Source organism: Pseudomonas putida, from assembly GCF_022627325.1.
GTDB lineage: Bacteria > Pseudomonadota > Gammaproteobacteria > Pseudomonadales > Pseudomonadaceae > Aquipseudomonas > Aquipseudomonas putida_X.
Genome location: NZ_JAETZZ010000006.1, coordinates 110841 through 167945 on the forward strand (window position 1 = coordinate 110841; position 57105 = coordinate 167945).

The 57105-nt window shown below is 62.0% G+C and carries 49 protein-coding genes, 1 tRNA gene and 1 pseudogene (2 of these 51 running past the window's edge); 19 read left to right on the forward strand and 32 right to left on the reverse strand.

The genetic code is table 11. The features are described from left to right. Positions 1-182: the 5' portion of a hypothetical protein gene (locus JNA92_RS11535; RefSeq protein ID WP_012312935.1), read on the reverse strand. The gene continues 19 nt to the left of window position 1, outside the view; 182 of the gene's 201 nt are visible here — the first part of the coding sequence; it begins with the start codon at positions 180-182; its stop codon lies beyond the left edge, outside the window. Positions 183-698: 516 nt separating this feature from the next. On the opposite strand from JNA92_RS11535, the pseudogene pcaR reads away from it, so the two are divergent. The 7 genes and pseudogenes from pcaR to pcaC all read left to right on the forward strand — a co-directional run. Beyond that, a pseudogene (gene pcaR, locus JNA92_RS11540) lies at positions 699-1524 on the forward strand (pca regulon transcriptional regulator PcaR); the annotation flags it as partial. 325 nt (positions 1525-1849) lie between these two features. Next, on the forward strand, positions 1850-3193 hold the full coding sequence (locus JNA92_RS11545) for an MFS transporter (protein WP_241804780.1): 1344 nt from the start codon (positions 1850-1852) through the stop codon (positions 3191-3193). Positions 3194-3413: 220 nt separating this feature from the next. Then, positions 3414-4619, forward strand: coding sequence for a 3-oxoadipyl-CoA thiolase (gene pcaF, locus JNA92_RS11550; RefSeq protein ID WP_241804781.1), 1206 nt, complete (start codon positions 3414-3416; stop codon positions 4617-4619). Positions 4620-4807: 188 nt separating this feature from the next. Further along, positions 4808-6097 (forward strand): MFS family transporter, encoded by a 1290-nt coding sequence (locus JNA92_RS11555; RefSeq protein WP_241804782.1) that lies wholly within the window; start codon positions 4808-4810, stop codon positions 6095-6097. Between the two features lie 9 nt (positions 6098-6106). After that, positions 6107-7459 (forward strand): 3-carboxy-cis,cis-muconate cycloisomerase, encoded by a 1353-nt coding sequence (locus JNA92_RS11560; protein WP_241804783.1) that lies wholly within the window; start codon positions 6107-6109, stop codon positions 7457-7459. Between the two features lie 11 nt (positions 7460-7470). Continuing rightward, entirely contained in the window at positions 7471-8262 is a 792-nt protein-coding gene (gene pcaD / locus JNA92_RS11565; RefSeq protein ID WP_241804784.1) for a 3-oxoadipate enol-lactonase, read from the forward strand. A gap of 10 nt (positions 8263-8272) precedes the next feature. After that, positions 8273-8671, forward strand: coding sequence for a 4-carboxymuconolactone decarboxylase (gene pcaC / locus JNA92_RS11570; protein ID WP_241804785.1), 399 nt, complete (start codon positions 8273-8275; stop codon positions 8669-8671). A gap of 34 nt (positions 8672-8705) precedes the next feature. On the opposite strand, the gene JNA92_RS11575 is transcribed toward pcaC, so the two are convergent. From JNA92_RS11575 to ttgA, 5 genes are all read right to left on the reverse strand, one after another. Next, entirely contained in the window at positions 8706-9218 is a 513-nt protein-coding gene (locus JNA92_RS11575; protein ID WP_241804786.1) for a DUF962 domain-containing protein, read from the reverse strand. A 154-nt stretch (positions 9219-9372) separates the two neighbouring features. Further along, complete coding sequence (locus JNA92_RS11580) at positions 9373-10626, reverse strand: OprD family porin (RefSeq protein ID WP_241804787.1); 1254 nt, start codon at positions 10624-10626, stop codon at positions 9373-9375. Positions 10627-10958: 332 nt separating this feature from the next. Next, positions 10959-12413: an AdeC/AdeK/OprM family multidrug efflux complex outer membrane factor gene (locus tag JNA92_RS11585; protein ID WP_241804788.1), complete on the reverse strand. Its 1455-nt coding sequence runs from the start codon at positions 12411-12413 to the stop codon at positions 10959-10961. Continuing rightward, on the reverse strand, positions 12410-15562 hold the full coding sequence (gene ttgB, locus JNA92_RS11590; RefSeq protein WP_241804789.1) for a multidrug efflux RND transporter permease subunit TtgB: 3153 nt from the start codon (positions 15560-15562) through the stop codon (positions 12410-12412). The genes JNA92_RS11585 and ttgB overlap by 4 nt, the downstream gene beginning before the upstream one ends. A 3-nt stretch (positions 15563-15565) precedes the next feature. Continuing rightward, complete coding sequence (gene ttgA / locus JNA92_RS11595; RefSeq protein ID WP_241804790.1) at positions 15566-16720, reverse strand: toluene efflux RND transporter periplasmic adaptor subunit TtgA; 1155 nt, start codon at positions 16718-16720, stop codon at positions 15566-15568. A gap of 256 nt (positions 16721-16976) precedes the next feature. Here ttgA and ttgR point away from each other — a divergent pair, with 256 nt between their 5' ends. Then, complete coding sequence (gene ttgR / locus JNA92_RS11600) at positions 16977-17609, forward strand: efflux transport transcriptional regulator TtgR (protein ID WP_241804791.1); 633 nt, start codon at positions 16977-16979, stop codon at positions 17607-17609. Positions 17610-17682: 73 nt separating this feature from the next. Here ttgR and JNA92_RS11605 read toward each other — a convergent pair whose 3' ends face one another. Then, positions 17683-19134 (reverse strand): MDR family MFS transporter, encoded by a 1452-nt coding sequence (locus tag JNA92_RS11605; RefSeq protein WP_241804792.1) that lies wholly within the window; start codon positions 19132-19134, stop codon positions 17683-17685. 382 nt (positions 19135-19516) lie between these two features. Here JNA92_RS11605 and JNA92_RS11610 point away from each other — a divergent pair, with 382 nt between their 5' ends. Continuing rightward, the gene (locus JNA92_RS11610) at positions 19517-20386 is read left to right on the forward strand and encodes an isocitrate lyase/PEP mutase family protein (protein WP_241804793.1); all 870 of its coding nucleotides are present in this window, start codon (positions 19517-19519) and stop codon (positions 20384-20386) included. A 106-nt stretch (positions 20387-20492) separates the two neighbouring features. On the opposite strand, the gene JNA92_RS11615 is transcribed toward JNA92_RS11610, so the two are convergent. Continuing rightward, complete coding sequence (locus JNA92_RS11615) at positions 20493-21368, reverse strand: LysR substrate-binding domain-containing protein (RefSeq protein ID WP_241804794.1); 876 nt, start codon at positions 21366-21368, stop codon at positions 20493-20495. Between the two features lie 111 nt (positions 21369-21479). Here JNA92_RS11615 and JNA92_RS11620 point away from each other — a divergent pair, with 111 nt between their 5' ends. Continuing rightward, positions 21480-23117 carry a 5-guanidino-2-oxopentanoate decarboxylase gene (locus JNA92_RS11620; protein ID WP_241804795.1) on the forward strand — a complete coding sequence of 546 codons (1638 nt, stop codon included), beginning with the start codon at positions 21480-21482 and terminating at the stop codon, positions 23115-23117. A gap of 12 nt (positions 23118-23129) precedes the next feature. Here the strand turns inward: JNA92_RS11620 and JNA92_RS11625 are convergent, their stop codons facing one another. Continuing rightward, the gene (locus JNA92_RS11625; RefSeq protein WP_241804796.1) at positions 23130-24050 is read right to left on the reverse strand and encodes an AraC family transcriptional regulator; all 921 of its coding nucleotides are present in this window, start codon (positions 24048-24050) and stop codon (positions 23130-23132) included. A 202-nt stretch (positions 24051-24252) separates the two neighbouring features. Here JNA92_RS11625 and JNA92_RS11630 point away from each other — a divergent pair, with 202 nt between their 5' ends. Both JNA92_RS11630 and JNA92_RS11635 read left to right on the forward strand, forming a co-directional pair. Further along, entirely contained in the window at positions 24253-24546 is a 294-nt protein-coding gene (locus tag JNA92_RS11630) for an antibiotic biosynthesis monooxygenase family protein (RefSeq protein WP_241804797.1), read from the forward strand. 57 nt (positions 24547-24603) lie between these two features. After that, positions 24604-24837 (forward strand): hypothetical protein, encoded by a 234-nt coding sequence (locus JNA92_RS11635; protein ID WP_241804798.1) that lies wholly within the window; start codon positions 24604-24606, stop codon positions 24835-24837. Here the strand turns inward: JNA92_RS11635 and JNA92_RS11640 are convergent, their stop codons facing one another. The 6 genes from JNA92_RS11640 to bglX form a co-directional block, all read right to left on the reverse strand. Then, positions 24838-25443, reverse strand: a complete 606-nt coding sequence (locus JNA92_RS11640; protein WP_241804799.1) for a flavin reductase family protein — start codon at positions 25441-25443, stop codon at positions 24838-24840. A gap of 116 nt (positions 25444-25559) precedes the next feature. Further along, positions 25560-25925, reverse strand: coding sequence for a heme utilization protein (locus tag JNA92_RS11645; RefSeq protein ID WP_241804800.1), 366 nt, complete (start codon positions 25923-25925; stop codon positions 25560-25562). Positions 25926-26313: 388 nt separating this feature from the next. Further along, positions 26314-27633 (reverse strand): MFS transporter, encoded by a 1320-nt coding sequence (locus tag JNA92_RS11650; protein ID WP_241804801.1) that lies wholly within the window; start codon positions 27631-27633, stop codon positions 26314-26316. 276 nt (positions 27634-27909) lie between these two features. Beyond that, positions 27910-29244, reverse strand: coding sequence for a sigma-54-dependent transcriptional regulator (locus JNA92_RS11655; protein ID WP_241804802.1), 1335 nt, complete (start codon positions 29242-29244; stop codon positions 27910-27912). After that, positions 29238-30995: an ATP-binding protein gene (locus JNA92_RS11660; RefSeq protein ID WP_241804803.1), complete on the reverse strand. Its 1758-nt coding sequence runs from the start codon at positions 30993-30995 to the stop codon at positions 29238-29240. Before JNA92_RS11660 ends, JNA92_RS11655 begins: the two co-directional genes overlap by 7 nt. A gap of 82 nt (positions 30996-31077) precedes the next feature. Continuing rightward, the gene (bglX, locus tag JNA92_RS11665; RefSeq protein WP_241804804.1) at positions 31078-33369 is read right to left on the reverse strand and encodes a beta-glucosidase BglX; all 2292 of its coding nucleotides are present in this window, start codon (positions 33367-33369) and stop codon (positions 31078-31080) included. 186 nt (positions 33370-33555) lie between these two features. Between bglX and JNA92_RS11670 the strand changes: the two genes are divergently transcribed. Together JNA92_RS11670 and JNA92_RS11675 are read left to right on the forward strand one after the other, a co-directional pair. Continuing rightward, positions 33556-34173 (forward strand): TPM domain-containing protein, encoded by a 618-nt coding sequence (locus JNA92_RS11670; RefSeq protein ID WP_241804805.1) that lies wholly within the window; start codon positions 33556-33558, stop codon positions 34171-34173. Between the two features lie 99 nt (positions 34174-34272). Next, on the forward strand, positions 34273-35487 hold the full coding sequence (locus JNA92_RS11675; protein WP_241804806.1) for a class I SAM-dependent methyltransferase: 1215 nt from the start codon (positions 34273-34275) through the stop codon (positions 35485-35487). 80 nt (positions 35488-35567) lie between these two features. Here the strand turns inward: JNA92_RS11675 and JNA92_RS11680 are convergent, their stop codons facing one another. The 4 genes from JNA92_RS11680 to JNA92_RS11695 all read right to left on the reverse strand — a co-directional run bounded on the left by JNA92_RS11680 (position 35568) and on the right by JNA92_RS11695 (position 40280). Next, positions 35568-36479 (reverse strand): EamA family transporter, encoded by a 912-nt coding sequence (locus JNA92_RS11680; RefSeq protein WP_241804807.1) that lies wholly within the window; start codon positions 36477-36479, stop codon positions 35568-35570. Continuing rightward, positions 36476-37207, reverse strand: coding sequence for a hypothetical protein (locus tag JNA92_RS11685; RefSeq protein WP_241804808.1), 732 nt, complete (start codon positions 37205-37207; stop codon positions 36476-36478). Before JNA92_RS11685 ends, JNA92_RS11680 begins: the two co-directional genes overlap by 4 nt. Positions 37208-37222: 15 nt before the next feature. After that, positions 37223-38620 (reverse strand): saccharopine dehydrogenase C-terminal domain-containing protein, encoded by a 1398-nt coding sequence (locus JNA92_RS11690; RefSeq protein WP_241804809.1) that lies wholly within the window; start codon positions 38618-38620, stop codon positions 37223-37225. Between the two features lie 649 nt (positions 38621-39269). Continuing rightward, complete coding sequence (locus JNA92_RS11695) at positions 39270-40280, reverse strand: DUF4917 family protein (RefSeq protein ID WP_241804810.1); 1011 nt, start codon at positions 40278-40280, stop codon at positions 39270-39272. 113 nt (positions 40281-40393) lie between these two features. Between JNA92_RS11695 and JNA92_RS11700 the strand changes: the two genes are divergently transcribed. Further along, complete coding sequence (locus JNA92_RS11700; RefSeq protein ID WP_431312459.1) at positions 40394-41461, forward strand: glycerophosphodiester phosphodiesterase; 1068 nt, start codon at positions 40394-40396, stop codon at positions 41459-41461. 93 nt (positions 41462-41554) lie between these two features. On the opposite strand, the gene JNA92_RS11705 is transcribed toward JNA92_RS11700, so the two are convergent. The 5 genes from JNA92_RS11705 to JNA92_RS11725 form a co-directional block, all read right to left on the reverse strand. Continuing rightward, a tRNA-Gly gene (locus tag JNA92_RS11705) sits at positions 41555-41628 on the reverse strand. Between the two features lie 119 nt (positions 41629-41747). Continuing rightward, on the reverse strand, positions 41748-42638 hold the full coding sequence (locus JNA92_RS11710; RefSeq protein WP_241804811.1) for an alpha/beta fold hydrolase: 891 nt from the start codon (positions 42636-42638) through the stop codon (positions 41748-41750). Between the two features lie 344 nt (positions 42639-42982). Next, complete coding sequence (locus tag JNA92_RS11715) at positions 42983-43675, reverse strand: pseudouridine synthase (protein WP_241804812.1); 693 nt, start codon at positions 43673-43675, stop codon at positions 42983-42985. 33 nt (positions 43676-43708) lie between these two features. Next, positions 43709-43939, reverse strand: a complete 231-nt coding sequence (locus tag JNA92_RS11720) for a cysteine-rich CWC family protein (protein ID WP_241804813.1) — start codon at positions 43937-43939, stop codon at positions 43709-43711. Continuing rightward, entirely contained in the window at positions 43932-45422 is a 1491-nt protein-coding gene (locus JNA92_RS11725) for a sensor domain-containing diguanylate cyclase (RefSeq protein WP_241804814.1), read from the reverse strand. The genes JNA92_RS11720 and JNA92_RS11725 overlap by 8 nt, the downstream gene beginning before the upstream one ends. A gap of 211 nt (positions 45423-45633) precedes the next feature. Here JNA92_RS11725 and JNA92_RS11730 point away from each other — a divergent pair, with 211 nt between their 5' ends. After that, positions 45634-46074, forward strand: a complete 441-nt coding sequence (locus JNA92_RS11730; protein ID WP_241804815.1) for a hypothetical protein — start codon at positions 45634-45636, stop codon at positions 46072-46074. A gap of 31 nt (positions 46075-46105) precedes the next feature. Here the strand turns inward: JNA92_RS11730 and JNA92_RS11735 are convergent, their stop codons facing one another. Further along, on the reverse strand, positions 46106-47212 hold the full coding sequence (locus tag JNA92_RS11735; RefSeq protein WP_241804816.1) for an enoyl-CoA hydratase/isomerase family protein: 1107 nt from the start codon (positions 47210-47212) through the stop codon (positions 46106-46108). Positions 47213-47337: 125 nt separating this feature from the next. Here JNA92_RS11735 and ung point away from each other — a divergent pair, with 125 nt between their 5' ends. Continuing rightward, positions 47338-48030: a uracil-DNA glycosylase gene (gene ung / locus JNA92_RS11740; RefSeq protein ID WP_241804817.1), complete on the forward strand. Its 693-nt coding sequence runs from the start codon at positions 47338-47340 to the stop codon at positions 48028-48030. Positions 48031-48195: 165 nt separating this feature from the next. On the opposite strand, the gene JNA92_RS11745 is transcribed toward ung, so the two are convergent. The 5 genes from JNA92_RS11745 to JNA92_RS11765 form a co-directional block, all read right to left on the reverse strand. Then, a complete protein-coding gene (locus tag JNA92_RS11745) occupies positions 48196-49227 on the reverse strand; it encodes an AbrB family transcriptional regulator (RefSeq protein WP_241804818.1) in 1032 nt (343 codons plus the stop codon). Then, positions 49220-50734, reverse strand: a complete 1515-nt coding sequence (locus JNA92_RS11750) for a tripartite tricarboxylate transporter permease (RefSeq protein ID WP_241804819.1) — start codon at positions 50732-50734, stop codon at positions 49220-49222. Before JNA92_RS11750 ends, JNA92_RS11745 begins: the two co-directional genes overlap by 8 nt. 3 nt (positions 50735-50737) lie before the next feature. Beyond that, positions 50738-51196 (reverse strand): tripartite tricarboxylate transporter TctB family protein, encoded by a 459-nt coding sequence (locus JNA92_RS11755; protein ID WP_241804820.1) that lies wholly within the window; start codon positions 51194-51196, stop codon positions 50738-50740. Between the two features lie 119 nt (positions 51197-51315). Next, a complete protein-coding gene (locus JNA92_RS11760) occupies positions 51316-52296 on the reverse strand; it encodes a Bug family tripartite tricarboxylate transporter substrate binding protein (protein ID WP_241804821.1) in 981 nt (326 codons plus the stop codon). A 31-nt stretch (positions 52297-52327) separates the two neighbouring features. Then, positions 52328-53617 (reverse strand): OprD family porin, encoded by a 1290-nt coding sequence (locus JNA92_RS11765; RefSeq protein WP_241804822.1) that lies wholly within the window; start codon positions 53615-53617, stop codon positions 52328-52330. A 200-nt stretch (positions 53618-53817) separates the two neighbouring features. Between JNA92_RS11765 and JNA92_RS11770 the strand changes: the two genes are divergently transcribed. Continuing rightward, on the forward strand, positions 53818-54489 hold the full coding sequence (locus tag JNA92_RS11770) for a response regulator (protein WP_241804823.1): 672 nt from the start codon (positions 53818-53820) through the stop codon (positions 54487-54489). Continuing rightward, positions 54482-55861: a sensor histidine kinase gene (locus tag JNA92_RS11775; RefSeq protein WP_241804824.1), complete on the forward strand. Its 1380-nt coding sequence runs from the start codon at positions 54482-54484 to the stop codon at positions 55859-55861. The genes JNA92_RS11770 and JNA92_RS11775 overlap by 8 nt, the downstream gene beginning before the upstream one ends. Before the next feature lie 39 nt (positions 55862-55900). Here the strand turns inward: JNA92_RS11775 and JNA92_RS11780 are convergent, their stop codons facing one another. Both JNA92_RS11780 and JNA92_RS11785 read right to left on the reverse strand, forming a co-directional pair. Continuing rightward, positions 55901-56707, reverse strand: a complete 807-nt coding sequence (locus tag JNA92_RS11780) for an HDOD domain-containing protein (protein WP_241804825.1) — start codon at positions 56705-56707, stop codon at positions 55901-55903. Positions 56708-56738: 31 nt separating this feature from the next. Beyond that, on the reverse strand, positions 56739-57105 hold the end of the coding sequence (locus JNA92_RS11785; RefSeq protein WP_241804826.1) for a YgfZ/GcvT domain-containing protein. Its footprint extends 575 nt past the window's final position; the window shows 367 of its 942 coding nt (coding positions 576-942); the start codon falls outside the window, past its right edge — the gene reads right to left on this strand; the stop codon is at positions 56739-56741.

The following is a 57105-nucleotide window of genomic DNA, read 5'->3' on the forward strand; positions in this document are numbered from 1 at the left end:
AACTCTTTCTCCATCTTTTCCAGTTCCTGGTTGAAGGCCTGGTCCTGGACCGTGGCCCGCTTGCGCCAAGGTTTGCGCTCCGGTTCCGGTTGAGCGGCGTAAGTGGTGACTTCACCACCGTAAACTTCCTTGTAACGTTCAGCCTGGCGCTCCAGTTCCGCGCGCAGTTCATCTTTCGTCACAGTAGTACCTGAATGTAAAAAGTGGCCGGTAATGCGTGCACATGCACGTTGCCCATGCACTGGGCGTGCTGGTCGTCGGATAAAGGTAGGCGGTAAGTGCCTTGCCCGAATATCGAACCGGGCCAGCCGGTTGGATTATAGCAATCGATAAAACGCCAGCCAGCGTAATTTACCCAGCGCCTACAACCCTTTGTTCAAGTTGCGGGTAATGGCTGCTTGTGCAAAGTTTGAACGGCCGGTGCATGGAAAGTTCGCTGCTGTTCGGGTGCCAGCAGGGAAATAAAAACGGCCTCGCACAAAGGCGAGGCCGCTGCCTGGGGACTTCTACGGTGGGTACCTGACCAGTCTCTCCAAAGAAGCCACAAGTGGCAGTAGAAAGGTATAAGCAAACGTGTCAGCGGTCAATTGCGATTATCGGCCGCTTGTTCGATAATCGCACGAAGCAGCGAATTTTTTGAGGTGAGCGATGAGTGACGAAATCCCGGCCAACGAATCTGCCAGCCCTGAGTCGGCACGCCAGAGCACCCCTGCCTTGGCGCCGCCAATCGTGGCCTCGCCAGCCAAGCGTATTCAGGCATTTACCGGTGATCCGGACTTCATGACCTCGCTGGCGCGGGGGCTTGCCGTGATCCAGGCATTCCAGGAGCGCAAGCGCCACCTGACCATCGCTCAGATCAGCCACCGCACCGAGATCCCGCGAGCGGCGGTGCGTCGTTGTCTGCATACCTTGATCAAGCTCGGCTACGCCACGACCGACGGGCGTACCTATTCGCTGCTGCCCAAGGTGCTGACGCTTGGCCATGCCTACCTTTCGTCAACGCCCCTGGCGGTGTCCGCCCAGCCTTACCTGGACCGCATCAGCGATCAGTTGCACGAAGCGGCCAACATGGCCACCCTCGAAGGCGACGACATCCTTTATATAGCCCGTTCGGCCACTGTCGAGCGGCTGATATCGGTCGATCTGTCGGTCGGTGGACGGCTGCCGGCCTACTGCACGTCGATGGGGCGCATTCTCTTGGCCGCCATGGATGACACCAGCTTGCGCGAGTATCTCGACCGCGCCGACCTCAAGGCCCGAACCAGCCGTACCTTGCATGATCCGGAGTCGCTGTTCGCGTGCATCCAGCAGGTGCGTGAGCAGGGCTGGTGCGTGGTCGATCAGGAACTGGAGCAGGGCCTGCGTTCGATCGCCGTACCGATTTACGATGCTTCCGGGCAGGTGCTTGCGGCGTTGAATGTCAGCACCCATGTGGGGCGTGTGAGCCGAAGCGAACTGGAGCAGCGCTTCTTGCCGATCCTGTTGGCGTCCAGTCGCGATCTTTGCCACCAGTTGTTTGGTTGAAACAACCCCCGCCCAACGCGCCGCTGTGCACCGTTATCGAACATGCCAACCGTTTCCTGTTCGATAAACGCACAGTGTCGCTCTGGACGAATTGCGCGCCCTGCATTGGCTGATTAATGTCTCCCGCAGCGGTCGGCTGTGCCGACCGAACAAGAAAAACACAAGAGGCGCACATCATGACCACTGTCACTTCGCTGCTGCGGCCGCACCCGCACGCAGTTGCGTTGTATCCAGGCTGACTCAGGCCGAACTCCCTCGACTTTGAACCCTGTACCTGTCGCCCTCGTGCAGTGGCTCGACTGTGCTCAATTTCTGGATAACAACAATGAACAAGCCACAACCTGTCGGGAACTGCCTCGACGTTCAGTCTTTCATCAACGAACAACCGCTGTCGCGCTATCAGTGGCGTGTAGTGATCCTTTGCTTCCTGATTGTCTTCCTCGATGGCCTGGACACGGCGGCCATGGGCTTCATCGCTCCGGCATTGTCCCAGGAGTGGGGCATCGACCGCGCCAGCCTTGGCCCGGTGATGAGCGCCGCCTTGATCGGGATGGTGTTCGGCGCCTTGGGTTCAGGGCCGCTGGCCGACCGCTTTGGCCGCAAGGTCGTGCTGGTGGGTGCGGTATTGGTGTTCGGTGGTTTCAGCCTGGCCTCGGCCTACGCCAGCAACGTCGACCAGTTGCTGATGCTGCGCTTTCTGACCGGCCTCGGCCTGGGCGCCGGCATGCCCAATGCCACCACGCTGCTTTCCGAATATACCCCGGAGCGCCTCAAGTCACTGTTGGTGACCAGCATGTTCTGCGGTTTCAACCTGGGCATGGCCGGTGGTGGGTTCATCTCCGCGAAGATGATCCCGGCCTACGGCTGGCATAGCCTGCTGGTAGTGGGTGGTGTGCTGCCACTGCTGCTGGTTGTGGTGCTGATGGTCTGGCTACCTGAGTCGGCACGCTTCCTGGTGGTGCGCAACCGCGGTACCGACAAGGTGCGCAAGACCCTGGCGCCGATCGCACCGGCCGTTGTCGCGCAGGCCGGCAGCTTCAGTGTGCCGGAACAGAAGGTTGTGGCGGCGCGCAACGTGTTCGCAGTGATCTTCTCCGGCACCTATGGCCTGGGCACGATGCTGCTGTGGCTGACCTACTTCATGGGCCTGGTCATCGTCTACCTGCTCACCAGCTGGCTGCCGACGCTGATGCGTGACAGCGGCGCAAGCATGGAGCAGGCTGCGTTCATCGGCGCGCTGTTCCAGTTCGGTGGTGTACTCAGCGCCGTGGCAGTAGGCTGGGCCATGGACCGTTTCAACCCGCACAAGGTCATCGGTATCTTCTACTTGCTGGCGGGCGTGTTCGCTTATGCAGTGGGGCAGAGCCTGGGCAACATTGCCGTGCTTGCCACGCTGGTGCTGGTAGCCGGGATGTGTGTGAACGGCGCGCAATCGGCCATGCCTTCGCTGGCGGCGCGGTTCTATCCGACCCAGGCACGTGCCACCGGTGTTTCCTGGATGCTCGGTATCGGCCGCTTTGGCGCGATTCTCGGCGCCTGGAGTGGCGCGACCCTGCTTGGCCTGGGCTGGAACTTCGAGCAGGTGCTGACGGCACTGCTGGTGCCAGCTGCACTTGCGACGGTAGGCGTGATCGTGAAAGGCCTGGTAAGCCACGCCGACGCGACCTGAGCCTGCGCTTGCGGGCCGCGTTGCGGCCCCACAAGAGAGGGTGGGTTGGATGACAAAATGTTCGATAACCGCACTAATAGTCGATTATCGGATTGTCAGCGACCCACCACTCTCCTTAATCTGGGCTCAACGTAGCACCCTGAACCGAGGTCCAGCGGGGTGCGCTGCGTGACTTTGAACCCCGCACCGCCGAGGCCCGTGGCCCACTGGCAGGAGAAGCTTGATGCGCGACGTATTTATCTGTGACGCTATTCGCACCCCGATCGGCCGCTTCGGCGGCGCCCTCGCTGGCGTGCGTGCCGATGATCTGGCCGCTGTACCGCTCAAGGCGCTGATCGAGCGCAACCCGGGTGTGAAGTGGGATCAGGTCGACGAAGTGTTCTTTGGCTGTGCCAACCAGGCCGGTGAAGATAACCGCAACGTGGCGCGCATGGCCCTGCTGCTGGCGGGCCTTCCCGAGACTATCCCGGGCGTGACCCTGAACCGCCTGTGCGCCTCGGGTATGGACGCCATCGGTACTGCATTCCGTGCCATCGCCAGCGGCGAGATGGAGCTGGCCATTGCCGGCGGTGTCGAGTCCATGTCGCGCGCGCCTTTTGTCATGGGCAAAGCCGAGAGCGCTTACTCGCGCAACATGAAGCTTGAGGACACCACCATCGGTTGGCGCTTCATCAACCCGCTGATGAAGCGCCAGTACGGTGTGGATTCCATGCCTGAAACCGCTGATAACGTCGCAGACGATTACCAGGTTTCGCGTGCCGATCAGGATGCATTCGCCCTGCGCAGCCAGCAGAAGGCCGCTGCAGCCCAGGCGGCGGGCTTCTTCGCCGAAGAAATCGTGCCTGTGCGTATCGCCCACAAGAAGGGCGAAACCATCGTCGAGCGCGACGAGCACCTGCGCCCGGAAACCACCCTCGAAGCACTGACCAAGCTCAAGCCGGTCAACGGCCCGGACAAGACCGTCACCGCTGGTAATGCCTCGGGCGTCAACGACGGTGCTGCTGCACTGATCCTGGCCTCGGCTGAGGCGGTGAAGAAGCACGGCCTGACCCCGCGTGCCCGTGTTCTGGGCATGGCCAGCGGCGGTGTGGCGCCCCGGGTGATGGGCATCGGCCCGGTACCCGCAGTGCGCAAGCTGACCGAGCGCCTGGGTGTGGCCATGAGCGATTTCGACGTCATCGAGCTCAACGAAGCGTTCGCCAGCCAAGGCCTGGCGGTGCTGCGTGAGCTGGGTGTGGCCGATGATGCACCGCAGGTGAACCCTAACGGCGGTGCCATTGCCCTGGGCCACCCGCTGGGCATGAGCGGTGCGCGCCTGGTACTGACTGCGCTGCATCAACTGGAAAAAAGCGGCGGGCGCAAGGGCTTGGCGACCATGTGTGTCGGTGTTGGCCAAGGCCTGGCGCTGGCCATCGAGCGGGTTTGACCTGTTCCGGCCCCTTCGCGGGCCAAGCCCGTTCTCACAGGGGACCACGCCTCCCATGTGAGGGCGGGCTTGGCCCGCGAAGGGGCCGGACTTATGCGACACAAGGCCAATAGCCAGCCCGGAAGCGGAACGAGTGTGTTACTAAGTATGTCTAGACCTACCTAGGACACTCCAGGAGTAAAGCCGTCATGACCTCAACCTACTACACCGGTGAAGAGCGCAGCAAGCGCATCTTCGCCATCGTCGGTGCCTCTTCAGGCAACCTGGTGGAATGGTTCGACTTCTATGTCTACGCCTTCTGTGCAATCTATTTTGCCCCGGCCTTCTTCCCCTCTGACGACCCCACCGTTCAATTGCTCAATACCGCGGGTGTGTTTGCCGCTGGCTTCTTGATGCGGCCTATCGGTGGCTGGATCTTCGGTCGCCTGGCGGACCGCCATGGCCGCAAGAATTCCCTGATGATCTCGGTGCTGATGATGTGTTTCGGCTCCTTGATGATTGCCTGTTTGCCTACCTACTCGAGCATTGGCACCTGGGCTCCGGCATTGCTGTTGCTCGCCCGTTTGATTCAGGGCCTGTCGGTCGGCGGCGAGTACGGCACCACCGCGACCTACATGAGTGAGGTGGCGCTGCGTGGCCAGCGCGGTTTCTTCGCATCGTTCCAGTACGTCACGCTGATCGGTGGCCAACTGCTTGCCGTGCTAGTGGTGGTGATCCTCCAACAAATGCTGACCGAAGAAGAATTGCGTGCCTGGGGCTGGCGCATCCCGTTCGTGGTCGGTTCCATCGCCGCGCTGATCTCGCTGATGCTGCGCCGCTCGCTGCACGAGACCAGCAATGCCGAAACCCGCAAGGACAAGGATGCAGGTTCCATCAAAGGCCTGTTCCGCAACCACACGGCGGCCTTCATCACCGTGCTCGGCTATACCGCCGGTGGCTCGCTGATCTTCTATACCTTCACGACGTACATGCAGAAGTACCTGGTCAACACCGCGGGCATGAGCGCCAAGAACGCCAGTTTCGTGATGACCGGTGCCTTGTTCCTGTACATGGTGATGCAGCCGTTCTTCGGCATGCTTTCCGACCGTATCGGCCGACGTAACTCGATGCTGCTGTTCGGTGCCTTGGGCACGTTGTTCACCGTGCCGTTGCTGATGGCGCTGAAAACCGTCAGCAGCCCGTTCATGGCCTTCGTGCTGGTGACCCTGGCACTGTGCATCGTCAGTTTCTACACCTCGATCAGTGGCCTGGTGAAGGCCGAGATGTTCCCGCCGCAGGTGCGTGCGTTGGGTGTGGGCCTGGCTTACGCGGTAGCCAACGCGATGTTCGGCGGCTCGGCCGAGTACGTGGCCCTGGGCTTGAAAAGCCTGGGGATGGAGAACACCTTTTACTGGTACGTGACGGCGATGATGGCCATCGCGTTCCTGTTCAGCCTGCGTCTGCCGAAACAGGCGGCGTATCTGCACCATGATGATTAAGGACGTTGCATGAGCAACCTACTGTTCGACGCCTATTTCACCGCCCCGGCCATGCGCGAGATCTTCTCTGACCGCGGCCGCCTGCAAGGCATGCTCGATTTCGAAGCTGCCCTGGCCCGTGCCGAGGCCGCTGCCGGCCTGGTGCCGCTCAGCGCGGTTGCGGCCATCGAGACAGCCTGCCAGGCCGAGCGCTATGACGTTCGTGCGCTTGCCGATACCATCGCCACGGCAGGCAACTCGGCAATCCCGCTGGTCAAGGCGCTGGGCAAGGTGGTCGCCAGTGGTGTTCCCGAGGCCGAGCGCTATGTGCACTTGGGCGCCACCAGCCAGGATGCGATGGATACCGGGCTGGTGCTGCAGTTGCGTGATGCACTGGGGCTGATCGAGGCCGACCTCGCAGCGCTGGCCGAAACCTTGTCGCGCCAGGCCCTGCAGCACGCCGACACACCACTGGTGGGGCGTACCTGGCTGCAGCACGCCACCCCGGTGACCCTGGGCATGAAACTGGCCGGCATCCTGGGCGCCGTTACCCGCCACCGTCAACGGCTGCAGGAGCTGCGTCCGCGCTTGCTGGTACTGCAGTTCGGTGGCGCCTCCGGCAGCCTGGCGGCCTTGGGCAGCAAAGCTATGCCGGTCGCCGAGGGCCTGGCTGCACAGTTGAAACTGACCTTGCCCGAGCAACCCTGGCACACCCAGCGCGACCGCCTGGTGGAGTTCGCCTCGGTGCTGGGCCTTGTTGCCGGTAGCCTCGGCAAGCTGGGCCGCGATGTCAGCCTGCTGATGCAGACCGAGGCGGGTGAGGTGTTCGAGCCTTCCGCGCCTGGCAAGGGTGGGTCGTCGACCATGCCGCACAAGCGCAACCCGGTGGGCGCGGCAGTCCTGATCGGTGCTGCCACCCGGGTTCCGGGGCTGCTATCGACGCTTTACGCAGCCATGCCCCAGGAGCACGAGCGCAGCCTCGGCCTGTGGCATGCCGAGTGGGAAACACTGCCGGAGATCTGCTGCCTGGTTTCAGGCGCCTTGCGCCAGGCCCAGGTGATCGTCGAAGGCATGGAGGTGGACGCCGAGCGCATGCGCCGTAACCTCGACCTGACCCAGGGCCTGGTGCTGGCCGAGGCGGTGAGCATCGTTCTGGCCCAGCGCCTCGGCCGCGACCGCGCCCATCACTTGCTCGAGCAATGCTGCCAGCGCGCAGTCGCCGAACAGCGCCATTTGCGCGCTGTGCTGGGCGACGAGCCGCAGGTGACTGCCGAACTGACCGAACAGGAACTCGACCGTCTGCTCGACCCTGCCCATTACCTTGGTCAGGCCCGCGTCTGGGTGGCGCGCGCCGTGGCTGAACATCAACGTTTCACTGCCTGAAGGAGACCGCTGTGGCGCATTTGCAACTGGCCGATGGCGTACTGAACTATCGACTCGATGGCCCGGATGATGCCCCGGTGCTGGTGCTGTCCAACTCCCTGGGGACCGACCTGGGCATGTGGGACAGCCAGATTCCGCTGTGGAGCGAGCATTTCCGTGTACTGCGTTACGACACCCGCGGTCACGGCGCTTCGCTGGTCACCGAGGGCCCCTACAGCATCGAGCAACTGGGCGGTGATGTGCTGGCGCTGCTCGATGCGCTGGATATCGCCCATGCCCACTTCGTCGGCCTGTCCATGGGTGGCCTGATCGGCCAGTGGCTGGGGATCAATGCAGGCGAGCGCCTGCACAGCCTGACCCTGTGCAATACCGCTGCCAAGATCGCCAATGACGAGGTGTGGAATACCCGCATCGACATGGTGCTCAAAGGCGGGCAGCAAGCCATGGCCGACCTGCGCGACGCCTCGATCGCTCGCTGGTTCACCCCCGCTTTTGCCCAGGCTCAACCTGAGCAGGCGCAGCGCATCTGCCAGATGCTCGCGCAGACCTCTCCACAGGGCTATGCCGCCAACTGTGCGGCGGTACGCGATGCCGATTACCGTGAACAACTCGGCCGTATCCAGGTGCCTACGCTGGTTGTCGCCGGTACCGAGGACGTGGTGACCACGCCGGAACATGGCCGCTTCATGCAGGCCGCGATCATCGGTGCCACCTATGCCGAATTCCCGGCAGCGCACCTGTCCAACGTCGAGATCGGCGAGGCGTTCAGCCTTCGCGTACTTGACTTCCTGCTGGCTCGCTGAGGACTCTGCCATGGATGAGAAACAACGCTACGACGCCGGCATGCAAGTACGCCGCGCGGTACTGGGCGATGCCCATGTAGATCGCAGCCTGGAAAAACTCAACGACTTCAATGGCGAGTTCCAGGAAATGATCACCCGCCATGCCTGGGGTGATATCTGGACCCGCCCGGGCCTGCCACGGCATACGCGCAGCCTGATCACCATCGCGATGCTGATCGGCATGAACCGCAACGATGAGCTCAAGTTGCACCTGCGCGCAGCGGCCAACAACGGCGTGACCCGTGATGAGATCAAGGAAGTGCTGATGCAGAGCGCTATCTACTGTGGTATCCCGGCGGCCAATGCCACCTTCCACCTGGCAGAGTCGGTGTGGGATGAGCTGGGTGTAGAGTCTCGTCAACAGCCGTGAAGCTCACGCCTGTAGGGGCGGCCTTGGGTCGCGCCTACACAGAGCGCAGCGCCACCGGCCCGGCATTGGCCTCCACAGCCTGCTTGAGCGCCGGGCACATGCCCAGCATGAATGCCGCTTCTGCCACCACGAACAGCGGCCCTATGATCAGCCCACTGATATCGTCGACGAACGCAGGCTTGCGGCCTTCGTAGTAATGCCCGACGAACTGGATGATCCAGCCCAGCACGAACGCTCCTGCCCCAGCACTGAGCCACAGCGCGGTGCTTTGCAGCGCCAATGCCTGGCCAACCCATAGGCACAGCCCCAGCAGCAAGCCCATCACCAAGCCGAAACGCAGGTCCAGGCGCAGGTAGAACCACACCGACGCCGCAGCGGCCAGCAGGGCAGGGGACAGCCACACCCCGGCCACGTCCCAGCCTGGGCGCGACAGCAGGATGGTCACTGCCAGCACGATCAGCGGAATGCCGACGAAGTGGGTAGCGATATTGCGTGGGTCGCGGTGGTAGCTTGCGTACTGGCTCAGGTGTTCGACGAGGTTTTTCATTGTCGTTCCTCCCTCGGTGGCCTGCCTGCATGGGGGTAGCCTGTGCCGCCGTGGTGGGGGCACAGGCCACTCATGATGCTCAGCATAGCCTGTGGCGCACCACCATCATCAGCTTAGCGAATGGTGGCACTGCGCATGGCAGATGGCCGGGGGATCACAACAGGCTCAACGGATAGCTGACGATCAACCGGTTCTCATCGAACGCGTTGGTGCTGAAGTCCCTGCGCATGGTGGAGTTGCGCCATTTCACAGAAAGATCCTTGAAGGACCCCGACTGCACCACGTAGGCCAGTTCGGTTTCCCGCGCCCATTCCTTGCCGTCGTCGATGCTGCCAGAGGTGACATTGTCACCTTTGATGTAGCGGTTCATCAGGGTCAGCCCGGGGATACCGACGCTGACGAAGTTGAAGTCATGGCGCACCTGCCAGGACCGTTCCTTGGCATTGTCGAAGCTGGAGTTGTAGCTGTCGTTGGCCAGGGTGCCACCGCTGGTGCCGTTGACCCGCAACCAGGCATCGTCGCCACTGACTTTCTGCAGGCCGACGTAGAAGGTGTTGCCCTTGTAGCGTGCAGAGAGCATCGCCGAGGCAGTGCGGTTGTCGAGCTGGCCTGCACGTTCGGCGCCGTCTTCCTTGCCGATGAAGTAGCCGAGGTTGGCGCCCAGGGTCCATTCGCCCAGCGGCTGGCTATGTACCAGGTTGATGTACTGCTGACGGTAGATGTCCTTGAGCTGGGCATCCCACACGCCGATCATCGTGCGCTTGTCGTTGAAGGTGTATTCGCCACCGCCAAAGTTGAAACGATCGGAGGTGAACGCCGCTCGGCCGTTGAGCGACATGTCTTCCATGCTGGCGTCGTTGCGTGGGCTGTTGGCGCGGAACTGACCTGCGTACAGGGTCAGGCCCTCGATCTCTTTCGAGGTGAGTTGGCCGCCACGGAAGGTCTGCGGCAGCGACCGGCCGTCATCCGAGCGCAGGATCGGCAGCACGGGCATCCATTCGCCTACTTTCAGCTCGGTCTGCGACAGCTTGGCTTTCAGCGCAACGCCCAGGCGGCCGAAGTCGTCGGCAGGCCGGCCGTCATCGTGGACCGGTAGCAGGTTGGTGTTGGTGGTGCCTTTGCCGCCGTCGAGCTTGACCGAGTACATGCCCAGCACATCCACGCCGAAGCCTACGACGCCCTGAGTGAAGCCGGAGCGGGCATCGAGGATGAAACTCTGTGTCCATTCCTCGCCCTTGGCTTGGGAGTGCGCCGGGTCGACGAAGTTGCGGTTGATGTAAAAGTTGCGCAGGTTGAGGGTGGCCTTGGCGTCCTCCATGAAACCACCTTCGGCGGCCAATGCGGGGAGGGCGCAGGAGATGGCCAACAGGCCGGGCAGCAGCTGGCGTGCGGGGTGCGAAATGCTCATCTGTCGTGGATCTCTTGTTTTTATTGGCGAACCGGTGCGCTGCAGCGTGCGGCCTGCAGGGCGGGTCTTTTCTGTCAAATTGGCAACGTGTTGCTGGGGAGGATGGTGCGGGGGAGGGCAGCGGTGAGGCAATTCGCCGCAAGCGGAAGCGGGCGATAATCGAACGGAATGTTCCAGGTGGTTAATTATTTGTCAGGCAGCGTGGTGATGTAAAAACATCCCTGGAAGTCATGCCAGCCAGTAAGCGTTTTCAGGGCCGCAAAGCGGCCCCAATACGCCGGACTGACTTGCACCACCGCCAGGGATGGGCTTGGTGCTTTCAACCCGAGCACTCAGCTCTTCGGTGTTGCCGCCGATGCCTGCTGATTGGCCTGGCCAGTCTTCTCATACCAGCCACCGCCGAGCGCTTTGTACAGGTTGACCTCGCTGGTCAGCTGCGACAGGCGATCGGTGATCAGTGACTGCTGTGCACTGAACAGGTTGCGCTGGGCATCGAGGAAGGTCAGGTTGCTGTCGATGCCGATGCGGTAACGGCGTTCGGCCAGGCGGTAGTAATCCTGGTTCGCTTGCACCAGGTCACGTTGCGCCTGCAACTGCTCTTCGAAGGTCTTGCGCGCCGCCAGGCCATCGGAGACTTCCTGGAAGGCGGTCTGGATGGTCTTTTCATACTTGGCGACGTTGATGTCCTTCTGGATCTTCGAATAGTCCAGGCTGGCCTTCAGGCTGCCGGCGTTGAAGATCGGCAGGTTGATCTGCGGCTGGAACAGCCAGGTCCCCGAACCACCCTTGAACAGCCCGTCCATGTCCGGGCTCAGGGTGCCCGCGTTGGCGGTCAGGCTGATGCTCGGGAAGAACGCTGCTCGCGCTGCGCCAATGTTGGCATTGGCGGCCTTGAGCAGGTGTTCGGCTTCCTGAATGTCCGGGCGGCGCTGAAGAAGGTCCGACGGCAGGCCAGCCGGCACTTCCGCCAGCTGGTCGGCATCGAGCTCCAGCGGCTTGGGCAGGTTGGCCGGGATGCCGGTACCCACCAGCACAGCCAGGCTGTTGAGGTCCTGGGCTACCAGGCGCTGGTATTGCGAGTACTTGACCCGTGCCCCTTCCACAGCGGTGCGCGCCTGGCTGAGGTCGAGCGCCGACGCCACACCGACTTCGTTGCTGCGGCGGGTCAGGTTGTAGCTTTCTTCGTAGGTCTTGAGCGTTTCTTCGGTCAGCTTGAACAGCGCCTGGTCGGCCTGCCAGGTGTAGTAGGCGTTGGCCACGCTGGCCACCAGGGCGATCTGCGTGGAGCGACGCGCCTGCTCACTGGACAGGTAGGTTTCCAGAGCCTGCTCGGTCAGGCTGCGTACGCGGCCGAACAGGTCCAGCTCATAGGCGCTGACACCCAGGGTGGCCGAGTACTGGCTGGTGATGTTGGCTTCGCCGGTGGTCGACAGGTCAGCCGGGACGCGCTGGCGGCTGCCGCTACCAGTGGCCGAAACCGCCGGGAACAGGTCAGCGCGCTGGATGCGGTACTGCGCACGGTAGGCATCGAGGTTCAGCGCCGCCACGCGCAGGTCGCGGTTGTTGACCAGCGAAGTCTGGATCAACTGCTGCAGTGCCGGGTCGTGGAAGAACTGGCGCCAGCCCTGTTCGGCGGCGGCCACATCGGCCGACTCGGTCGGCGAGTACGCAGGGCCTTGCGGCCACTGCGCAGCCACCGGTGCTTCCGGGGTCTGGTAGTCAGGGATCAGCGAGCAGCCGCCGAGAATGAAAGCGGTTACCGCAAGGGACAACAAAGACTTGGTCATTGCCCAGCCTCATAACGTGGAGTTTCAGGGGTGGCGTCCTTTTCCGGCTTTTTGCTGCCGAACAGCGACGACACTGCGACGAAGAACAGCGGTACCCAGAAGATGGCCAGCACGGTCGCACTGATCATGCCGCCAATTACCCCAGTACCGATGGCATGCTGGCTGCCCGCGCCCGCGCCGCTGGAAATGGTCAACGGTACCACGCCCAGGATGAATGCCAGCGAAGTCATGATGATCGGGCGAAGACGCATGCGGCATGCCTCGATCGCTGCGTCAAACAGGCTCTTGCCTTGCTCGTGCAGTTCCTTGGCGAATTCCACGATCAGGATCGCGTTCTTCGCCGCCAGGCCGATGGTAGTCAGCAGGCCGACCAGGAAGTACACGTCATTGGACAGGCCGCGCAGGCTGGTGGCGATCAGCGCACCGATGATGCCCAGTGGAACGACAAGCACGACGGCGATCGGGATCGACCAGCTTTCATACAGTGCAGCCAGGCACAGGAACACGAACAGGATCGAGAGGGCGAACAGTGCCGGCATCTGCGAGCCGGAGAGTTTTTCCTCGTAGGACATGCCGGTCCAGGAGTAGCCGATACCGTCCGGCAGTTCGCCAGCGATACGCTCCACCTCGGCCATGGCTTCACCGGTACTGTAGCCTGGGGCCGGGGCACCGAGGATTTCCATCGCCTCGACACCGTTGTAGCGCGAGAGCTTGGGCGAACCGTAGGTCCACTCGCCGGTGGCGAAGGACGAGAACGGCACCATCTCGCCTTCGCCGTTGCGCACGTACCACTTCTGCAGGTCTTCCGGGCTCATCCGGGCGTTCGCTTCGCCCTGGATGTACACCTTCTTGACCCGGCCGCGGTCGATGAAGTCGTTGACGTAGCTGGCACCCAAGGCAATCGACAGGGTGTTGTTGATGTCGGAGATGGTCACGCCCAGGGCGCTGGCACGTTCGTCATCGATGGTCAGCTGGTACTGCGGCTCATCGTTCAGGCCGTTCGGGCGCACGCCGCTGAGCACCTTGCTCTGGCCAGCCTTGGCCAGGAACTGGTTGCGCGCTTCCATCAGTTTTGCATGGCCGACGCCCCCACGGTCCTGAAGGAATACGTCGAAGCCGGTGGCGTTACCCAGTTCCATTACCGCAGGCGGCGCGAAGGCGAACACCATCGCATCACGGAAGCTGAAGAAGTGCTGCTGGGCACGCTCGGCCAGGCCGAACACGCTGTTCTCCTTGGTGCGCTCGTCCCATGGCTTGAGCATGATGAACGCCATGCCCGAGCTTTGCCCGCGACCGGCAAAGTTGAAGCCGTTGACGGTGAACACCGACGACACGGTATCGGCTTCGTCCTTGAGCAGGTAATCACGCATGTTGTCGATCACCACCTGGGTGCGCTCGGCACTGGAACCGGCCGGGGTCTGTACCTGGGCGAACAGTACGCCCTGGTCTTCCTCTGGCAGGAACGCGGTAGGGATGCGGGTGAACAGCCAGATCATGCCGACGACAATCAAGACATAGCCCAGCAGGAACGGCACCTTGTTGCGCAGGATGGTGCCCACGCTGCGCTCGTAGCCGGTCACGCCGCGGTCGAAGTTACGGTTGAACCAGCCGAAGAAGCCACCTTTGGCTACATGGTGCTCGCCCTTTTTGAGTGGCTTGAGCATGGTGGCGCACAGGGCCGGGGTGAAGATCAGCGCCACCAGCACCGACAGGCCCATGGCCGAGACGATGGTGATGGAGAATTGCCGGTAGATCACCCCCGTGGAGCCGCCGAAGAAGGCCATCGGCAGCAGTACTGCCGACAGTACCAGGGCGATGCCCACCAGCGCGCCCTGGATCTGCTCCATCGACCGCTTGGTTGCCTCTTTGGGCGGCAAGCCTTCCTCGGACATGACCCGTTCGACGTTCTCCACCACGACGATGGCGTCGTCCACCAACAAGCCAATGGCCAGAACCATGGCGAACATGGTCAGGGTGTTGATGCTGAAGCCCGCTGCGGCAAGGATGCCGAAGGTGCCCAGCAATACCACCGGTACGGTCATGGTGGTAATGATGGTGGCGCGGAAGTTCTGCAGGAACAGGTACATTACCAGGAATACCAGGACCACGGCTTCGATCAGGGTGTGGATAACCCCGCTGATCGATTCGGTGACCACCGGTGTGGTGTCATACGGGAATACCGCCTTCACCCCTGGCGGGAAGAACGGCTCCAGCTCGCTGATGGTCTTGCGCAAGGCCGTGGCGGTATCCAGGGCGTTGGCACCGGTTGCCAGCTTGACCGCAAGGCCCGAGGCCGGCTTGCCGTTGAACTGGGCGCTGATGGCGTAGTTTTCGCCACCCAGGCCGACCTGGGCAACATCACTCAGGCGCACCTGCGAACCGTCGCTGTTGACCTTGAGCAGGATCTTCTCGAACTGCTCGGCGGTCTGCAGGCGGGTCTTGCCGATGATGGTGGCGTTCAGCTGGGTGCCCGGCATCGCAGGCAGGCCGCCGAGCTGGCCGGAGGAGACCTGCACGTTCTGCGCGGCGACCGCATTCTTGACGTCGACCGGGGTCAGCTGGAACTTGTTCAGCTTGGCCGGATCGAGCCAGATACGCATTGCGTACTGTGCACCGAATACCTGGAAGTCACCCACACCTGCCGTACGCGAAATCGAGTCCTGCATGTTGGAAACGATGTAGTTGGCAAGGTCATCCTTGGTCATGCTGCCGTCTTCGGACACCAGGCCGATCACCATCAGGAAGTTCTTCACTGCCTTGGTGACGCGGATACCTTGCTGCTGCACTTCCTGCGGCAGCAGTGGGGTGGCCAGGTTCAGCTTGTTCTGTACCTGAACCTGCGCGGTATCAGGGTTGGTGCCCTGCTCGAAGGTGGCGGTGATGGTCATGCTGCCGTCGGAGTTGCTCTCCGAGGACACATAACGCAGGTTGTCGATGCCGTTGAGCTGCTGCTCGATCACCTGCACCACGGTGTCCTGCACGGTTTGCGCCGAGGCGCCCGGGTAGGTCACGGAGATGGCGATAGCCGGCGGCGCGATGCTCGGGTACTGGTTGATCGGCAGCTTCAGGATCGACAAAGCGCCGACGAGCATGATCACCAAGGCGATCACCCAGGCGAAGATCGGGCGATCGATAAAGAACTTCGACATGGTTTACTCCGCTTTGGCGTCTGCTTTGGCCGCGCTGGCCTGATCAGGGCTGCCCGGTTTCTTGACGTTGGTGGCATCGCTGACCTTGACCTCGACACCTGGGCGCACGTACTGCAGGCCTTCGGTGATCAGGCGGTCGCCCGGGTTCAGGCCTTCTTCGATCAGCCAATCGCTGCCCAGGGTGCGGCTGGCCTTGAGCTGGCGCAGTTCGACCTTGTTCTGCTGGTTGACTACCAGCGCAGTGGGTGCACCCTTGAGGTCACGGGTCACGCCTTGCTGCGGGGCCAGGATGGCATTGCTGTTGACCCCGGCCTTGAGCCGCGCGTGCACGAACATGCCGGGCAGCAGGGTGTGGTCAGGGTTGGGGAAGATGGCGCGCAGCGTCACCGAACCTGTGGTCTCGTCGACCGCCACTTCGGAGAACTCCAGGCGACCTTCCTGCTTGAACAGGCTGCCGTCTTCAAGCACCAGCTGGACGGAGGCGGCGTTGTCGCCGGACTTCTGCAGCTGGCCACTTTCCAGGTCACGACGCAGTTTGAGCAACTCGGCGGTGGACTGCGTGACATCGACGTAGATCGGGTCGAGTTGCTGGATGGTAGCCATGGCATTGGTCTGGCCATTGCTCACCAGCGCACCTTCGGTGAACGACGAGCGACCGATGCGGCCACTGATCGGCGCCAGTACCTTGGTATAGCGCAGATCGATCTGGGCGCTCTTGAGCGCGGCCTCGGCCTGCAATCGTTTGGCATTGGCGTCGTCGTATTCCTGCTTGGACACCGCCTGTTCGTCGATCAGCTGCTTGTAGCGCTCGGCCAGCGAACGGGTAGCCTGCAGGTTGGCCTGGGCGTTGGCCAGGGTCGCCTCGTAGACGGCAGGGTCGATCTGGTACAGCTGCTGACCGGCCTTGACGTCGCTGCCTTCCTTGAACAGGCGCTTGAGAATGATGCCATTGACCTGGGGGCGCACTTCGGCAACGCGATAGGCGCTGGTACGCCCCGGCAGCTCGGAGGTCAAGGTGAAGGCCTGGGGCTGGATTGTCACGACGCCGACCAGAGGAGCCTGTGCTGCGGGCGCGGCTTCTTCTTTCTTACAGCCACTTAGCAGAGTTGCCAGGGCGACGGCGGAAACCAGAGCGGTAACGGCTGGCTTGAATTGCATGAGGATCCTCGGGTCGCTAGAGCAGGGAGACGCTCAAGAGTAATGGAAGAGTCTTGTCAGAAAAAATGCTATCAGGTTGGATAAATAGCTTACTAACGAATATACTTACATTCATGGTTGTTTGTAAATACCGTAGGGTGGTACTTGGCTACTATCCGGCCCCTTGATTAGCCCATCCGGAGGCGCCCTTCAGAGGTGACCCCGGCGGATTCCCCACCGGCAGCGTGCCTGTGGGCCCAGATGAGGTTGTACTGCCATGGTCCGTCGAACCAAAGAAGAAGCCCAGGAAACCCGAACTCAGATCATCGAGGCGGCGGAAAAGGCTTTCTACAAGCGTGGGGTTGCGCGAACCACCCTTGCTGACATCGCCGAGCTGGCGGGCGTGACCCGCGGTGCCATCTACTGGCATTTCAACAACAAGGCGGAGTTGGTGCAGGCGCTGCTCGACAGCCTGCACGAAACCCATGACCATTTGGCGCGGGCCAGTGAAAGCGAGGACGAGCTGGACCCTCTCGGCTGCATGCGCAAGCTGCTGTTGCAAGTGTTCAACGAGCTGGTGCTCGACGCCCGGACCCGGCGTATCAATGAGATCTTGCATCACAAGTGCGAGTTCACCGATGACATGTGTGAAATTCGCCAGCAGCGCCAAGGCGCGGTGCTGGATTGCCACGAAGGTATTACCTTGGCGTTGGCCAATGCCGTACGCCGTGAACAGTTGCCGGCCGGGCTGGATGTGGAGCGAGCGGCCGTGGCCCTGTTTGCCTATGTCGATGGCCTGATCGGGCGCTGGTTGCTCCTGCCAGACAGCTTCGATCTGTTGCGCGATGCCGATAAATGGGTGGACACCGGGCTGGATATGCTGCGCTGGAGCCCGGCGTTGCGCAAATGACACTTTGTTAAGGATTGTGAGGGAGTGTTTTCCCTGAGTATTAAGGGATGATTAATACCTTCAAGGTGTGCCCCTAGCGTCCACGCAACTGCCGGTCTGGCAATGCCACCGCCGCGACCAGCCCGAGCATCGCCACTGCGGCGCTGCCCAGCAGCAGGTGCCTGAAGGTTTGCAGTAATCGTGCCTGGGTTGCTGGGTCCGCTTCGCCTGCCTGCAGGCTCCCCAGCAACGGATTACCCAGCAACTCGAACCCACCCTGATGCAGCAGTGCCAGCAGTACGCTGGACATGCATGCCACGCCCATCGCGCCGCCCAGTGAGCGGAACAGGTTGGTCGTGCTGGTAGCCACGCCGATGTCCTTGCTGTCCACGGCGCTCTGTGTGCCTACCAGCGATGTCGGGAACTGCAGCCCGCAGGCGATCCCCGTGCACAGCATGAAGAGCGCGCTGAGTACGCCCGACTGTGGTGGGGTGATGGCCATGGCGAAGATTGCCACCGGCATCAGCAACGCACCGGCGAGGATCTGCGGCTTGTAGCGGCCAGTGAAGCTGGTCATGCGCCCGCCGGTGAATGCACCGATAGGCAAGCCGATGGCCAAAGGCAGCAGGTGTAGCGCCGCGCTGTCGGCCCCGGCCCCGGTGATGCCCTGGTAACGCAGGGGCATCAGCATGGTCAGAGAGATCGATTGGAAGCTGGCGAAGAAAATCACCGCCCAGCACAGCACGGCAACCCGGTTGCCGAACAGCCCCAGTGGCAGCAATGGCTCCTGGCAACGACGTTCATGCCCGATGAACAAGGCCGCGCCAAGCCCGGCGCAGGCGAACAGGGCCACCACGGCAGGCGCAGTCCAGGCATGGCCCTGGCCGACCAGGGTAATGCCCAGCAGCAGGCTGCCCAGGCCAAGGATCAACAAAACCGCCCCCACATAGTCCACCTGAGCCCGCCGCCGTTGCACGGGTATGCCCCGTAGAGCGCGATGGAGGGCCCACAGGGCGATCAAGCCCAAGGGCAGGTTGATCCAGAACACCCAGCGCCACGACAGGTATTCGGTCAGCCAGCCACCTAGCACCGGCCCTGCCACACTCGCTGCGGCATACATGCTGCTGAAATAGCCCTGGTAGCGCCCACGCTCGCGCGGCGGCACGAAGTCGCCGATGATCGCCTGGCTCACCGAGACCATTCCGCCCGCACCGATGCCTTGCAGTACGCGCGCCAGCACCAGTTGCTGCATGTCTTGGGCCAGGGCGCAGGCGAAGGAGGCCAGGGTGAACAGACTGATGCCGGTAAGGATCATGCGCCGGCGCCCATACAGGTCCCCCAGCTTGCCGTAGATCGGCACCGCCACGGTCATCGCCACCATGTAGCCCGAAATCACCCAGGCCAGCAGCCCGACGTCATTGAACTGCGCGGAAATGGCGGGCAGTGAGACGGCGACGATGGTCTGGTCCAGGGCGCCAAGGAAAATGGCCAGCATCAACGCGTTGAGCACGTTACGCAGGCCGGCAGGAGGCAGGGCGGCGGTCACGGGGGTACCTTGTTTGAAGGACGGCGGTGGCTTGGCCGGCCCGCGAAACGGGTCGGCATCAAATGTGCAATTGTAACCCGACTTAGATAGCTACCTATCCACTATCTGCATCGCCTATGCAAGATCGGCATTGGCGCATTCATCCAGTGCTGCATGGCCGCGTGATATCGTGCATAGGCCGCAGAGCCTTGAATCCTGGGGTTGCACCAGCGTGGTGCAACATTATGTCGCAGGTTTCCAGTGCCGCTGTTTCCCACACCTTTTATTCCTCTGCCTGCATGTCGAGCATGACCGCCCAGATGGCGACGGTTGGAACAGGTCAGGTAGACCCGATTCAGGGGTCGGTAGCAACCGTTCAATTTTACGTATAAGCGGAGTGATCATGCCCAAGGCTTCCCATCAAGATCTGCGTTTTGCCTTCCGCGAGCTGCTCGCTTCAGGTTCCTGCTATCACACGGCGTCCGTGTTCGACCCGATGTCGGCGCGTATTGCCGCTGACCTGGGCTTTGAAGTCGGCATTCTCGGCGGCTCGGTCGCCTCGCTGCAGGTGCTGGCCGCACCAGACTTCGCCCTTATCACGCTGAGTGAGTTCGTCGAGCAGGCTACCCGCATCGGCCGGGTGGCCCAGCTGCCGGTGCTCGCCGATGCCGACCACGGTTATGGCAATGCGCTGAACGTCATGCGCACGGTCGTCGAATTGGAGCGCGCCGGTGTGGCTGCGCTGACGATCGAAGACACGCTGCTGCCGGCCCAGTTCGGGCGCAAGTCCACCGACCTGATCCCGGTCGAGGAGGGCGTTGGCAAGATCCGTGCGGCGCTGGAGGCACGGGTAGACGCGTCGCTGTCGATCATCGCCCGGACCAACGCCGGTGTGCTCAGCACCGAAGAAATCATCGTGCGCACGCAGAGCTACCAGAAGGCCGGTGCCGACGCCATCTGCATGGTGGGTGTCAAAGACTTCGAGCAACTGGAGCAGATTGCCGAGCACCTGAGCGTGCCGCTGATGCTGGTGACCTATGCCAACCCGAACCTGCACGACGATGAGCGCCTGGCGCGCCTTGGCGTGCGGATCGTGGTCGATGGCCATGCCGCCTATTTTGCCGCGATCAAGGCCACTTATGACTGCCTGCGCCTGCAGCGCGGTCGGCAGAACAAGTCGGAAAACCTCACCGCCACCGAGCTGTCGCACACCTACACCCAGCCTGAGGACTACATCCGCTGGGCCAAGGAATACATGAGCGTCGACGAGTGACCGGCATGGCGCCGTTCCGCCTGGCGGGCGGCGCTCAACGGGCAAGCACCCTAGGGCATTCGTTGGCCGGTGCTTGCCGATACTGCCGCGCTGCGGGCTCAGGCGTTCAGCGGTTGGCGCGCGCTTGCAGCCAAGCCATCAACTCGACCAGCCCAGGCGGCACATTCCTGGCCTGACAGGCCAGGTAATAGCCTTTGCCGGTCATCACCTTGAGCCCGAACGGCATGCACAGCCTGCCGCTTTTCAGGTCGTCACCTATCAGCGCCCAATCACCTATGGCCACCCCGGTGCCCTGGGAGGCCATTGCCATGGCCATGTCCAAGGTTTCGAAATGCTGCCGGGGCCCTTGAGTGTCGAAGGCGACCCCAGCGGCCTGTAGCCATAGGCGCCAGTCATGTTCATCACGCGAGGGGTGCAGCAGCATGTGGCGCTGAAGATCCCCAACCTCTTTCAGTGGCACCGGCCCTGCCAGTAACGAGGGGGCGCATACCGGCGTGAGCTGTTCATCGAACAGCTTGCACACGTGCAGCCCATGGTTCGGCGCATCGCCGTAGACGACCGCTGCATCGAACCCTTCACGACGAAAATCCACGCCATGCTGCACTGTGGTGGTCAGCTCCACAGGCACATCCGGGCGCAGCGCCTGCCATTCCATCAGGCGCGGCAGCAACCAGCGCATCACGCAGGTCGGCGCCTTGAGCTGGAGGGTCGCGCTGCGCCCGCCCACTTCCCGTACGCCCTGATCGATCAAGGCAAATACCTGCTGCACGCGCGGCAGCCAGTCTTGCCCTTCACGGGTCAGGCTCAGGCCACGGGCCTGGCGCTGGAACAAGGCGTACCCCAGGTGCTCTTCGAGCCCCGCGATCTGCCGGCTGACGGCGCCCTGGGTGATATGCAACTGCTGTGCGGCACGGGTGAAGTTGCAGTGCTGGGCGGTGATCAGGAAGGTGTGCAGGGAGGAAAGCGGTGGTAGGCGTTTCATCGCTCAAGCCATGATTTAAAGACATGGCTAGTATGCTTTTTTTTGCCTTGTCGCGATAGCCCCGGTTGGGTCCAATGAGCGCAGATTCCAACGGATACAAGGTGAAACGTGATGGCTACCTGCGGCGAAGTACTGGTCAAACTCCTCGAAAGCTATGGCGTTGACCATGTTTTCGGCATTCCCGGCGTGCATACCGTGGAACTCTACCGAGGCCTGGCGGGCTCGTCGATCCGGCATGTCACACCGCGCCACGAGCAAGGCGCGGGCTTCATGGCTGACGGCTATGCGCGTACGCGTGGCACGCCGGGGGTATGTTTCATCATCACCGGCCCCGGGATGACCAACATCACCACCGCGATGGGCCAGGCTTACGCTGATTCGATCCCGATGCTGGTGATTTCCAGCGTGCAGTCGCGCAGCCAGCTGGGCGGGGGGCGTGGCAAGCTGCACGAGCTGCCCAACCAGAGCGCCCTGGTGGCTGGGGTGGCCGCGTTCTCGCACACCTTGATGAGCGCTGATGACTTGCCGCAGGTACTGGCGCGCGCGTTCGCCGTGTTCGATGGCGCCCGGCCGCGCCCGGTTCATATCGAGATTCCGTTGGATGTGCTGGTCGAGCCTGCCGACCACTTGCTACCGGGGCGCCCTGTGCGCAGTAGCCGTGCGGGCGCCGCGCCGCAGGCGGTGGCACGGATGGCCGAACGTCTGGGCAAGGCGCGCAAGCCATTGATCCTGGCCGGCGGCGGTGCGTTGGCTGCCGGCCCTGCGTTGGCGCGCATGGCCGAGTATCTGCAGGCACCGGTGGCACTCACCATCAATGCCAAGGGCCTGCTGCCCTCTGACCATCCGTTGCAGATCGGTTCGACCCAGTCGCTGGTCGCTACCCGTGCGCTGGTGGCAGAGGCAGATGTCGTGCTGGCGATTGGCACCGAGCTGGCTGAAACCGACTACGACGTGACATTCAAGGGCGGCTTTGAAATCCCTGGCGCACTGCTGCGCATCGACATCGATCCGGACCAGACCGTACGCAACTACCTGCCGGAGCTGGCGCTGGTCGCCGATGCCGAGCTGGCAGCGCAGGCACTGCTCGATGCCCTGCACGACCTGCCACAGCCTGCTCGCGATGGCGCGTGGGGGGCGGCACGCGTAGCGCGCCTGCGCGCGTCACTGAGCGCGACATGGGACCCGCCAACCCTGAGCCAGACCCGTTTGCTGACCAGCATTCTGGAACGTTTGCCCAACGCCATCCTGGTGGGCGATTCGACGCAGCCTGTGTACAGCGGCAACCTGACCCTGGATATGGACCAGCCACGCCGTTGGTTCAATGCCTCGACCGGCTACGGCACCTTGGGTTATGCGCTGCCAGCGGCGATGGGGGCGTGGCTGGGCAGTGCCGAGCGACCCGCCGCGCGTGCCCCGGCAGTGTGCCTGATCGGGGACGGTGGGCTGCAGTTCACTTTGCCGGAGCTGGCCAGTGCGGTGGAGGCCCAGGTGCCGCTTATCGTGCTGTTGTGGAACAACCAGGGCTATGAGGAAATCAAGAAGTACATGGTCAACCGTGCCATCGAACCGGTCGGGGTGGATATCCATACCCCCGATTTCATCGGCGTGGCACGTGCCTTGGGGGCTGAAGCGGAACAGGTCGGCGATGTGCAGCAGCTGCAGGCGGCCCTGGGGAGGGCCGTGGAGCGTAATGGGCCGACGTTGATCCAGGTCGATCAGAACCAGTGGCAGGCAGCGGTCAAAGGCTGAGCCCGCAAACCATCACCCGGCACTGGCCCGCAGCCGTGCCACATCCCGGATCGGCGGGGCGCCATACAGCCGGCTGTATTCGCGGCTGAACTGCGAGGGGCTTTCATAGCCCACCCGATAACCTGCCACCGCCGCCTCGAGGCCGTCGTTGAGCATCAGGCGGCGGGCCTCCTGCAGGCGCAATTGCTTCTGGTATTGCAACGGGCTCATGGAGGTCACGGCCTTGAACCTGTGGTGCAAGGTTGACGTGCTGAGGTTGACCTCACGCGCCAGGTCCTCGATGCGCAGCGGCTGCTGGAAGTTCTGGTTGAGCCAGGTAATGGCTTGGCACACTCGGTGCGTCTGGCTGTTGGCCAGGGCTATTTCATACAGGCGGTAGCCCTGAGGGCCGCGCAGCAGTCGGTAAAGGATCTCCCGGCGGATCAGCGGCGCGAGCATGGCGATGTCACGCGGCGAGTCCAGCAGGCGAATCAGCCGCAGCAGTGCGTCGAGCAGTTGCGGGTCGGTCCTTTCCACGTACAGGCCGCGGCCTGAGGGCAGGTTGGGCACCAGCATCGGCCCGCTTTCGGCGATCAACTGGCTGATCTCGGCCGGGTCGAGGTCCAGGCGCAGGCCCAGGCTGGGGTTTTCCGGGCTGGCATCGAGCTTCGCGCCGCTGAGCGGCAGGGTCACCGACACCACCATGTAATGCAGCGGGTCGTAGGCATACTGCTCGTCGCCCAGAAACAGCGTCTTGCTGCCCTGCGCAAGGACACACAGGGCCGGCTGGGCCAAGGTCGGCACCGAGCGCACATTCTCGGTGTAGCGCACCAGGTACAGGTCGTCGATGGCCGACGCGGGGCCGTGGGCCTCGCCGGCATGTCGTCCGATCAGCTCGGCCAGTTCCTGGCGCTGTACTTCCAGAGTCGGATCAATGGACGGGACGGGGGTCATGATGGCTTTCCTCTGCTGACCGACGCAGCATAGGTTTGGGCAAGGGTGGGCGCTAGTCCAAAGCTGCACGTCGATTGCCTGATCCTGCCGCGCGGCAGGATCAGGCAATCGACGTGCAGTAATGGCCTAACGCGCCGCGCGAGGGCGCCACTAACCTTGGCAGCCTGGTTTTCCCGTCCATCTGCTCCAAGGAGATCGTGCAATGGCCCTTCTACAACCGGTCACCCATTTGGCTTTCATCCGTGCCAGCAGTGGTCGCTCGGCAGAGCTCGGCGTGCGTTTGCGGGACCTGCTCGAACCCTCGCTGAGCGCGCCTGGCTGCCTGAGCTTTACCGTACAGCGCTCGCAGGCCGATGCCGATCTGTGGCTGCTCAGCGGGAGCTGGCGTGACCAGCAGGCGATGACAGGTTATTTCGAGTCGCCGGCCCTGCAGGTGTTCGGCGAGCTGGTGCAAGCCCAGGTGGTCAGCAGCCTGGATCTGCATACCTTTGGTTGAATGCCACGCCGCGCGGGGTAGAATCCCGCCCCTCGATCAACGACGCGGATTGCAACAATGGCACGTAAAGAATTCCCGCATTTCGAAGCGGTTTCGGCGATGGTCCCGGTGGAGGGCGGCGGTTACCACGCTGCTATCGCGGTCAAGGCCTTGGGCATGGGGGGAGCGCCGCGTTTCCACAAGGTGCTCGATGGCCAGGTGTTCAAGAGCGCCATGGCGGCCGACGAGGCCGCCTGCGCTGAGCTTGATCGCCTCAAGGGCGTGGGTGAAGAAGGCCAATTGCTCTGGTGATCACACCTGTGGCCTTCTCATCTTGAACAGGTTGCCCAGTTCGAAGTAGTCCGCCAGGCCACCGCCTCGCAAGATCGGCTCGGCGGCCGCGGTATCGTAAATACCCTCCTTGAGCAGGTGCTCAGCGATGTGCACCGCCACCACTTCGCCCAGTATCAGCCAGCTCGGCACCGGCTCCTGGTCGGCCCGCGTGAGCTGGACGATCTGGCTCACCTTGCATTCGAAGGCCACCGGGGTTTCGCCCACGCGGGGCACCTTCACCAGGCTCGACGGGGTTGCGCTCAACCCGCTCAAGTCGAATTCGTTGACCTCTGCCGGTACGGCTGCGCAGCTCTGGTTCATGGCTTCGGCCAGCGGGCGGGTGGCCAGGTTCCAGACGAACTCGCCGGTCTGCTCGATATTGTTCAGGCTGTCTTTGCGCCCGACGCTGCAGAAACCGATGATTGGCGGGATGTAGTTGAAGGCATTGAAGAAACTGTAGGGCGCGAGGTTCAAGCGGCCTTCGCGGTCCTGGGAGGAGATCCAGCCGATCGGACGTGGGCCGACGATGGCATTGAACGGGTCGTGGGGCAGGCCGTGGCCTTTGGCGGGTTCGTAGTAGTACATCTGCGGGGCTTGGGGCCCTACCTCCAGAGGGGACGAGGCGCCTAGTGTGCCAAGCTTGTGCCCGCCTGGAAATGATCAAGCCCGACCGAGGCCGGGCTGGTGGCACGCATCAGGGATCAGCTGATGCGGTGGGCGTTGGTGCGATCGAAGCCGTCTTCGGCGAAGCGTTGTGCGCCAGTGCGGTCGAAGCCGTCTTCGGCGAAGCGCTGTGCGCCAGTGCGGTCGAAGCCATCTTCGGCGAAGCGTTGTGCGCCAGTGCGGTCGAAGCCGTCTTCGGCGAAGCGTTGTGCGCCAGTGCGGTCGAAGCCGTCTTCGGCGAAGCGCTGTGCACCGGTACGGTCGAAACCGTCTTCAGCGTAAGTGGCCGCTTGGCTGTGGGCCGCTGCGAAGCTGTGGCCGTTGGTGCGATCGAATCCATCTTCGGCAAAGGCGCCAGTGGCGAAAACCGAGAAGGCCAGGGTAAGGATCAGTTTGTTTTTCATGGTCGTTGCTCCGTTGGGTTCGAAAGGTGTTTCGTTTCTATGGGTTCAATGCTACGCCGATTAATTTGATTGAAAAGCGCAAAAATCCGCGCTAACAGATCGAATTAGTAGATGTTTTTGGGCCCGCCAATGGCGAACATCGCACTTGGTGAAGCCACCGGAACGCCGGTGAGGCAGTTCGCGTGCAAAGGGCTTGTCAGCGTATGCAGGATGGCGCAGCGGAATTAATGCGGAGTTAAGGCGGGTATTGGGTTGGCTGAAGGGCAGGTGTCACGGGCGGCAGAACACTCGAACCCTGCACTCTGCGGCATCACAAATGCGTTTTTGCACAATGAAAAAAGGGGCGCCCAGTTACTTGGGCGCCCCTTTTCAAACCGCAGGATCACGGTCAGTCAGTCGTAATCCGCGAATGCTGCTTGGTGTCCTTCATGGTTGCGTACACCAACAACGAACAAGCGATGCACGCTGTGACGTACCAGTAGAAACCGCTCTCCATCCCGGCGCTCTTGAACCACAGGGCTACGTATTCTGCGGTGCCGCCGAAGATCGAGACGGTCAGGGCGTAAGGCAGACCGACGCCCAGCGCGCGAATCTCGGTCGGGAACAGTTCCGCCTTGACCACGGCGTTGATCGAGGTGTAACCGCTGACGATGATCAACGCGGCCATGATCAGGAAGAACGCACCCCACCAGGTCTGGATGGTGTGCAGGGTGCTGAGGATCGGCACGGTGAACAGGGTGCCCAGCACGCCAAAGGCAATCAGGATCGGGCGACGGCCGATCTTGTCGGACAGGCCGCCAATGATTGGCTGGAGGCACATGAACAGGAACAGCGTGGCCGCCGAGATGGTGGTCGAATCACTGATGCTCATGCCGACGGTGTTGACCAGGTACTTCTGCATGTAGGTGGTGTAGGTATAGAAGGCCAAGGTGCCGCCCATGGTCAGGCCGACCACGGTCATCAGTTCCTTGGGGTGGCGCATCAGGGTGCGCATCAGGCTTTCCTTGGCCTTTTCCTTCTTGGTGAACGAGGCGGTTTCTTCCATGCCACGGCGCAGATACAGCGCGACCACCGCGCACAGTGCGCCAATCACGAACGGCACGCGCCAGCCCCAGGCATACAGTTGCTCGGTGGTCAGCGTCTGCTGCAGAACGATCAGTACCGCCAGGGCGATGAGCTGGCCGGAGATCAGGGTGACGTACTGGAAGCTGGAGAAGAAACCACGGCGGTCCTTGCTGGCCATTTCGCTGAGGTAGGTAGCTGAGGTGCCGTATTCACCACCTACCGACAGGCCCTGCAGCAGGCGGGCGATGACCAGCAGGACGGGGGCGGCGACGCCGATGGTTTCGTAACCCGGCGTCAGGGCTATAACCAGGGAGCCGGCGCACATCAGCAGCACAGACGCCATCAACGCAGCCTTGCGCCCCTTGCGGTCGGCGTAAAGGCCCATCAGCCAGCCACCGATCGGGCGCATGAGGAAGCCCACGGCGAAGATCGCGGCAGTGTTGAGCAGTTGTGCGGTGGAGTCGCCGGCCGGGAAGAAGGCCTTGGCGAAATACAGCGAGAATGCTGCGTAGACGTACCAGTCGTACCATTCGACCATGTTGCCGATGGAGCCGCTGAAGATCGACTTGAGGCGGCTGGCGGTGGTTCTTTCTGCGGCGGGCGCGACAGCTGCCCCGGTTGGCAGGGAGGTGGCGTTATCCATCAGGGATACCTTCTCGTTGTTTTTGTGGAGCGCGCCGAAGCGCAGCTTGCCAGCAAGATTGCAGAAGGTGTGCCAAACGGGTGCGTGGTGATTCATTTGAGGGCGCGTCGCGCCGTTGGTGGGCGTGCCGGGGCCACGGGAGGCGCGCTGCTGCTGGCCCGTCGCGGTTGCATCGGCGCGAGCTCGCAGGTGAGGAACTGCAGGGCAGGCCTATGAAAATACGTAGCAGTAAGCGGATTTTTGCTTATTGAGGTAAGCCTATAGGCGGATTTCCGCTCATTCCCTTGCGATGAAATCCTCGCGTACCAGCCCATGGCGCTGCATTTTTTCGTTGAGGGTGCGCCTGGGCAGTTGCAGGTCGTGCATCACCCCTTTGATTTCGCCCTTGTGCAAGCGCAGTGCCGCGCGCAGGCATTGCGCCTCGAACGCTTCCATCTGCGCTGCCAGGGAATGGCCTGCAGGCAAGCTGTCCAGGCTCGGCGAACCCAACCCCAGGGCGTGGCGTTCGGCGGCATTGGCCAGTTCCCGCACGTTGCCCGGCCAGTCATGGGACAGCAGCTGCGCCAGTTGCGTCCCCGACAGCGGCGGGGCTGAGCGGCCGAGTTTCTGCGCGGCGGCATGGGCGAAATGTTCGAACAACAGCGGGATGTCCTCGCGCCGCTCGCGCAACGGCGCCAGGCGCAGCTCGGCGACATTCAGGCGGTAGGCCAGGTCTTCGCGAAAACGCCCGGCCCGCGCTTCTTCAAGCAGGTCAGGCTTGGTTGCGGCGATGATTCGCAGGTCCACACTGATGCTCTGATTGGCCCCCAGCCTTTCCAGCTTCTGCTCCTGGATCACCCGCAGCAGTTTGGCTTGCTGGGCCAGTGGCATGCTTTCTATTTCATCGAGAAATACCGTGCCGCCGTTGGCATATTCGAGCTTGCCGATGCGCTTGCCCTGGGCGCCGGTAAAGGCACCGCTTTCGTGGCCGAACAGCTCGGCTTCGAACAGCGACTCAGGAATGGCTGCGCAGTTGAGTGCCACGAAGGGTTTGCCAGCACGCGGGCCGAAGTCGTGCAGGCAGCGCGCCACACGCTCCTTGCCACTGCCGGTTTCGCCGCGGATGAGCACATTGACCGGCAGGCTGGCCAGGTCCAGCACCTGCCGACGCAATTGTTGCAGGCCTTGGGACATACCCAGAAGCGTGGATTCCAGGCGCGACTTGAGGTCTGCCTGCTCATGCAGGCGGCGGTTCTCCAGCACCAGTTGGCGCTTCTCCAGCGCGCGGCGCAGGCTACCGAGCAGGTGCTGTGGGGTGAAAGGTTTTTCCAGGAAGTCATAGGCACCGTTGCGCATGGCTTCCACCGCCATCGGCACATCGCCATGCCCGGTCAGCAGGATGATCGGCAGGTCCGGGTCATCGGCCTGCACGCGCTCGAGCAGCTGCAAGCCACCCATGCCCGGCATGCGCACGTCACTGATCACGACCCCTGGAAAATGACGGGGCAACTGAGCCAGGCAGTCCTCGGCGCGGGCGAACAATTGCACGTTGAAACCTGACAGGTTCAACCATTGCTCGACGGCGCTTCGAATGCTGGCTTCATCATCGACGACGATCACTGAATTCAACATACAGGCTCCAGGTCGCGGGGCAGAGTTAGGCTCAGGCGCGCACCGCCTGGCAGGTTTTCGGCCTGCAGCTGGCCGCCGGCCTCATGGATGATGCCATAGGAAATCGCCAGGCCCAGGCCGAGCCCCTCACCCACGGGTTTGGTGGTGAAGAAGGGGTCGAACACTTTGGCCAGGTCGGGCTCGGCAATCCCGCCGCCAGAGTCGAGCACGCTCAGGCGCCATTGATCGTGCTCGGGCTCGATGCGGATTTCCAGGCGTTTGTAACGTTTGTCGGCCATGGCGTCGAGGGCGTTGCGCAGCAGGTTTATCAGCACCTGCTCCAGGCGGATCGCATCACCGCGCACCCATGCCGGGCGGGCCAGGTAGAGCGCCACTTCGACCTCGTCGTTACGGATGCGTGTGTCCAGCAGGTGCAAGGCCTGATCGACGACGGTCGCCAGGTCCAGCCGCTCGCGCAGACCGACCGGGCTGTTACGGGCGAAGGTTTTCAGGTGGCTGGTCAGCGCGGCCATGCGCGTGAGCATCTGCTCCAGCGGCTCCAGCGCCTGGCGTGCCTCTTCGTAACGGCCGTGATCAAGCAGCAGGCGCAGGGTCTCCAGTTGCATGCGCTGGGTTGTCAGTGGCTGGTTGATCTCGTGGGCCATGGCGGCTGACATCTGCCCCAGTGCGGCCAGCTTGGCCGACTGCACCAGGCCCTCCTGGGCGGTACGCAGCTCGCGGGTGCGCTCTTCCACCTGGCGCTTGAGCTCTTCGCGGCTGCGCCGGCGCAAGCGGGCCAGGCGCAGCCGCTGGCTGACCAACAGTGCGGCGAACACCAGGCTCAGCCACGCGGCGGCTGCGCCCAGGGCTGCGTTACGGCCATCAGCGGCCAGTTGTGGTTTGCGCAACAGGTGCAAGGTCCAGTCTTCACTTTCCAGCGGCAGGCTTTCCCACAGGTACTCGGCCGGCCCATCAGGCCCCTGCACGCGGCTGAGGGTGCTGTTGCTGGCGAAGCGGGTCAGCACCTGATGCTGCAGCGCTACCAGCGGCTGCTTGTCGTACTGGCGGGTCTCGGCCAGTTCTGCCCGATCGGGGCCGCTGAGCGGTTGCAGTTCGCGGTAGCGCCAGCCGTCCTGGTTGGCGATGAAGGTGATACCGCGGGCGTCGCTGACCAGTAGGATGTCGTTGCCCTGGCGCCACTCGCGTTCAAGTTCGGGAAACTCCAGCTTGACCACCATGGCCCCGAGAAAGCGCCCTTGTTCATCGGTGACTGCACTGGACAGGAAATACCCCGGCACGCCGCTGGTCACGCCCACGGCATAGAAACGGCCGCTGCCCTGGCTGCGGGTTTGCTTGAAATACGGGCGAAAGCCGTAGTTGGAGCCTACGTAGGTGGTGGGCAGCCGCCAGTTGCTGGCCGCGACGGCCAGCCCGGTGCTGTCGAGCAGCTCCAGGGTGGAGGAATTGGCGGCACCATTGATGCGTTCGAGCTTGCGGTTGAGTGCGTTCTGCACCGGCTCGCTGATCGGGCCGCGCAGTGCCTGGATCAGTTCAGGGTCCAGCGCCAGCACCGCAGGCAGGGCGCGATAGCGTTCGATCAAGGTATGCAGCGAGGTGGCGTACAGCCCCAACTGTTGGCTGGCGCGGCGGGCATCCTCCTCCATGGCTTGGCGCTTGGCCTGTTGCATGGCCCAGCCGGCACTGAGCGCAGTGCCGGCCAGGATCAGCAGGGTGATCAGCCCCAAACGCAGGGCGCGAAAGGAAAATGGCATGGGGCAGGTCCGGATGATGGGGTTGTCCGTACCGTCCTGTCGCCGTCAAGCCAGCGAGAGGACGGTAAGGCTTGCAGGTCCGTTACAGCAGGTTGAAGCCCTTTTGTTGCACCGCCTCTGAGTCCAGGCCGACCTGGACATTGAACGCGCCAGGCTCAGCGACCCGCTGCAGCTGCCCATTGAAGAACTTCAGGTCCTCTTCGCTGATACGGAAGGCCAAGGTCCGCGACTCTCCGGCCTTGAGCATCACTTTCTGGAAGTTCTTGAGCTCTTTGACCGGACGGCTCATGGATGCCGCGACGTCCTGCAGGTACAACTGGACCACGGTCTCGCCATCGACGTTGCCGGTGTTCTTCACCGTCACCTTGGCCTCCAGCGTGTCGCCGCGCTTGAGGTCCTTGTGCGACAGGTTCAGCCCCGACAGTTCGAAAGTGCTGTAGCTCAAGCCGTAACCGAATGGATACAGCGGGCCGTTTGGCTCTTCGAAGTACTGTGAGGTGTAGTTGCCCGGCTTGCCTGGGGTGAACGGGCGGCCAATGCGCGTGTGGTTGTAATACATCGGGATCTGCCCGACCGAACGCGGGAAGGTAATGGCCAGCTTGCCCGACGGGTTGTAGTCACCGAACAGCACGTCGGCGATGGCATTGCCGCCCTCGGTGCCAGCGAACCAGGTTTCCAGGATGGCATCGGCCTGTTCGCGCTCCCAGGCGATCGACAACGGCCGGCCGTTCATCAGCACCAGCACCAGCGGCTTGCCGGTGGCTTTCAGGGCCTTGATCAGCTCGCGCTGGCTGGCCGGGATCTCCAGGGTGGTGCGGCTGGACGACTCGTGGGACATGCCGCGGGACTCGCCCACCACCGCCACCACCACATCGGATTGTTTCGCTGCCTTGACCGCTTCATCGATCAGCACCGCGGCCGGGCGCGGATCGTCAACGATTTCCGGGGCATCGAAGTTGAGGAAGTTGAGGTAATCGACGATCGCCTTGTCGCCGGTAACGTTGGAGCCTTTGGCGTAGACCAGCTTGGCCTTGCCCTCGACGGCGCGACGCAGGCCTTCGCGCACGGTGACCGAGTGCATCGGCTTACCGTCGGCAGCCCAGCTGCCCATCATGTCGATCGGCGCATCGGCCAGCGGGCCGACCAGGGCAATGGTGCCGGTTTTTTTCAGCGGCAGGGTCTGCTTGCGGTTTTCCAGCAGCACCAGGCTGCGGCGCGCCACGTCGCGCGCGGCCTCACGGTGCAGCCGGTCCTCGCCGTAGTAATCCTTCAGGTCGGTTTCGGCTTTGCCGATACGCACGTAAGGGTCCTTGAACAGGCCCATTTCATACTTGGCGCCCAGTACTTCGCGCACGGCCTGGTCCAGTTCGGCCTGGGTCACCTCGCCTGACTTGAGCAGCCCTGGCAGCTCTTCGCCGTACAGGGTGTCGTTCATGCTCATGTCGATGCCGGCCTTGATCGCCAGTTTGGCCGCTTCGCGACCATCATGGGCAACGCCATGGCGGATCAGCTCCTGGATGGCGCCATGGTCACTGATGGTCACGCCCTTGAAGCCCCACTCCTTGCGCAGCAGGTCGTTCATCAGCCAGGTATTGGAGGTGGCCGGCACGCCGTTGATCGAGTTCAGCGCTACCATCACCCCGCCGGCACCGGCGTCGAGCGCGGCGCGGTAGGGCGGCAGGTAGTCGTTGTACATCTTCGGCAGGCTCATATCGACCGTGTTGTAGTCGCGCCCGCCTTCCACCGCGCCATACAGGGCGAAGTGCTTGACGATGGCCATGATGCTGTCGGCGTTGGCCGGGCTGCTGCCCTGGAACGAGCGGACCATCGCCTGGCCGATCCGCGAGGTCAGGTAGGTGTCTTCACCGAAGCCCTCGCTGGTGCGGCCCCAGCGAGGGTCGCGGGCGATGTCGACCATGGGCGCAAAAGTCATGTCCAGGGCGTCGGCGGCGGCTTCGATGGCCGACGTGCGGCCGACCTTGGCGATGGCGTCCATGTCCCAGGTGGCAGCCAGCCCCAGGCCGATCGGGAAAATGGTGCGCTCGCCGTGGATGGTGTCGTAGGCGAAGAACATCGGAATCTTCAGGCGGCTGCGCATGGCGGCGTCCTGCATGGGCCGGTTCTCGGGGGCGGTGCGCGAGTTGAAAGTACCGCCGATACGGCCTGCGGCGATTTCCTCACGGATCTTTTCCCGTGGCATCTCCGGGCCGATGCTGATCAGGCGCAACTGGCCGATCTTTTCTGCCTCGGTCATCTGGCTGATCAGATGCTCGATGAATGCCTGCTTGTCCTGCAGGGGCGGGGCGGTGGGGGCGGCAAGGGCCGCCTGACTGGCAAGGCCCAAGGCCAGGCCCAGCAAAGACAGTTTCATCATGAATCCCGTTGTCGAGGCCTGTGCCGTATCCACAGTGATACGCGCGCGGCAGAAGTTTTCAGGCGGCTATTGTTGTACGATTTACCGGCATTAATTCCAGCGGCGGATTATGCCTGATTATGTCGCTCGCTGAGGATCGCCCGCGTGCCGGGACAACAACTATAAAAACGATCAGAGACCGAAGGCATGACCCCCCTCGACGAATACCAGCAGCGCCAGATCGCTGAGGCCATAGCGCGCGTGGAACGGCGCACCGATGCCGAGCTGGTGACCGTGCTGGCCCGACGCGCCGATGATTACCCCTATCTTCCACTGTTTTGGGCCGCCGTGCTGGCGCTGGCGGGGCCTGGCCTGCTGCAGCTGGTGCTGGGCTGGCCGGTTGGGCACGCGCTGCTGGTGGCCAACCTGCTGCTGTTCATTGGCCTGTGCGCGCTGCTGCGCATCCCACGCCTGAACGCCTGGTTGGTCCCCCCTGCGCTGCGCCGCTGGCGGGCATCGCGCCTGGCCCGGCAACAGTTTCGCGAGCAGAGACTGCATTGCACGGCCAAGGGGGCCGGGGTGCTGATCTTCGTGGCCGAAGCTGAGCTGCATGTGGAGATTCTGGTCGATCAAGGTATCGATCGGCACCTCGATGCCCATGCGCGTGCGGTGATCGGCGCCCGCTTTGCCGAGCAGGTGCGCCAGGGCCACACCCTTCTGGGCTTCATCGAGTGCATCGAGGCTTGCGGTGAGCGGCTGTGCGAGCACGTGCCACGCACCCACGCAGGCAACGAGCTGCCGAACCGCCTGGTGATTCTGGAGTGAACCACGCCCATCGCGAAAACCTTCGCCTGAGCCGGGCATCAACGTAGAATGCGCGGCATTGTGCAACGCACTCACCGCTATCCGAGGCACCTGTTTTCCATGTCCGCCAGTACTTCCGCTTCCATCGCGCCGGATGCGCGCGCCCAGTTTCTCGACCTGCTGAGCGCTGCCTTGCACGGCAACACCCTGGTCAAGCTGGTGCTGGCGCGCCATATCGGCACCGACCCGACCCTGCAGCGGATCATCGCCAAGCCGGTGCAGGTCAAAGGGCAGGCCAACCTGTCGCTGGTCTACCGCCATCAAACGCGCGACATCACCCGTAACGTGCCGCTGGAGCAGGTCCAGGCATTGATTGCCGGGCTGCTGCCGGAAAGCTTTCGCAATGCCCACTTGTTCGACGCCGAGGGCGAAGTGCAACTGACCTTCAGCAAAAAGGGCAAGCCGATGCTCCAGCGCCACGGTGCGCAGGCGCCGCGCGAAGCTGCTGCCAGCACGGGCCACGACCGCGAGAAGAAGCGTTATCTGGAACTGTCGCGCCCCTTCCTGCGTGATCTGGGTGTGACCGACGCACAGGGAGCGCTGATCCCGTCCATGTCGCGCAAGTGGAAGCAGATCAACAAGTTCGTTGAAGTGTTCGATCACGCCCTGGCCAATGCGCCGGTGCCGGCTGAGCAGGTGCTGCGGGTGGCCGACTTTGGCTCAGGCAAGGGCTACCTGACCTTCGCCATGCACGACTACCTGACCAACAGCCTGGGCCGCACGGCGCAGGTGACCGGGGTGGAGCTGCGTCCGGACATGGTCGATTTGTGCAATGCAGCCGCTTCGCGCCTGGAGCATCCGGGCCTTGAGTTTCAGTGCGGCGATGTGCGCAGCGTCGTACCCGAGGCCATCGAGGTGATGATCGCCCTGCATGCTTGCGACATTGCAACTGATTACGCGATCCACACGGGAATCCGTTGCAACGCCGCGATCATCATGTGCTCACCGTGCTGCCACAAGCAAATTCGCCCGCAACTGCAAAGCCCAGGCTTGCTGCAGCCGATGCTGCAATACGGGCTGCATCTGGGGCAACAGGCCGAGATGCTCACTGACAGCTTGCGCGCGCTGTATCTGGAAGCCTGTGGTTACGAGACCAAGGTGTTCGAGTTCATCTCGCTGGAGCACACCAACAAGAACAAGATGATTCTTGCCGTGAAACGCAAGCAGCCCGCACCGGCGCAAGCGTTGCTGGAGAAGATTGCGCAACTGAAAGCGTTTTATGGCGTGCAGGAGCATTGCCTGGAGACGTTGTTGCGAGGGGATGGTTTGATTTAAACCCGTCACGGGGCTAGCGGACCGGTCGGACCGTGGAGGTACGCCAGCCCCGAAAACGATAAACCTGCGCAGCTCTGCCATCAGCGCGCAGTCAGTGAGATCACCGCGACGCCAGCCACGATTACGAGTATTGAAGCAATTTTTCGGAATAAGCTTGTCGGCGCGATATCTTCGGTTAGCGTATTCGGAAAATACCGTGTTGCGACGTAACCGAAGAGAAGAACAAACAGTGGATGTATGCTGACGACGACGGATACCAGTGCAGCTCCACCACCTGCAGACAATGCAGCCATGAAAAAAACATAGCCGCCTACATCCAAGGTGTTGGTGGTGCCAAAAATGCAATATTCTTTGGTGGTTAGTCGCTTCAGGTCGTGAGTGATCAGCTTTCGGCAGAAGGGGACTAGCAAGAGCAGTACCCCGCCAAGTGCGTAGCCTGCAAAGTTGAAAAGCAGTACGGATTCCAGGCTTTTTGTTTTGAGTATTTCATCTGAGATGATGGTGGATGCCGCACCGAAAAAAGCGGACACCAAAATCATTGATAGGTGCCTCTTCTGGCCTAATCCGCTCATTGTTTTACGTGAAATACAGAGCAGCAGAATACCCCCGGTTATCAGCACGAATCCACTTGCCTGCCCGTATGTGGGGATCGAATTGAATAGCAATGCTGAGGCGATGAGAACGAACAGCGGTTCCGATTGATGGATCGGGATTACGGCGGAGACGTCCATTTCCTCCAGTGAATAGCTATAGGCGAAATATTGCAAGAATATTGCCAGGCCGGACAGTAAGTTTATACTCGCGGTCCAAGGGTCTAGATCAGATGGTCGAAGCAAAAAGTAAATGCCAATGGCGAAGAATATGTTGCCAATGCTCAGCAGAAAGGTGAATGAAATATAGTGCGATGTGATGTTATTGATCGCAAATTTGTCCACCATGTTAGAGAGACTCCACAGCAGTGGCGCCATCAGCGAAAAATATAACCAGCTCATGTTGGCCTGCCTAAAACTTCAAGAATCGTAGAGCGGCTATGGTTGAGTAATGCCGTCGAAAAATCATCGGTGTCATGGTCGAAAATGAAGGTATTCTGGTACAGAAACGCTTGAGAACTCTCGTAGGAAACGATGTTGTCTAATAAGTCAGGAGCTTCTTCAAATCTGGAGGAGTGATTTAGTTTTAAAAGCTTTATAGCGTTTCCATAATGTGCAGCCTCATCCCGGGCGGCATTTCTAATCCAAGTTGACAGGCAGTCGGGGCCGAGGCTATCAAAGAGGTTGAAGTCTTGTTTGTACGCCCGTGTACTTGTGATTTCATCGAATGCGATAGAAAGCAATACTGTGAATTCATCGGCGAGAAATGGCGCGATTGACCTAAAGTCTGGTTCCCTTGATCTGATTCTCTCATCGATGGATGCCTCACTTTGTCCGTAGAGAACGCTGTTGATTTTGCGGAGGCCTCGATAATGATTTTGCTCGTCCAAGTGCCAAAGGCAGACAAACTCCAGAAACTCATCGCTCAGGTCAAGATCATTCCGGCTTAAGAGGTAGGTGAGGAAATGTTTTGAGTCAAACTCAGAGCTCATGTCATGCCAGAAATTCTCCTCGCGGCTCTTGATTTTTTCTTTGCAACCAGTAATGGAGGTGGGAGACAGATCATTTAGTAACTCTACAGATGACCAGTCATAGGATTTGAGTCCAATAGCCGTTTTTTTGTAATTCATCGATGCATCCCTCATCTATTCAAGGAAGTTTGCAAACTGCCAGTCTTCGTCGACGCCGGCACCGGCACGCTCGTTTGGAAATAGTGCTTTAGATTTACTAAACGGTGTCCAGTCTGTGTAAGCGCCGACCATGTCTCCTAAATAACGCTGAGCGACCTCCAGTACGAGTCTAAAATCAATTTCTTCCGCTTCCACAAGCCCCTGCTTAGGATTAGCAATTGCCCATTTAACGCCAGCCAGGACCCCAGCAGCCACTTGCAAGGTGGTGGCCGAACTCTGGGGGTTAAGACGCTGAGCAGTGGAGTTTTCGAGTACTGAGCCATACCAGTAAGCATTCTTTTCATGGCCCATGAGAAGCACGCCCAGATAATCTGAACCGTAAACGATTTCGTCTCCCCGAAGCACTCGTTTACGCGGTTGCGGCTGCCAGAAATTGCCACTAAGTTCATGAATGGAAAGAATAGCGTCATTGCAGGGGTGATAGGCATAGTGGACTGTAGGTCGGTAGATGAGCCCACGGTCGTCTTTATAGGTCAGGTATTCTGACAGTGACAACGCCTCGTTATGGGTAATCAGTAATCCTAGGCACGGGCCGTAGGCAGGTGTCCAGGTTTTTACGCGCACCGACGCGCCTGGGCGATTCAGATAAATTGACTTACTTTCAGATGTTGTATGGAAGTGACCGTCGTCGGGCAAATGTTGTTCGTGAGTTCCCCATCCCAGCTCTGAGGGCTGGCATCCCTCTCCGATAAAACCATCTACAGACCAAGTGTTTAAGAACTCCCCTGGGTTTTTGGATTTATCTGCTACCTGGGTGTCGTGTTCCGCAACGTGAATGGTCTTGATATTCAGTTGCCAAGCTAATCGCGCCCAGTCTTGGCGTGTAATCGGGCTCGCGTTACTGGATGGATGTAGGTCTTGGGAAATATTGAGCAGGGCCTGTTTGGCGAAATGAGACACCAACCCGGGATTCGCTCCATGAGCAATGATCGCGGTTGGCCCATTATGCAATGCGCGCTTTAATGCGAGCATGCTTTCTCGCAAAGAGTAATTTGTTCTGTTTGCAGGTGGAATGCTGGGATCGGTGTAGTGCCCCGCCCATGGCTCAATGCAGGTATCCAGATACATAGCATTATTTTCATGGCAGAGCGCGATCAGATCTAAGGATGAAACGTCGACTGATAGATTGATGAGAAATGTTTCGTCATCAAGTTCCTTCAGAACGGATCTGTAGTTGTATTTTGTTAGTTTTTGATGAGCCCAAGTGACGCGCAGCCCTTGTTCCTTTGTCTCTTTGTCGTTAACTGAAGGGGCGATGATTTTTAGCGATTTTATTTCGTCGCGTAATTCATTGATAAGGAGAGGGAGTACTGCGCTGGATACCGCTCCGTAGCCAATAATGATGAGTTTCATATGCTAAAGCCCTGATTGGTTTTATAGTGTGAGGCTGCACTCGGTGTGTCGGTAATGTCGTTTGTAGTGTTGCCTTTCAGCGCGCGCTTTCGATGTGCTGTTGTGGGCTAGGTATCGCACTTGAATTTAATGTATCTAGGCGATGCATGACGTGATTTTCAAGATGCTGTTGCCTGGTGTCGCATTTCATCGGGTAACGACGTTTCGAAGTGTCAATACAATAGCTGTATTGCTAATAGGTCAAGGGTATTCTCGTGAATACCTGTTTTTTCAGACGTGTACTACAGATATAGCGCTGCGTTGCGTGGGATTTTTCTTATTAGTGGCTAGTTCGAGCTAGATATTTGAGATCTGGTGTGCACTTTCGAAAGTGCATGGTTGGTACGTGACTATCCAGGCATAGATACGCCACGCATGAGGGAAGTTGATTCATGCCTTCATGATGCCGGAATGGAGTTCGCATCAACGGAGTACCTCCCTTGGCATCGCCAACGTGCTGGCCTGGTTGCAGACCAGCGGAAGTCATAGCAACGGCCAAGACATGCTCGCCTGACTCAGGATGCGATGGTCACGATGTGTTAAGCGCTCATGCACGCACGATCAAGTGCACACGGCTTTTGCTTATTGAGAGCGAACCCTGGAAGCGGTCTTAACGGCGCACCGTCGGCACTTCGATCGCCAACGCTGCAGCCCCCAGCGGATGCGTACCCGCATCGAAGAAATGCAGCGCTGTGCCCGCCAGATCACCAAACCGTTCCACAAAGTGCTGCTTCTGATTGATCACCGAAGCCTCGCTCAACGGCCGTATGGCAATTGCAAGATGGCGCGGCCGCGCCTGGCGAATGGCGTCGAGCAGATGCTGGTCGCTGCTGTCCAGATGCTGCCCGAACAAGCATAGGCCCTGGCTTTCCTGGGCCAACTGGCCCAGGCACCAGCCCAGGTAGTCCGAGTTGCGGATGGCGCGCAGTTTTTCGTCGCTCCGGTCTTCGTTGACGAACAGCGGTACTTCCCCCGGGATGTTCACGGCAAAGCCGTCCAGCAGTTCGGCGCTTTCGGCGCTGCGCTGACGGGTGGTGCCGTCTGGCAGCTTGAGCAGGTGCAGGCCACCGTGCACATGCAGCACGCGCGTTCCTTCGCTGCGCGTGCGGCGTACGTCGAAGAAACCTTGCTCATCGAACAGCGTGGCGAAGCCCTGAGGTGCATGCTGCACTGCCCAAGGCAGGATCAGGTCATAGTTGCTGGTGTAGACACTACGGTAGCCGCGTAAGGCTTGGTTGATGGACGCCAGGGTCGTCACTGGCATCTTAGGCCATGGCAGGTGCACGGTGCGCACGGCGTGGATCAGCGCTTCCTTGATCGAGTAGTAGCGGTTCAGCGGCGCAGTAGAGTTGATCGCCAGCGCCGCATTGGCGCGCACGGTCTGGTTCAGTGTAGTGAGCACCGGTTCGAACAGTTCGGTGCCCAAGGACTTGAACAAGGCTTGGTCGCTGATCGCCAGCCCTTTTTTGCGGCCGGCGCGCTGGGCCTCTTCGAACAGCGAAAAGTAGCCGAATGGTTTCCACAGCACACGGCTGGCGCCGTTGCCCAGTAGCAGGGCTTCGCAGGGGTGGCGGTGGGCGAGTTCCTGCCAGGTGGCGAGGTGGGCGTCTAGTGCGGGCATGATGGGTCCATTCGCTGGAGCGGGAAACGGGGGCGACTTTAGCATGTCATGCAATGTGTGCGAGGGTTGCGCTAGAGCCACGACCAAGTTCGCAGAACGAAAGAGGACTTCAGATGCGCAATTGTTTGATCGGGATGCTGGCCTTGGCAGCGCTGGTGCAGGCCGGCGTGGCATTGGCAACGGACGGCAAGGCCCTCGCCGCAGCCCATGGCATACCCTACCCGGCAGTGATCGCTCACCGCGGCGCCTCCTATGATGCACCGGAATCCACCAAGCCCGCTTACCTGTTGGCCCGCGAGTTGGGCGCCGACTATCTGGAACTGGACCTGCAGCGCACGCGCGACGGCGTGCTGGTTGTGGTCCACGACGATGAGCTGTCACGTACCAGCGATGTCGCCAAGCGTTTCCCCGAGCGCAAACACAGCCCAGTCAGCGCCTTTACCCTCGCCGAGCTCAAGTCCCTGGACGCCGGTAGCTGGTTCAACGAGGCCTATCCGGCACGTGCACGGGCGTCGTTCGCCAACCTGCCGATCCTCACCCTCGACGAAGTCATCGATATTGCCGAAGGCAACCCGCAGCGCCAGCCCGGGTTGTACATCGAGACCAAGGTGCCCAGCCAGTTCCCCGGTATTGAGCGCCAGCTCAAGGAGCGCTTGAAGGCCCGTGGCTGGCTCGACCGGCCTGGGCGCGTGGTATTGCAGACATTCGACCGCAACAGCCTGGCGCTGCTGCACGAGACGATGCCGCAGGTACCGAAGATTCTGCTGCTGTGGGTGGGCACCAAGGCCATCGCACCGGCCTCGGGACACGATTTCGCGGGTTCAGGCGAAAGCGACAAGGCCGCTTTTTATGCCCGCCAGCAACCCAAGAGCCGGGCTGAATTCCTGCGCTGGCTGGACTTGGCCAAGCAGGGCGGTGCAATTGGAACCGGGCCTTCTGCCAGGCGCGGCAAGCTGGGCGAACAGAGCTACGCCGATCTCATTGAGCCATGGATGAACCAGGCCGGCCATGAGCGTGGGCTGTTGGTGCACGTCTATACGCTCGACGAGGCGCAGGACTTCGACGCAGCCATGAAGGCGGGGGTGGACGGGGTCTTTACCAACAGGGCGGGTGCGCTATTGCGCTTTTATGATCGCCCGGCTGAACGTGAGTCGGCTGTGCTGAAAAGGCTGGGGTACTGAGCGGTTGAGTCTGTCAAGCCGGCCGGCTTGCGGATGATCTTCGCCTCGAGGGCAGCGATGACGTTGCTGGAACGCCATGCGGGGGATGCGATGTGGAGCGGGTAGAGGGAATCGAACCCTCGTCGGAAGCTTGGGAAGCTACTGTTCTACCATTAAACTATACCCGCGTCTGCGCTCGACTTTTTACCAGAACCTGTCTGGAATTAGAAGCCCTCGTTATAAACCGGTGAAAAAAAACTGTCGGCGCCCATAGCCTGCAGGCCATGGCTACAGGGCGCCGATGCACTCAGATTGCCCATGCATGCTGCTCTTGGCTGGCGTTGTACGCAGTACGTGCCCGCACCTGGCGCACGGTCGGCTTGAGGAAACCGAGCAACGCGCTGCGGGTGGCTTCGCAGGCCGTCTTGTTTTCCATGTCCAGGAAGTGCCCGGCATCCCGGATCACCGTGAAGTGACTGTTGTCGACATGGTTGCCGAACTGGCGAGCGTCTTCGGCTGTGGTGTACTCGTCACGGTCGCCGTTGATGAACAGCACCGGGATGTCGATGTTACGTGCGCCACGCAGTGCCCGTTCCAGGTCATGCTGCAGTACCTGATTGATGTGGAAGTGCATCTGCGCATATTCATGGCTGTCCAGGCTGCTGACGTGCCGGTAGTTGAAGCGCTTGAACAGCGATGGCAAGTGCTTGCCGATGGTGTCGTTGACCAGGTTGCCGACCTGGTAGCGATCGCAGGCAGCCAGGTACTGGCAACCGCGGTTCAGGTAGTCGCGCATCGGTTCGTTGATCACCGGCGAGAACGAGCTGACCACCGCCTTTTTCACCCTACGCGGCTGGTGCGCCAGCGCCAGCAGGGTGCAGGCACCGCCCCAGGAGAACGACATCACGTGGTCGGCCTGGAAGTGCTCGATCAGCTCAAGCAGGATATGCGCCTCGTCTTCCTTGCTGATCAGGCGTTCCTGGCGGTTGTGCGCCTTGGACTTGCCCGAGTAGGGCTGGTCGTACAGCACGACATTGAACTGTGGGTGCAGGTTACGCACCGTCTGGGCGAACGAAGCCGTGGTGGCCAGCGAGCCATTGATCAGGATGATCGTCTTTTCGGCTGCATCCGCGCGATAGAACTCCGTGTAAACCCGATACTGACCTTGGATATCAAGTACAGCGATTTCTGGCCTCATGTCATCGACTCCTGGCGCAAAAAGGGTGTTCGCGTCACCTAGGGTGCACGTTCTTTATGACAGGTAGGCATTTGCCTGAAGGAATTACCGGGCCCTGTGTCGATCCTTGGCACACGTGTCGACGGTATTGTTTTTGGCGGGCAATCTGCCGTGCTCCAAGGCATCGAGGCCTTGGGTAGCCGACAAAAAGATGTCTTGGCGCGCAGCGTGACCGACGAGTCACGCGCGGACCGACAAGTTAGGAGTCAAGCATCGGGTCTGGCATCCCGCAAGTGCCGGCTGGATAAAATTGTGACTTTTCTCGCCGGGCGGTCGTACGACGTGTTGACCGTGCCTGAACCGCTCTAGACCGAGGCGATTTCTGCAGCCGTGAGCGCCCGGAATTCGCCCGGCGCCAAGCCTGGATCGAGCTGTATCGCCCCCATGGTTTCGCGGTGCAGCCCCACAACCTTGTTGTCGAAGTAGCCGAACATGCGCTTGACCTGGTGATAACGCCCTTCAGTGATGGACAGCTGCGCCGTACGCGGGCCAAGGATGTCCAGGTGCGCGGGGAGGGTAGTCAGGTCTTCGAAGGCGAAGTAGAAGCCTGCGCGAAACGTGTCGATGTAGTGCGCGCCGATTTCATCTTCCGTTTCCACCCGATAGCGCTTGGGCAGCTTCGTCGCCGGCTGCGTCAGGCGCCGGGACCACTGGCCGTCGTTGGTCAGGATCATCAGGCCGGTGGTGTTGTAGTCGAGCCGCCCGGCAATGTGCAGGTCCTCGCGCAACGGCGCAGGCAGCAGGTCGAGTACGGTGCGGTGCTGTGGGTCGTGAGTGGCGCTGACGCAGCCGGGCGGTTTGTGCAGCATCAGGTAGCGCGCCGGGCGCCCGGCCTGCAGCAGCAGATCATCCACCTCGATGCGGCTGAACACACGGACTTCGGCCTGCGGGTCGGTTACCGTTTCGCCATCCACCCGCACGCGGCGCTGTACCAGCAGCAAGCGTACTTGCTGGCGGTTGTAGCTGGGCAGGTTGGCAAGGAAGCGGTCGAGGCGCATGGCGTTGAGGTGGTCCAGGGAGGGGCGCGCAGTCTAGCGCTTTTTTGCCTCGATCCGTGCAGGCGCGTCCTCGGCCAGGCCGGCGCCTGCGGCGCAGCGCGGGCACAGGCAGGATTTGTCGCGCAGTTCTTCTGGCAGAGCCTGCAGAACGGCAGGGTCGATTGTCACCGCGTAGCACCAGCAGGCTGCGGCTGCGGTGCGTGGGTCGGCCAGGGTGCACTGGTTGAGGGCGCCACAGGCAGGGCAGTGCTGGCTGTCATTCATACACAAGTCCGGGATTTTCACTGCAGACGCGGTTGCGGCCGGCCTGCTTGGCACGATAAAGCGCACGGTCGGCGCGGGTCAGCAGGGCTTGTAGGGTATCGCCCGGCTGCAGGCCACTGAGGCCTATGCTGGTGGTCAGGCGCAACGGCTGTTCGTCATGGCTGAAGGTCAGTTGCTCGGTACGCCGACGGATCTTCTCCGCCACGTCGATCGCTTGCCGGCCTTGAGTTTCACGCAGCAGCACGATGAACTCCTCGCCGCCCCAGCGGCACAGTATATCCGACTGGCGCAGGCTGCCCTGGAGCACATTGGCAAACTGGCGCAGCACTTCGTCGCCTGCCAGGTGGCCGTGGTTGTCGTTGAGCGCCTTGAAGTGGTCCAGGTCGATCAACAGCGCCACCAGCGGGGCGCAATCGCGCTGGGCTTGTTGCAAGGCTTTTGCCGCCAGCAGATCGAAGCTGCGCCGGTTGGGCAGCCCGGTAAGGCTGTCGAGCGTGGCCAGGGACTCGATACTGGCCTGATGGCGCCTGAGCATGGCATGCAGCAGCGACACCACCACCAGGCTGATCATCGCGCAGATCGCCAGGTTGAGGTAGAGCGAGTGGCGAATGCGCGCCAAAGCGCCGGCCTCGCGTTTATCCACCAACAGGTACCAGTCAAGTTCGGGCAGGTGCCTTACGTTGAGAAAGTGGCTGTGGCCCTCGCTGTCTTTGTATTCATGGCTGCCCTCGGCGGGTACCGGCTGCTGCGCCTGCAAGGCATCCAGTTCGGGGTTGTCGCGCAGTGGCTGGCCGACCCGCAGGCCATGCGGCCCGCCGTCGGAGCCAGTGAGCAAGATTTTGCCCTTGGCATCGGTGAACAACACCGAACGCTGGTAACGCCGCTGGTAGGTGTCGATCAGCTTGACCACCGTGTCCACGCTCAGACCCACCCCGGTCGCACCGATGAACCGCTGCTGGTAGTCCAGCACGCGGTAGTTGATGAACACCGTGAGGCTGTCCTGGTTGGCCATGTCCAGGTCGACGTTGATTTCATAGGGTGCTTTCTGGTCGCGCAGGCGGAAATACCAAGCGTCGCGCCAGCTGTCGGGCTCGACCTGCTTGAGCACACCTTTGGCCTGGTAATAGGTCAGGGTGCGGTCGGAGACGAAGAACGAAGTGAAGGTGTCCTGCTTGCCCATGACTTCGCCAAGGAAGCGCGTGATGCGCTGAGTGTCCTGCTCGCCAGCGAGCACCCAGTCACGCAGGAAAGTGTCCTGGGCCATCATCGAGGCGATCAGTACCGGGCGGATGAGGTCTTTCTGGATTTCCGAATAGACCGTGTCGGAGGTCAGCGGCAGTTCAGTGTTGACGATGCCATCGCGGATCGCGCTGCGGGAGGCGAAATAGCTGAGCAGCGAGGTGGCGATGAAACCGCAGGCCAGCAGCATCAAGATGGTGAGGATCAGCGAGCGGTGCGCGAACAGAGCGGAACGTGAGGGCATGATCATCCCGTGATGTGTGCCGAGGCGATCATTCTAGTGATAAGCCTGGGAAAAGACTGCAGGTTTATTGGGGGTATCCAAGCTATTTCAAATTATTGCGGAAATGGCACTGCACGATGGCGACAATGTCTTATTCCTTGTCGATGTTCGCTTTGGCGTCGACGCTCGGCAGCGCCGCTGTGCGGGCACCCCAGCGGTCCAGGAGGCCGCCATGTCCTATCGAATTCTGTTGATCGCCCTGTTGGGCCTGATGACAAGCGCGTGCGTGCCCTACCACGAGGGTGGCCGTTATTATCGTACCGATTACTACACCGCTGACCGGTATGTCTCGCCGGGTTATTACCGTCATGACCGCTATTACGTCGCCCCCCAGCCGCGCTACTACTACCAGCCGGCGCCGCGCTACTACCGGCCTGCGCCGGTGCCGCAATACCGTGCGCACCCTCAGCCGGGGGTGAAGCAGTGGCATGGCAACCCGCGTTACGACTATGGCAATCGCCAGCGTTATGACTACGGCCGTGATCGCGACCGGCATGATTACCGCAATGACAGCCGGCGGTATCAGAACGACCGCTGGCACTCCAATGGCCGGGGTGATCGTGATCGCCGTCCGGAGGGTAGGCGCTCAGGTGACCGCAACTGGCAACGGTGAAGGTTTGTCGGGAGGGGCATAGCGGCCCCGGTCAGGCAAGATCTGCCAAAGGATGGCGCCCCTCCCATACCTTCTCAAAATGGGCCTCGACCACCGCCGCCGGCACTTGCGTGACATCCGGCCAGTGCCAGCGTGGCTGGTTGTCCTTGTCCAGCAGGCGGGCGCGCACGCCTTCGCTGAATTCGGGGTGACGGCAGCAATTGAGGCTCATGCTGTATTCCATCTGGAACACCTGGGCCAATGACAGATGCCTGGCCCGACGGATCTGTTCCCAGACCAGGTGCGCCGTGAGCGGGCAGCCCTCGTGCAGGCGTTGGCCAGCGGCGGCCAGCAAGGGGTCTTCATGCTGCTTGAGCCCCTCCAGTGCCCGCCACGCGGCCGCCGGGTCGGCAACATCGAGCAGGGCATCGATCAGCTGGCGCCGCGGCAACCACTGCGCCTGCGGCAGTTCGGCATAGGCACGGTGCTGCTCCGCCTTGAGCAGGCTGTTCAACTGCAGGTCGGTCTGTTCTTGCCAGTTGAGTTGCAACAACTCTTCGATAAGCCCGTCTTGTTGATGCTCGCCTAAGAATCGGTCCGCCAGGCCCAGGTCGATGGCGTCCCGGGCGTTGATGGGGGCGCCGGTCAGCCCCAGAAACAGCCCAAGCCTGCCCGGCAGGCGCCCAAGAAACCAGCTGGCGCCCACGTCGGGGTACAGGCCAATACTGATTTCTGGCATAGCCAGGCGGCTGCTGGGCGTGACGATGCGTACCCCGGCCCCCTGCAACAGCCCCATGCCGCCCCCCAGTACATGGCCGTGGCCCCAGCACAGCAACGGCTTGGGGTAGGTGTGCAGGAGATAGTCGAGGCGGTATTCGGCGGCGAAGAAGGTGGCTGCCAGCGGTGGCACGCTGCCAGGGTGGTCGCGGCAGGCCTGGGCCAGTGCCCGTACATCGCCGCCGGCGCAAAATGCCTTGGCGCCGTTGCCACGCAGCAATACACAGACTACGCCCGGGTCGCGTGCCCAGTCCTGCAGGTATTCGCCGAGCACTTCGATCATCGGCAGGCTCAGGGCATTGAGCGCCTTGGGCGCGTCCAGTGTGGCAATGCCGATGCGGGCGCCATCGGCGCCGGTAAGTACCTCGCAGTGAATGGTCATGGCTACCTCGTTCAAGTCATCGCTCAAGTATGGCTTGCCTGGGCGATCATGCAGGCCACAGGTCGGACCGATTGACAAGGGCAGATGGCTTACCTAGTGTCGCGCCATTGTTTACGGATGGCCCCATGACTGACGACGATCGCATCAAACTCGAACCCAGCTGGAAAAACGCCCTGCGGGCCGAGTTCGACCAGCCCTACATGCACCAGCTGCGTGAATTCCTGCGCCAAGAGTATGCCGCTGGCAAGGAAATCTACCCACCCGGCCCGATGATCTTCAATGCGCTCAACTCCACCCCGCTCGATCAGGTGAAAGTCGTCATCCTCGGCCAGGACCCGTATCACGGCCCGGGCCAGGCTCACGGCCTGTGCTTCTCGGTGCAGCCGGGTGTGCCGACCCCGCCGTCGTTGGTCAACATCTACAAGGAACTGCAGCGCGACCTGAACATCCCCATTGCCAGCCATGGTTACCTGCAAAGCTGGGCCGAGCAGGGGGTGCTGCTGCTCAACACGACCATGACCGTCGAGCGCGCCAATGCCGCTTCGCATGCCAAGAAAGGCTGGGAATTCTTTACCGACCGGATCATCCAGGTGGTCAGCGAGCAGTGTTCGAACGTGGTGTTCCTGCTGTGGGGCGCGCATGCCCAGAGCAAGCAGAAGCTGATCGATGGCACCAAGCATCTGGTATTGAAGTCGGTGCACCCCTCACCACTGTCGGCGTACCGGGGGTTCCTGGGTTGTGGGCATTTCAGCCGGGCCAATGGCTTCCTCGAACAGCGTGGCCTGGCGCCGATCAACTGGGCGTTGCCGCCGCTTTGAAGGGCAGGGGGGCTCTGAGGGGGGAGTGAGCGGCTGCCTTGCCTGCGATGTCGATGCAGCGCTGCATGGCACCGGCTTCGCCGGCGATGGGCTGCGCAGCAGCCCTGATCACATTGACTGTCTGACATCAACCTCAGGTCGCCTCCCACAAATGGTGCGTTCGCTTCAGTCCTGGCCTTTCACCCAGCATCTGAACAGCGGTTCGGCCAGAAACAGCACGAACAGCAAGCGCATCACTTGCAATGCGGTCACCAACGGCACCGACAACTGCAACGTCTCTGCGGTCAGGCTCATCTCGGCAATGCCGCCCGGCATCATGCCCAGCGTCAGCGAGCGCAGATCCAGCGCAGTCATCACGCTCAACCCCCAGGCGGCAGCGCCCGCGATCAACATGCACAGCGCGGTGGCGAGCAACGTGCGCAGCAAGAACGACGGCGCTCGGCGGAAGAATGTGCGGCTGAAGTGGCAGGCCAGGCCACTGCCGATCAACCATTGGCCGATCTGGCTGGCACCGTCGGGCAGGGCAATCTGCAGGTTGCCCGCCAGGCTTAGCGTGGCGGCCACCAGCAGCGGCCCGAACAGCCAGGGGTTGGGCTGGCGCAAGCGCTGCCAGGCGAGAGCGACCGCCACACCCAGCGGTGCGATCAGTGCCAGCCAGCCCCAGCTCACACTGGCGGTATGATTGAGCGGCACACCGTCACCGATCAGGAACTTGAACAGCGCCGGTACGCACAGCACCACCGCCAGCACCCGCAGGCTTTGCGCCGCAGCCACCTGGCTGAGCACCGCGCCGTTACGTGCGCCGAGGTTGACCATCTCCCCGGAACCCCCGGGCATGCTGGCAAAAAATGCCGTGGCACGGTCTTCGCCGGTACGCCGCAGCAACCAGACGCCCACCCCGCTGGAAACCGTGGTTAGCAGCGCGGCAAAGAAGATCAGCACGAAATGGCTGGCCACCTGTTCGATCACGGCAGGGGTGAAGTGCAGGCCGATACCCAGGCCGATGATGCATTGGCCGCATTTGCGGCCATTGGGGATTTCCGAGAGTTGCCAGGGCGTCAGGCAGCGCACCAGGATGATCGCCAGCAAGGCGCCGACCATCCAGGGCAAGGGCCAGCCGACCAGGCTGGCGAGATACCCGCCCGCCAGGCCGACCAGCCCTGTCGCCCAGTACAGCGGTAACGACCGATCAGGCATCGGCCATCGCCCGGCGCTGCAGGCTGCGCTTGCGCCAGATACGCAGCAGCGGCAGGCAGAGCATGAACACCACCAGTGCCCAGATGCCCATGCTGATCGAGCTCGACCACAGAATGCCCAGTTCGCCATTGGAAATCGACAGCGCACGGCGCAGGTTCTGCTCCATCAGGCCGCCCAGAATGAAGCCGAGCAGGATGGGCGAGAGCGGGAAGTCCAGCTTGCGCAGGATGTAGCCCATGATGCCGATGCCGACCATCAGGAACAGGTCGAAGGTGGTGGCGTGCACGGCGTACACACCGATCGCGGTGATGATCGCGATTACCGGCACCAGCGCCCAGTTCGGTACGGCGAGGATGCGCGTGAAGATGCGGATCATCGGGATGTTCAGGATCACCAGCATGATGTTGGCGACGAACAGCGAAGCGATCAGCCCCCAGACAATGTCAGGTTGCTGTTCGAACAGCAGGGGGCCGGGGGTGATGTTGTACAGGGTCAGTGCACCGATCATCACCGCCGTGGTGCCCGAGCCGGGAACGCCCAGGGTCAGCATCGGCACCAGGGCGCCGCAGCAGGACGCGCCGATGGCCGTTTCCGGGGCAGCCAGGCCACGGGCATCGCCCTTGCCGAACTTGCCACTTTCGCCGGCGATACGCTTCTCGGTCATGTAGGCCACGGCGCTGGCCAGGGTCGCACCCGCACCTGGCAGCACGCCCATGATGAAACCAAGCACGCCACAGCGAACATTGATGACGAACACCGAGGCCGCTTCCTTGAAGTTGAACAGCATGCGCCCCGTGGCTTTGACCGCCTGGTGGCCATGATGAGTCTTCTCCAGTAGCAGCAGGATTTCGCTGATCGAGAACAGGCCCAGCACCAGCACCACGAACTGGATACCGTCGGCTAGGTGCACGCTGTCACCGGTGAAGCGGTATACGCCGCTGTTGGCGTCGATGCCCACCGCTGACAGGAACAGGCCGATCAGGGCGGCGATGAAGGTCTTCAGCGGTTTGTCCCCGGCCATGCCGCCCAACGCAACGATGGCGAACACCATCAGCACGAAGTACTCCGCCGGCCCGAAGGCGATCGCCCATTTCGCCAGCAGCGGGGCGAACAGCACCATGCCGCAGGTGGCGATGAGTGCGCCGATGAACGAACTCCACGCCGACAGCGACAGGGCAACGCCAGCCAGGCCGTTGCGGGCCATCGGGTAGCCGTCCAGGGTGGTCATCACGGTCGAGGCTTCGCCCGGGATATTCAACAGGATCGAGCTGATCCGCCCGCCGTATTCGCAGCCCAGGTACACCGCTGCCAACAGGATCAGTGCCGACTCTGGGGGCAGGCCGAGGGCGAAGGCGATCGGGATCAGCAACGCCACGCCGTTGATCGGGCCCAGGCCCGGCAGCAGGCCGACCACGGTGCCGATGAGGGTGCCCGAAAGGGCGGTAACCAGGTTGTAGGGGGTCAGGGCAACGCCGAAGCCCTGGCCCAGGTAGCTCAAGGTATCCATCTGTCAGTTCTCCAGTACGCTCAGCAGGCCGAGGGGCAGGGGCACATCCATCACGCGGTCGAACAGCCAGTAGAGGAACAGGCTCATGCCCACCACCACGAGGGTGCTGTGCAACCAGCGGCCGCCGTACAAGCGGGCCATGGGGATGCCAACCAGGATGGCGCTGAGGATGAAGCCCAAGGCTTCAAAGGTGCTGGCGAAGACCAGCAGCAGGCCGACGCAGATAGCAATCTTGGTCAGGGTCGCGCGGTCCAGCGCAGGCTCGTCGTCCTTGTGCACGATGGGCGTGGGGCGTATGGCGAGATAGAGCAGGCCAAGGCTCATCAGGCCAAGCATCAGCAGCGGGTAGGCCCGTGGGCCGACCGGTTCGTAGGAAAAGGCCGCCTGGTAGGGCCAGGCCATCACGGCCAGGACGGCGCACAGCGCCAGCAGAGCCAGGGCGAAGATGCGTTGCAGGATCATTGGGAATCCTCATTGAGGTTGCAGTGGCCGTGCAGGCCTTTTCGCCGGCACGCTGGCTCCCTACGCTGTAGCCGTGGGAGCCGACTTGCCGGTGATGTGGCCAGTACAGGCGCCCAGGCTTACTGAACCAGGCCAAATTCCTTGGCCAGTGCCTTGTAGTCCGCCACTTGCTTCTTCACATAGGTGTCCAGCTCTGCGCCGGTCATTGCGAACGGGAACAGCTCGCGCTGGTCACGCAGCTTGGCGAAGTCTTCAGAGGCAAGCATCTTGTCGAAGGAGTCCTTCCACCAGGCATACTCCTCGTCGCTCACTTTCGGCCCAAGGTAGAAACCGCGCACCACCGGCCAGACGATGTCGTAGCCCTGTTCCTTGGCGGTTGGGATGTTTTTCATCTCCGGCTCGTCGAGGCGGTTTTCCGAGAACACGGCGAGGATGCGCATGTTGCCGCTCTGGATGTGGGGCATGGAGTCGGAGATATCGGTGGAGCCGACCTGGATGTGGCCACCGAGCAGCGCAGTGGCGATCTCACCGCCACCTTCAAGGGCCACGTAGCGCAGGTCGCGCGGGTTGATGCCGGCGGCCTTGGCGATCAGGGCTGTCTGCATCCAGTCCTGGCTGCCGACGGTACCGCCAGAGCCGATCACCACCTTGCTCGGGTCTTTCTTCAGCGCTGCGACCAAGTCATCCAGGGTCTTGTAGGGTGAATCGCTTTTCACCGCGATGGCGCCGTAGCTGGTGCCGACCGCCGCCAACCATTTCACGGCATTTTCGTCGAAGCGGCCGAATTTGCCCTGGGCCAGGTTGAGCAAGGAGCCGCTGGACCATGCCACCAAGGTGCCGGCATCCGCTGGGCGCTGCGCTACCACCGCGTTGTAGGCCACTGCGCCGACACCACCTGGCATGTAGGTGACGCGCATCGGTTTGCTGAGGATCTTCTCCTGCACCAGGGCACTTTGCACCAGCTTGCAGGTCAGGTCGAAGCCGCCACCGGGCGAGGCCGGGGCGATGCATTCGGGGCGTTTGGGTTCGGCGGCGATGGCATGGCCGGCCAGCAGCAGGCAGCCGGTAGCCAGGGCGAGGCGGCGCAATGAAAAGGTCATCGTCTATCTCCGTTAGCGTTGTTGTTATGGGTTACCACAGGGCGACGCTGTAGCTCACCAGCAGCCGTACTTCGTCGGCATCGCGGGCGAAATTCGAGCGGAAGGTCGCGTTGCGCAGGCGCACGGCGACGTTTTTCAACGGGCCGCTTTGAACCACGTACTTGAACTCGGTATTACGTTCCCACTCCTTGCCCTCGCTGCCATCGGCGCGGCTGACGTTGTCGCCGTTGATGTAGCGGGTCATGAAGGTCAGGCCCGGAATGCCCAGCGCCGCGAAGTTGTAGTCGTAGCGCACTTGCCACGAGCGCTCGTCGGCCCCGGCGAAGTCGTTGATCTGCACGAAGTTGACCAGGTATGGGTTGGCACCATCGACATAAGGGAAGGCGCTGTCACCTGACAGGTGCTGGTAGGCGGCGCTCACCTTGTGCCCGCCCAAGGCATAGCTGAACATGCCGTTGACGGTGGTGTTGTCGATGCTACCGGCCTTGGCCTGGCCCTGATCGTCGCTCACGGCCAGGCGCAGGTCGGCACCGAAGGTGCCCGGGCCCCAAGGCTGGGTGGCGACCATGCCGAGGAAGTGCTGGCGGTAGATGTCGTCGAGTTGGGCGAAGTGGTAGCTGCCGGTGATGCGATCGGTGAACTGGTAGTCGACGCCCCCCAGGTCGAGGTTGTCGGCCGAGAACGTGCCGCCGAAGCGGCCGTTCTTGTTGTTCAGGGCCAGGTCTTCCCAGTTGGTGTCATTGCGATCCTTGACCTTCTCCAGCCGCCCGCCGGTGAAGGTGAGGTGCTTGATCTCCTTGGAGGTGACCAGGCCGCCCTCGAAGGTTTGCGGCAGAATGCGCCCGTCGTTGGGCTGCAGGGTCGGCAGTTCGGGGATCAGCGAGCCGATTTTCAGTTCGGTCTGGGACACTTTCACTTTGCCGGTCAGGCCGAGTTTGGAGTACTCATCGGCGGCCTTGCCATCATCGTGGGTCGGCAACAGCCCAGAGCCTGCGCGGTCGGGGCTTGAGTCGAGCTTGATGCCGAGCATGCCCAAGGCGTCCAGGCCAAAGCCCACGGTGCCGTCGGTGTAGCCGGACTCAAAGTTGAGCATCAAGCCCTGGGCCCACTCGTCGCGCTTGGACTGCTGCGCACTGGTGCCGTCGCGAAAGTCGCGGTTGAAGTACATGTTGCGGGTTTCGAAGGTTGCCGTGCTGTCTTCGAAGAAGGCGGCCTGGCTCATCGGGGCGACGCCGGCCAGCGCGAAGGCACAAGCGTAGGCGTATGGGCGTGCGGAAAGGGAACGGGTAGGCGCGAACGCCTGCGGCTGCGATGACAGCATCGAGGATGACTCCGTTATTGTTCTTATTGGTTGCACCTTGCTGGTGCTTTTTTTCGGCGCATGGGGCGACCGTGGTGCGATGCTAGGTAACGAACCTTTCGCTAACCTTTCAGCCTGAAAGGTTTGTTACGAGGGGCTTCACAGACCGGGCGACAGCGGTACACTCCGCGCCACCGCCCCACCCGAGCAGGGAGAATCCGATGCGTGTGCTGCTGGTCGAAGACCACGTACAACTGGCCGAAAGCGTGGCCCAGGCCCTGAAGAGCCATGGCTTGACCGTGGATGTGCTGCATGATGGCGTGGCCGCCGACCTGGCGCTGGCCAGCGAGGAGTACGCCGTTGCCGTGCTCGACGTGGGCTTGCCGCGCATGGACGGCTTTGAAGTGCTGGCCCGCCTGCGTGGGCGCGGCAAGACCCTGCCGGTGCTGATGCTGACTGCGCGCAGCGATGTGAAGGACCGGGTGCATGGCCTGAACCTGGGCGCCGACGACTACCTGGCCAAACCTTTTGAGCTGACCGAGCTGGAAGCACGGGTCAAGGCGCTGCTGCGGCGCAGCGTACTGGGCGGCGAGCGCCAGCAACGCTGCGGTCCGCTGGTGTATGACCTTGATACCCGGCGGTTCACCCTGGGCGAGGACACCTTGACCCTGACCTCCCGTGAACAGAGCGTACTCGAGGCGCTGATCGCCCGGCCCGGCCGGGTGATGAGCAAGGAGCAGTTGGCCGCCCAGGTCTTTGGCCTGGACGAAGAGGCCAGCCCTGACGCCATCGAAATCTACATCCACCGCCTGCGCAAGAAGCTCGACGGCCAGCCGGTGGCCATTGTCACATTCCGCGGCCTCGGCTACCTGCTCGAGCACCGCGATGCGTGACAATGGCAGCCTGCGCGGGCGCTTGCTGGGCAACCTGGCGCTGCTGCTGGTCGTGCTGATGCTGGCCAGCGGCCTGAGCGCCTACTGGAATGGGCGCGAGGCTGCCGATACGGCCTATGACCGGACCTTGCTGGCATCGGCGCGGACCATCGCCGCCGGCCTGTCCCAGCGCGACGGTACCCTCAGCGCGGACGTGCCCTACGTGGCGCTGGACACCTTTGCCTACGACAGTGCCGGGCGCATCTACTACCAGGTGCTGGACATCAACCAGAAACTGATCTCGGGCTACGAGAACCTGCCGCCCCCGCCGCCAGGCACACCGCGTACGGACGATTACCCGGCGCTGGCGCGCTTCTACAACGCCACCTACCTCGGGCAGGACGTGCGCGTGGTCAGCCTGCTCAAGGCTGTGAGCGAGCCGAACATGAACGGCATGGCTGAAATCCGGGTGGCCGAGACCGAGGAGGCGCGGGTGAGCATGGCCCGTGGGCTGATGGCCGACACCCTGCTGCGCCTGGGTATGCTGGCGCTCGGGGCATTGGGGATGGTCTGGTTCGCGGTGAGTGCGGCGCTGCGCCCGCTGGAGCGTCTGCGCAAAGCCGTGGAAGAGCGTCAGCCGGATGACCTGCGCGCGCTGCCGCTGGTACAGGTGCAGCGTGAGCTTGACCCGCTGGTGCGTGCCTTGAATCACTTCACCGAACGCTTGCGAGGGCAGTTCGAGCGCCAGGCGCAATTCATTGCCGAGGCCGCCCACGAACTGCGCACGCCGTTGGCGGCCCTCAAGGCGCGGGTCGAACTGGGCTTGCGGGCGAAACAGCCCGAACAGTGGCACCAGACGCTGGAGTCTGCCGCCCAAGGCACTGACAGGCTGACCCATCTGGCCAACCAGCTGTTGTCGTTGGCCCGTGTGGAAAATGGCGCCCGGGCAATCGCCGAGGGTGGCGCTCAGCGCCTGGACCTCAGCCAACTGGCCCGCGAGCTGGGCATGGCCATGGCGCCGCTGGCGCATAAACGCGGTGTGGCCTTGGCGCTGGAGGCCGCGGCGCCGGTGTGGCTCAAAGGTGAGCCGACCTTGCTCAACGAATTGCTCAGCAACCTGATGGACAACGCGCTGGCCCATACCCCGGCGGGCGGTAACGTGATCTTGCGGGTGCTGGCGCCAGCGATACTGGAGGTCGAGGATGATGGCCCCGGTATTCCCGAAGATGAGCGCGAGCGGGTGTTCGAGCGCTTCTATCGACGCAGCGCCCAAGGCACTGGCTTGGGGTTGGCGATCGTCGGTGAGATCTGTCGCGCGCACCTGGCGCAGATCAGTCTGCACGACGGCGAGAAGGGCGGGCTGAAAGTGCGCGTGAGTTTTATCGCTGACTGAGGCCTTGCCTGCGCGGCACCGTTGGCGGGCAAGGCACGGCTAGCGCAGCATGCTGCGCGCTTCCAGCAGCTCGCCAACCTCCAGCTCCGTGCCAAACGGCAACCCCAGGTGGCGATAGGCCGGCAACGCCGCCAGAGGCCGGCTGCGCCCGCGCTGGCTGAGGCAGCGGGCGATCTGCACCACGTCGATGTAGTCGATTTTGTCGGTGCGCCGGTCCAGGTCCTGCACCTGGCTTGGCAGGTTGACCAATTGCTCGGGGAATTCCCATGACGAAAGGATCTTGTCCCCCAGCACAGGCTGGATCTGCTCGATCACGTAGTGCAGGCATACCGGGTCCGAGAGCAGTTCGTTGTGCTCTTCGGCGTAGATCAGTACCGGCAGCGCGCCAATCTGGTTGACCAGGCCGCCGAGGGTAGCCTGGTCAGGCTTGAGGTGGGTGAAACGACGGCAGATTTCATAGCTGATGCCCGCGACTTCCAGGCTGTTCGCCCAGATATCCCGTAGTTTTTGCTCAACTGCCGCTGAGCGTGCGTGGAAGATCTGTTCGATCACCAGGCCGATGGCCAGGTTGCAGCTGTAGTTGATGCCCAGGCGGGTGATGGCCGTATGCAGGTCGGTGACCTCGATCGCCGCCCGCAGCAGGGGGCTGTTCACTACCTTGATCAGGCGGGCGGAGAGGGCCGCATCGCGGCCAATCACCTTGCTCAGGGCAGCAACGCTGATTTCCGTGTCCTCGGCGGCCTCACGGATGCTCAAGGCAACTTCCGGAAGGGTCGGCAGGACCAGGTCATCGTTGGCGATGGCAGCCAGCAACTGTGCTTGAACCATCTCGGCCAGCTTGTTCATTTACTTCTCTACAGCAGGGGTGGCGGGCTGGTCAGCGCTGGATTTCCCGGTCGCGATCCAGTTCGTAGGGTAGGCTCGAAACCTGCAGGCGTGGGCCTTGCAGGCTGCCCAGGTGCAGGTTGTCATCCTCCACGGCCTCGGCACTGAGTACCGCTAGCAGTTCGCAGCCCTGGCCCGTGCCAGCGGCAATGACCACTTCGCCAACCGATGAGCCATGGGTCGGCGAGAAGATCTGCGCCCCTGGGGCAGGAATAGCTTGCTGGTCCAGCAGCAGGCGGTACTGGCGTCGCTTGAGCTTGCCCAGATACTGCATGCGCGCGACGATTTCCTGGCCGGTGTAGCAGCCTTTCTTGAAACTCACGCCATCGACCGCCTGCAAATTGATCATCTGCGGGATG

Bases quoted from the DNA above. Each gene is read 5' to 3' on its own strand.
- JNA92_RS11545 (WP_241804780.1), top strand. From the start codon at position 1,850: ATGAACAAGCCACAACCTGTCGGGAACTGCCTCGACGTTCAGTCTTTC.
- JNA92_RS11555 (WP_241804782.1), top strand. From the start codon at position 4,808: ATGACCTCAACCTACTACACCGGTGAAGAGCGCAGCAAGCGCATCTTC.
- JNA92_RS11560 (WP_241804783.1), top strand. From the start codon at position 6,107: ATGAGCAACCTACTGTTCGACGCCTATTTCACCGCCCCGGCCATGCGC.
- pcaC (WP_241804785.1), top strand. From the start codon at position 8,273: ATGGATGAGAAACAACGCTACGACGCCGGCATGCAAGTACGCCGCGCG.
- JNA92_RS11575 (WP_241804786.1), bottom strand. From the start codon at position 9,218: ATGAAAAACCTCGTCGAACACCTGAGCCAGTACGCAAGCTACCACCGC.
- JNA92_RS11580 (WP_241804787.1), bottom strand. From the start codon at position 10,626: ATGAGCATTTCGCACCCCGCACGCCAGCTGCTGCCCGGCCTGTTGGCC.
- JNA92_RS11585 (WP_241804788.1), bottom strand. From the start codon at position 12,413: ATGACCAAGTCTTTGTTGTCCCTTGCGGTAACCGCTTTCATTCTCGGC.
- ttgB (WP_241804789.1), bottom strand. From the start codon at position 15,562: ATGTCGAAGTTCTTTATCGATCGCCCGATCTTCGCCTGGGTGATCGCC.
- ttgA (WP_241804790.1), bottom strand. From the start codon at position 16,720: ATGCAATTCAAGCCAGCCGTTACCGCTCTGGTTTCCGCCGTCGCCCTG.
- ttgR (WP_241804791.1), top strand. From the start codon at position 16,977: ATGGTCCGTCGAACCAAAGAAGAAGCCCAGGAAACCCGAACTCAGATC.
- JNA92_RS11610 (WP_241804793.1), top strand. From the start codon at position 19,517: ATGCCCAAGGCTTCCCATCAAGATCTGCGTTTTGCCTTCCGCGAGCTG.
- JNA92_RS11615 (WP_241804794.1), bottom strand. From the start codon at position 21,368: ATGAAACGCCTACCACCGCTTTCCTCCCTGCACACCTTCCTGATCACC.
- JNA92_RS11620 (WP_241804795.1), top strand. From the start codon at position 21,480: ATGGCTACCTGCGGCGAAGTACTGGTCAAACTCCTCGAAAGCTATGGC.
- JNA92_RS11625 (WP_241804796.1), bottom strand. From the start codon at position 24,050: ATGACCCCCGTCCCGTCCATTGATCCGACTCTGGAAGTACAGCGCCAG.
- JNA92_RS11630 (WP_241804797.1), top strand. From the start codon at position 24,253: ATGGCCCTTCTACAACCGGTCACCCATTTGGCTTTCATCCGTGCCAGC.
- JNA92_RS11635 (WP_241804798.1), top strand. From the start codon at position 24,604: ATGGCACGTAAAGAATTCCCGCATTTCGAAGCGGTTTCGGCGATGGTC.
- JNA92_RS11640 (WP_241804799.1), bottom strand. From the start codon at position 25,443: ATGTACTACTACGAACCCGCCAAAGGCCACGGCCTGCCCCACGACCCG.
- JNA92_RS11645 (WP_241804800.1), bottom strand. From the start codon at position 25,925: ATGAAAAACAAACTGATCCTTACCCTGGCCTTCTCGGTTTTCGCCACT.
- JNA92_RS11650 (WP_241804801.1), bottom strand. From the start codon at position 27,633: ATGGATAACGCCACCTCCCTGCCAACCGGGGCAGCTGTCGCGCCCGCC.
- JNA92_RS11655 (WP_241804802.1), bottom strand. From the start codon at position 29,244: ATGTTGAATTCAGTGATCGTCGTCGATGATGAAGCCAGCATTCGAAGC.
- JNA92_RS11660 (WP_241804803.1), bottom strand. From the start codon at position 30,995: ATGCCATTTTCCTTTCGCGCCCTGCGTTTGGGGCTGATCACCCTGCTG.
- bglX (WP_241804804.1), bottom strand. From the start codon at position 33,369: ATGATGAAACTGTCTTTGCTGGGCCTGGCCTTGGGCCTTGCCAGTCAG.
- JNA92_RS11670 (WP_241804805.1), top strand. From the start codon at position 33,556: ATGACCCCCCTCGACGAATACCAGCAGCGCCAGATCGCTGAGGCCATA.
- JNA92_RS11675 (WP_241804806.1), top strand. From the start codon at position 34,273: ATGTCCGCCAGTACTTCCGCTTCCATCGCGCCGGATGCGCGCGCCCAG.
- JNA92_RS11680 (WP_241804807.1), bottom strand. From the start codon at position 36,479: ATGAGCTGGTTATATTTTTCGCTGATGGCGCCACTGCTGTGGAGTCTC.
- JNA92_RS11685 (WP_241804808.1), bottom strand. From the start codon at position 37,207: ATGAATTACAAAAAAACGGCTATTGGACTCAAATCCTATGACTGGTCA.
- JNA92_RS11690 (WP_241804809.1), bottom strand. From the start codon at position 38,620: ATGAAACTCATCATTATTGGCTACGGAGCGGTATCCAGCGCAGTACTC.
- JNA92_RS11695 (WP_241804810.1), bottom strand. From the start codon at position 40,280: ATGCCCGCACTAGACGCCCACCTCGCCACCTGGCAGGAACTCGCCCAC.
- JNA92_RS11700 (WP_431312459.1), top strand. From the start codon at position 40,394: ATGCGCAATTGTTTGATCGGGATGCTGGCCTTGGCAGCGCTGGTGCAG.
- JNA92_RS11710 (WP_241804811.1), bottom strand. From the start codon at position 42,638: ATGAGGCCAGAAATCGCTGTACTTGATATCCAAGGTCAGTATCGGGTT.
- JNA92_RS11715 (WP_241804812.1), bottom strand. From the start codon at position 43,675: ATGCGCCTCGACCGCTTCCTTGCCAACCTGCCCAGCTACAACCGCCAG.
- JNA92_RS11720 (WP_241804813.1), bottom strand. From the start codon at position 43,939: ATGAATGACAGCCAGCACTGCCCTGCCTGTGGCGCCCTCAACCAGTGC.
- JNA92_RS11725 (WP_241804814.1), bottom strand. From the start codon at position 45,422: ATGCCCTCACGTTCCGCTCTGTTCGCGCACCGCTCGCTGATCCTCACC.
- JNA92_RS11730 (WP_241804815.1), top strand. From the start codon at position 45,634: ATGTCCTATCGAATTCTGTTGATCGCCCTGTTGGGCCTGATGACAAGC.
- JNA92_RS11735 (WP_241804816.1), bottom strand. From the start codon at position 47,212: ATGACCATTCACTGCGAGGTACTTACCGGCGCCGATGGCGCCCGCATC.
- ung (WP_241804817.1), top strand. From the start codon at position 47,338: ATGACTGACGACGATCGCATCAAACTCGAACCCAGCTGGAAAAACGCC.
- JNA92_RS11745 (WP_241804818.1), bottom strand. From the start codon at position 49,227: ATGCCTGATCGGTCGTTACCGCTGTACTGGGCGACAGGGCTGGTCGGC.
- JNA92_RS11750 (WP_241804819.1), bottom strand. From the start codon at position 50,734: ATGGATACCTTGAGCTACCTGGGCCAGGGCTTCGGCGTTGCCCTGACC.
- JNA92_RS11755 (WP_241804820.1), bottom strand. From the start codon at position 51,196: ATGATCCTGCAACGCATCTTCGCCCTGGCTCTGCTGGCGCTGTGCGCC.
- JNA92_RS11760 (WP_241804821.1), bottom strand. From the start codon at position 52,296: ATGACCTTTTCATTGCGCCGCCTCGCCCTGGCTACCGGCTGCCTGCTG.
- JNA92_RS11765 (WP_241804822.1), bottom strand. From the start codon at position 53,617: ATGCTGTCATCGCAGCCGCAGGCGTTCGCGCCTACCCGTTCCCTTTCC.
- JNA92_RS11770 (WP_241804823.1), top strand. From the start codon at position 53,818: ATGCGTGTGCTGCTGGTCGAAGACCACGTACAACTGGCCGAAAGCGTG.
- JNA92_RS11775 (WP_241804824.1), top strand. From the start codon at position 54,482: ATGCGTGACAATGGCAGCCTGCGCGGGCGCTTGCTGGGCAACCTGGCG.
- JNA92_RS11780 (WP_241804825.1), bottom strand. From the start codon at position 56,707: ATGAACAAGCTGGCCGAGATGGTTCAAGCACAGTTGCTGGCTGCCATC.